The organism is Rhodococcus sp. NPDC059179 (assembly GCF_042754885.1).
Taxonomy (GTDB): domain Bacteria; phylum Actinomycetota; class Actinomycetes; order Mycobacteriales; family Mycobacteriaceae; genus Rhodococcus_G.
In genome coordinates, this window is record NZ_JBHZBV010000010.1 from 1 (window position 1) to 55,969 (window position 55,969).

At 69.5% G+C, this 55,969-nt stretch carries 52 protein-coding genes and 1 pseudogene (1 of these 53 cut by a window edge); 23 read left to right on the forward strand and 30 right to left on the reverse strand.

The window, feature by feature from the left end; translation table 11 throughout:
• Positions 1 to 284: 284 nt before the first annotated feature.
• Positions 285 to 1,031 (forward strand): class I SAM-dependent methyltransferase, encoded by a 747-nt coding sequence (locus ACFXMV_RS17650; protein WP_378501730.1) that lies wholly within the window; start codon positions 285 to 287, stop codon positions 1,029 to 1,031.
• A gap of 27 nt (positions 1,032 to 1,058) precedes the next feature.
• Here the strand turns inward: ACFXMV_RS17650 and ACFXMV_RS17655 are convergent, their stop codons facing one another.
• The 5 genes from ACFXMV_RS17655 to iolC are packed head-to-tail and all read right to left on the reverse strand — an operon-like array spanning position 1,059 to position 6,823.
• Positions 1,059 to 2,108: a Gfo/Idh/MocA family protein gene (locus tag ACFXMV_RS17655; protein WP_378501729.1), complete on the reverse strand. Its 1,050-nt coding sequence runs from the start codon at positions 2,106 to 2,108 to the stop codon at positions 1,059 to 1,061.
• A 21-nt stretch (positions 2,109 to 2,129) separates the two neighbouring features.
• Entirely contained in the window at positions 2,130 to 3,035 is a 906-nt protein-coding gene (locus ACFXMV_RS17660) for a sugar phosphate isomerase/epimerase family protein (RefSeq protein ID WP_378501728.1), read from the reverse strand.
• Complete coding sequence (gene iolD, locus ACFXMV_RS17665) at positions 3,032 to 4,963, reverse strand: 3D-(3,5/4)-trihydroxycyclohexane-1,2-dione acylhydrolase (decyclizing) (protein WP_378503103.1); 1,932 nt, start codon at positions 4,961 to 4,963, stop codon at positions 3,032 to 3,034. Before iolD ends, ACFXMV_RS17660 begins: the two co-directional genes overlap by 4 nt.
• Complete coding sequence (gene iolB, locus ACFXMV_RS17670; protein ID WP_378501626.1) at positions 4,960 to 5,853, reverse strand: 5-deoxy-glucuronate isomerase; 894 nt, start codon at positions 5,851 to 5,853, stop codon at positions 4,960 to 4,962. Before iolB ends, iolD begins: the two co-directional genes overlap by 4 nt.
• Positions 5,846 to 6,823 (reverse strand): 5-dehydro-2-deoxygluconokinase, encoded by a 978-nt coding sequence (iolC, locus tag ACFXMV_RS17675; RefSeq protein ID WP_378501625.1) that lies wholly within the window; start codon positions 6,821 to 6,823, stop codon positions 5,846 to 5,848. The genes iolB and iolC overlap by 8 nt, the downstream gene beginning before the upstream one ends.
• A gap of 180 nt (positions 6,824 to 7,003) precedes the next feature.
• Here iolC and ACFXMV_RS17680 point away from each other — a divergent pair, with 180 nt between their 5' ends.
• Positions 7,004 to 7,741, forward strand: coding sequence for a GntR family transcriptional regulator (locus tag ACFXMV_RS17680; protein ID WP_378503104.1), 738 nt, complete (start codon positions 7,004 to 7,006; stop codon positions 7,739 to 7,741).
• Positions 7,742 to 7,797: 56 nt separating this feature from the next.
• A complete protein-coding gene (locus ACFXMV_RS17685) occupies positions 7,798 to 8,901 on the forward strand; it encodes a CapA family protein (protein ID WP_378500130.1) in 1,104 nt (367 codons plus the stop codon).
• 52 nt (positions 8,902 to 8,953) lie between these two features.
• Here the strand turns inward: ACFXMV_RS17685 and ACFXMV_RS17690 are convergent, their stop codons facing one another.
• Genes ACFXMV_RS17690 through sdhC form a run of 4 tightly spaced genes read right to left on the reverse strand, consistent with a single transcriptional unit; the run spans position 8,954 to position 12,343 of the window.
• The gene (locus ACFXMV_RS17690) at positions 8,954 to 9,730 is read right to left on the reverse strand and encodes a succinate dehydrogenase iron-sulfur subunit (RefSeq protein WP_378500129.1); all 777 of its coding nucleotides are present in this window, start codon (positions 9,728 to 9,730) and stop codon (positions 8,954 to 8,956) included.
• Positions 9,730 to 11,481 carry a succinate dehydrogenase flavoprotein subunit gene (sdhA, locus tag ACFXMV_RS17695; protein WP_378500128.1) on the reverse strand — a complete coding sequence of 584 codons (1,752 nt, stop codon included), beginning with the start codon at positions 11,479 to 11,481 and terminating at the stop codon, positions 9,730 to 9,732. The genes ACFXMV_RS17690 and sdhA overlap by 1 nt, the downstream gene beginning before the upstream one ends.
• A gap of 15 nt (positions 11,482 to 11,496) precedes the next feature.
• Positions 11,497 to 11,937 (reverse strand): succinate dehydrogenase hydrophobic membrane anchor subunit, encoded by a 441-nt coding sequence (locus ACFXMV_RS17700; protein ID WP_378500127.1) that lies wholly within the window; start codon positions 11,935 to 11,937, stop codon positions 11,497 to 11,499.
• A 1-nt stretch (position 11,938) separates the two neighbouring features.
• The gene (sdhC, locus tag ACFXMV_RS17705) at positions 11,939 to 12,343 is read right to left on the reverse strand and encodes a succinate dehydrogenase, cytochrome b556 subunit (protein WP_378500126.1); all 405 of its coding nucleotides are present in this window, start codon (positions 12,341 to 12,343) and stop codon (positions 11,939 to 11,941) included.
• A gap of 268 nt (positions 12,344 to 12,611) precedes the next feature.
• Here sdhC and ACFXMV_RS17710 point away from each other — a divergent pair.
• From ACFXMV_RS17710 to ACFXMV_RS17720, 3 genes and pseudogenes are all read left to right on the forward strand, one after another.
• Positions 12,612 to 13,015: pseudogene (locus tag ACFXMV_RS17710) on the forward strand (cytidine deaminase).
• A complete protein-coding gene (locus ACFXMV_RS17715) occupies positions 13,012 to 14,313 on the forward strand; it encodes a thymidine phosphorylase (protein WP_378503105.1) in 1,302 nt (433 codons plus the stop codon). The pseudogene ACFXMV_RS17710 and the gene ACFXMV_RS17715 overlap by 4 nt, the downstream one beginning before the upstream one ends.
• Positions 14,310 to 15,401 carry an adenosine deaminase gene (locus ACFXMV_RS17720; RefSeq protein ID WP_378500124.1) on the forward strand — a complete coding sequence of 364 codons (1,092 nt, stop codon included), beginning with the start codon at positions 14,310 to 14,312 and terminating at the stop codon, positions 15,399 to 15,401. Before ACFXMV_RS17715 ends, ACFXMV_RS17720 begins: the two co-directional genes overlap by 4 nt.
• Before the next feature lie 63 nt (positions 15,402 to 15,464).
• Here ACFXMV_RS17720 and erm read toward each other — a convergent pair whose 3' ends face one another.
• From erm to ACFXMV_RS17750, 6 genes are all read right to left on the reverse strand, one after another.
• Positions 15,465 to 16,226 (reverse strand): ErmE/ErmH/ErmO/ErmR family 23S rRNA (adenine(2058)-N(6))-methyltransferase, encoded by a 762-nt coding sequence (gene erm, locus ACFXMV_RS17725; protein ID WP_378500131.1) that lies wholly within the window; start codon positions 16,224 to 16,226, stop codon positions 15,465 to 15,467.
• Between the two features lie 253 nt (positions 16,227 to 16,479).
• Positions 16,480 to 17,748: a primosomal protein gene (locus ACFXMV_RS17730; RefSeq protein ID WP_378503106.1), complete on the reverse strand. Its 1,269-nt coding sequence runs from the start codon at positions 17,746 to 17,748 to the stop codon at positions 16,480 to 16,482.
• Between the two features lie 10 nt (positions 17,749 to 17,758).
• Positions 17,759 to 18,061, reverse strand: a complete 303-nt coding sequence (locus tag ACFXMV_RS17735) for a YbaB/EbfC family nucleoid-associated protein (protein WP_378500206.1) — start codon at positions 18,059 to 18,061, stop codon at positions 17,759 to 17,761.
• Positions 18,058 to 18,390 carry a hypothetical protein gene (locus ACFXMV_RS17740; RefSeq protein WP_378500205.1) on the reverse strand — a complete coding sequence of 111 codons (333 nt, stop codon included), beginning with the start codon at positions 18,388 to 18,390 and terminating at the stop codon, positions 18,058 to 18,060. Before ACFXMV_RS17740 ends, ACFXMV_RS17735 begins: the two co-directional genes overlap by 4 nt.
• A complete protein-coding gene (locus ACFXMV_RS17745; RefSeq protein WP_378500204.1) occupies positions 18,387 to 19,604 on the reverse strand; it encodes a C40 family peptidase in 1,218 nt (405 codons plus the stop codon). Before ACFXMV_RS17745 ends, ACFXMV_RS17740 begins: the two co-directional genes overlap by 4 nt.
• 2 nt (positions 19,605 to 19,606) lie before the next feature.
• Positions 19,607 to 19,930, reverse strand: coding sequence for a type VII secretion target (locus tag ACFXMV_RS17750; RefSeq protein ID WP_378500203.1), 324 nt, complete (start codon positions 19,928 to 19,930; stop codon positions 19,607 to 19,609).
• A 98-nt stretch (positions 19,931 to 20,028) separates the two neighbouring features.
• Between ACFXMV_RS17750 and upp the strand changes: the two genes are divergently transcribed.
• Positions 20,029 to 20,658 (forward strand): uracil phosphoribosyltransferase, encoded by a 630-nt coding sequence (gene upp, locus ACFXMV_RS17755; RefSeq protein ID WP_378500202.1) that lies wholly within the window; start codon positions 20,029 to 20,031, stop codon positions 20,656 to 20,658.
• 3 nt (positions 20,659 to 20,661) lie between these two features.
• Here the strand turns inward: upp and ACFXMV_RS17760 are convergent, their stop codons facing one another.
• Together ACFXMV_RS17760 and ACFXMV_RS17765 are read right to left on the reverse strand one after the other, a co-directional pair.
• A complete protein-coding gene (locus ACFXMV_RS17760) occupies positions 20,662 to 22,089 on the reverse strand; it encodes a phospho-sugar mutase (protein ID WP_378500208.1) in 1,428 nt (475 codons plus the stop codon).
• 68 nt (positions 22,090 to 22,157) lie between these two features.
• Positions 22,158 to 22,970, reverse strand: a complete 813-nt coding sequence (locus ACFXMV_RS17765; protein ID WP_378500201.1) for a purine-nucleoside phosphorylase — start codon at positions 22,968 to 22,970, stop codon at positions 22,158 to 22,160.
• A gap of 53 nt (positions 22,971 to 23,023) precedes the next feature.
• Between ACFXMV_RS17765 and ACFXMV_RS17770 the strand changes: the two genes are divergently transcribed.
• From ACFXMV_RS17770 to ACFXMV_RS17780, 3 genes are read left to right on the forward strand one after another with little or no spacing between them, the layout of a single operon-like run.
• Complete coding sequence (locus tag ACFXMV_RS17770) at positions 23,024 to 23,722, forward strand: enoyl-CoA hydratase/isomerase family protein (RefSeq protein WP_378500200.1); 699 nt, start codon at positions 23,024 to 23,026, stop codon at positions 23,720 to 23,722.
• 52 nt (positions 23,723 to 23,774) lie between these two features.
• Positions 23,775 to 24,950 carry a M20 family metallopeptidase gene (locus ACFXMV_RS17775; protein ID WP_378500199.1) on the forward strand — a complete coding sequence of 392 codons (1,176 nt, stop codon included), beginning with the start codon at positions 23,775 to 23,777 and terminating at the stop codon, positions 24,948 to 24,950.
• A complete protein-coding gene (locus ACFXMV_RS17780) occupies positions 24,947 to 26,110 on the forward strand; it encodes a M20 family metallopeptidase (RefSeq protein ID WP_378503107.1) in 1,164 nt (387 codons plus the stop codon). Before ACFXMV_RS17775 ends, ACFXMV_RS17780 begins: the two co-directional genes overlap by 4 nt.
• Here the strand turns inward: ACFXMV_RS17780 and ACFXMV_RS17785 are convergent.
• Positions 26,107 to 26,580: a gamma-glutamylcyclotransferase gene (locus ACFXMV_RS17785; RefSeq protein ID WP_378498423.1), complete on the reverse strand. Its 474-nt coding sequence runs from the start codon at positions 26,578 to 26,580 to the stop codon at positions 26,107 to 26,109. The two genes, ACFXMV_RS17780 and ACFXMV_RS17785, sit on opposite strands and share 4 nt — an antisense overlap.
• Before the next feature lie 161 nt (positions 26,581 to 26,741).
• Between ACFXMV_RS17785 and ACFXMV_RS17790 the strand changes: the two genes are divergently transcribed.
• From ACFXMV_RS17790 to ACFXMV_RS17800, 3 genes are all read left to right on the forward strand, one after another.
• On the forward strand, positions 26,742 to 28,145 hold the full coding sequence (locus ACFXMV_RS17790) for an NAD(P)H-quinone dehydrogenase (protein ID WP_378498422.1): 1,404 nt from the start codon (positions 26,742 to 26,744) through the stop codon (positions 28,143 to 28,145).
• 174 nt (positions 28,146 to 28,319) lie between these two features.
• A complete protein-coding gene (locus ACFXMV_RS17795) occupies positions 28,320 to 29,510 on the forward strand; it encodes a PLP-dependent aminotransferase family protein (protein ID WP_378498421.1) in 1,191 nt (396 codons plus the stop codon).
• A gap of 239 nt (positions 29,511 to 29,749) precedes the next feature.
• On the forward strand, positions 29,750 to 30,322 hold the full coding sequence (locus tag ACFXMV_RS17800) for a type II toxin-antitoxin system prevent-host-death family antitoxin (RefSeq protein ID WP_378498420.1): 573 nt from the start codon (positions 29,750 to 29,752) through the stop codon (positions 30,320 to 30,322).
• Here ACFXMV_RS17800 and glpK read toward each other — a convergent pair.
• Entirely contained in the window at positions 30,304 to 31,800 is a 1,497-nt protein-coding gene (gene glpK / locus ACFXMV_RS17805) for a glycerol kinase GlpK (RefSeq protein WP_378503108.1), read from the reverse strand. The two genes, ACFXMV_RS17800 and glpK, sit on opposite strands and share 19 nt — an antisense overlap.
• Positions 31,801 to 31,855: 55 nt before the next feature.
• Here glpK and glpD point away from each other — a divergent pair, with 55 nt between their 5' ends.
• Positions 31,856 to 33,589, forward strand: a complete 1,734-nt coding sequence (gene glpD / locus ACFXMV_RS17810; protein WP_378498418.1) for a glycerol-3-phosphate dehydrogenase — start codon at positions 31,856 to 31,858, stop codon at positions 33,587 to 33,589.
• Here glpD and ACFXMV_RS17815 read toward each other — a convergent pair.
• Positions 33,586 to 34,080, reverse strand: a complete 495-nt coding sequence (locus tag ACFXMV_RS17815; protein WP_378498417.1) for a hypothetical protein — start codon at positions 34,078 to 34,080, stop codon at positions 33,586 to 33,588. The two genes, glpD and ACFXMV_RS17815, sit on opposite strands and share 4 nt — an antisense overlap.
• A 190-nt stretch (positions 34,081 to 34,270) precedes the next feature.
• Positions 34,271 to 34,939, reverse strand: a complete 669-nt coding sequence (locus ACFXMV_RS17820) for a TetR family transcriptional regulator (protein WP_378498416.1) — start codon at positions 34,937 to 34,939, stop codon at positions 34,271 to 34,273.
• Between the two features lie 62 nt (positions 34,940 to 35,001).
• Between ACFXMV_RS17820 and ACFXMV_RS17825 the strand changes: the two genes are divergently transcribed.
• Together ACFXMV_RS17825 and ACFXMV_RS17830 are read left to right on the forward strand one after the other, a co-directional pair.
• Positions 35,002 to 35,769: an SDR family NAD(P)-dependent oxidoreductase gene (locus ACFXMV_RS17825; protein ID WP_378498415.1), complete on the forward strand. Its 768-nt coding sequence runs from the start codon at positions 35,002 to 35,004 to the stop codon at positions 35,767 to 35,769.
• Positions 35,770 to 35,798: 29 nt separating this feature from the next.
• Positions 35,799 to 36,410: a TetR/AcrR family transcriptional regulator gene (locus tag ACFXMV_RS17830; protein ID WP_378503109.1), complete on the forward strand. Its 612-nt coding sequence runs from the start codon at positions 35,799 to 35,801 to the stop codon at positions 36,408 to 36,410.
• 6 nt (positions 36,411 to 36,416) lie between these two features.
• Here the strand turns inward: ACFXMV_RS17830 and ACFXMV_RS17835 are convergent, their stop codons facing one another.
• From ACFXMV_RS17835 to ACFXMV_RS17850, 4 genes are read right to left on the reverse strand one after another with little or no spacing between them, the layout of a single operon-like run.
• Positions 36,417 to 37,196: a DNA-formamidopyrimidine glycosylase family protein gene (locus ACFXMV_RS17835; RefSeq protein WP_378498413.1), complete on the reverse strand. Its 780-nt coding sequence runs from the start codon at positions 37,194 to 37,196 to the stop codon at positions 36,417 to 36,419.
• The gene (locus ACFXMV_RS17840; protein WP_378503110.1) at positions 37,183 to 41,715 is read right to left on the reverse strand and encodes an ATP-dependent helicase; all 4,533 of its coding nucleotides are present in this window, start codon (positions 41,713 to 41,715) and stop codon (positions 37,183 to 37,185) included. The genes ACFXMV_RS17835 and ACFXMV_RS17840 overlap by 14 nt, the downstream gene beginning before the upstream one ends.
• Before the next feature lie 41 nt (positions 41,716 to 41,756).
• Positions 41,757 to 42,767 (reverse strand): acyl-CoA dehydrogenase family protein, encoded by a 1,011-nt coding sequence (locus ACFXMV_RS17845; protein WP_378498412.1) that lies wholly within the window; start codon positions 42,765 to 42,767, stop codon positions 41,757 to 41,759.
• Positions 42,764 to 43,381: a TetR/AcrR family transcriptional regulator gene (locus ACFXMV_RS17850; protein ID WP_378498411.1), complete on the reverse strand. Its 618-nt coding sequence runs from the start codon at positions 43,379 to 43,381 to the stop codon at positions 42,764 to 42,766. The genes ACFXMV_RS17845 and ACFXMV_RS17850 overlap by 4 nt, the downstream gene beginning before the upstream one ends.
• A 69-nt stretch (positions 43,382 to 43,450) precedes the next feature.
• Here ACFXMV_RS17850 and ACFXMV_RS17855 point away from each other — a divergent pair, with 69 nt between their 5' ends.
• From ACFXMV_RS17855 to ACFXMV_RS17865, 3 genes are read left to right on the forward strand one after another with little or no spacing between them, the layout of a single operon-like run.
• The gene (locus ACFXMV_RS17855) at positions 43,451 to 44,386 is read left to right on the forward strand and encodes a patatin-like phospholipase family protein (protein ID WP_378498410.1); all 936 of its coding nucleotides are present in this window, start codon (positions 43,451 to 43,453) and stop codon (positions 44,384 to 44,386) included.
• Complete coding sequence (locus tag ACFXMV_RS17860) at positions 44,383 to 45,846, forward strand: flavin-containing monooxygenase (protein WP_378498409.1); 1,464 nt, start codon at positions 44,383 to 44,385, stop codon at positions 45,844 to 45,846. The genes ACFXMV_RS17855 and ACFXMV_RS17860 overlap by 4 nt, the downstream gene beginning before the upstream one ends.
• Positions 45,843 to 46,679 carry an SDR family oxidoreductase gene (locus ACFXMV_RS17865; RefSeq protein WP_378503111.1) on the forward strand — a complete coding sequence of 279 codons (837 nt, stop codon included), beginning with the start codon at positions 45,843 to 45,845 and terminating at the stop codon, positions 46,677 to 46,679. The genes ACFXMV_RS17860 and ACFXMV_RS17865 overlap by 4 nt, the downstream gene beginning before the upstream one ends.
• A gap of 43 nt (positions 46,680 to 46,722) precedes the next feature.
• Here ACFXMV_RS17865 and ACFXMV_RS17870 read toward each other — a convergent pair whose 3' ends face one another.
• Positions 46,723 to 48,246 (reverse strand): aldehyde dehydrogenase family protein, encoded by a 1,524-nt coding sequence (locus ACFXMV_RS17870; protein WP_378503112.1) that lies wholly within the window; start codon positions 48,244 to 48,246, stop codon positions 46,723 to 46,725.
• Positions 48,247 to 48,296: 50 nt separating this feature from the next.
• Between ACFXMV_RS17870 and ACFXMV_RS17875 the strand changes: the two genes are divergently transcribed.
• Positions 48,297 to 48,737 carry an Lrp/AsnC family transcriptional regulator gene (locus tag ACFXMV_RS17875; protein ID WP_378500973.1) on the forward strand — a complete coding sequence of 147 codons (441 nt, stop codon included), beginning with the start codon at positions 48,297 to 48,299 and terminating at the stop codon, positions 48,735 to 48,737.
• Between the two features lie 65 nt (positions 48,738 to 48,802).
• Complete coding sequence (lat, locus tag ACFXMV_RS17880; protein WP_378500974.1) at positions 48,803 to 50,134, forward strand: L-lysine 6-transaminase; 1,332 nt, start codon at positions 48,803 to 48,805, stop codon at positions 50,132 to 50,134.
• A 4-nt stretch (positions 50,135 to 50,138) separates the two neighbouring features.
• Here lat and sigJ read toward each other — a convergent pair whose 3' ends face one another.
• Complete coding sequence (gene sigJ, locus ACFXMV_RS17885; RefSeq protein WP_378503113.1) at positions 50,139 to 51,017, reverse strand: RNA polymerase sigma factor SigJ; 879 nt, start codon at positions 51,015 to 51,017, stop codon at positions 50,139 to 50,141.
• A 73-nt stretch (positions 51,018 to 51,090) separates the two neighbouring features.
• Between sigJ and ACFXMV_RS17890 the strand changes: the two genes are divergently transcribed.
• Together ACFXMV_RS17890 and ACFXMV_RS17895 are read left to right on the forward strand one after the other, a co-directional pair.
• Positions 51,091 to 51,549 carry a carboxymuconolactone decarboxylase family protein gene (locus ACFXMV_RS17890; RefSeq protein ID WP_378500976.1) on the forward strand — a complete coding sequence of 153 codons (459 nt, stop codon included), beginning with the start codon at positions 51,091 to 51,093 and terminating at the stop codon, positions 51,547 to 51,549.
• Positions 51,550 to 51,589: 40 nt separating this feature from the next.
• A complete protein-coding gene (locus ACFXMV_RS17895) occupies positions 51,590 to 52,396 on the forward strand; it encodes a tyrosine-protein phosphatase (protein WP_378500977.1) in 807 nt (268 codons plus the stop codon).
• Here ACFXMV_RS17895 and ACFXMV_RS17900 read toward each other — a convergent pair.
• From ACFXMV_RS17900 to ACFXMV_RS17910, 3 genes are all read right to left on the reverse strand, one after another.
• A complete protein-coding gene (locus ACFXMV_RS17900) occupies positions 52,389 to 52,724 on the reverse strand; it encodes a hypothetical protein (RefSeq protein WP_378500978.1) in 336 nt (111 codons plus the stop codon). The genes ACFXMV_RS17895 and ACFXMV_RS17900 overlap by 8 nt on opposite strands.
• 81 nt (positions 52,725 to 52,805) lie before the next feature.
• Positions 52,806 to 54,593: an acetyl/propionyl/methylcrotonyl-CoA carboxylase subunit alpha gene (locus tag ACFXMV_RS17905; RefSeq protein WP_378499318.1), complete on the reverse strand. Its 1,788-nt coding sequence runs from the start codon at positions 54,591 to 54,593 to the stop codon at positions 52,806 to 52,808.
• Positions 54,594 to 54,781: 188 nt separating this feature from the next.
• Positions 54,782 to 55,969 carry the 3' portion of a condensation domain-containing protein gene (locus ACFXMV_RS17910; protein WP_378499317.1) on the reverse strand. The gene runs 225 nt beyond the window's last position, so the window shows 1,188 of its 1,413 coding nt (coding positions 226-1,413); the start codon falls outside the window, past its right edge; its stop codon occupies positions 54,782 to 54,784.

The following is a 55,969-nucleotide window of genomic DNA, read 5'->3' on the forward strand; positions in this document are numbered from 1 at the left end:
CCAACGCAGCGACATCATCGAGCAGCGAGAAGGCCCCCGCCTCGGCGCCGGACCTCACCTCGCCGTCCCTGACCTCACCACGCGATTCGAACATGCATTCGATCCTACTCCTGGGGCGCGACTCAAACAATGGGCAGGACTGGGCCGATTCCATCACTGCCGCAGTGGCATTGCACCCAGGCGCGAATCCTGGCACCATCTTCACGGGATCTCAATATCTGGACTTGCATTCTTGAATAATGAGACTGCTTCTGGTGGGGTGTGGATACGAGGAAGGGGCTGCTGTGGAGTTGCTGGAGTGGGACGCTCGAACGTACGACAGGCTGCCGTTGCCGCATCGACGGTGGGGTGCGGCCGCGATCGCACGGCTCGAGTTGGGCGGCGACGAAGCCGTGCTCGATCTCGGCTGCGGGACGGGCCGCGACGCGGAACTGCTCCTCGGATTGCTCCCGCACGGCCACGTGATCGCCGTGGACGGCTCTGAGCAGATGCTGAGCGAGCTGCGCACGCGCCTGGCCTCGCAGCTTCACCGCATCACCGTCATTCGAGCGGATGTCCGCGAACCGTTGACTCTGCCGCGATCGGTAGACGCGGCGCTGAGCGTGGCGACGCTGCACTGGCTGCCGGATCACGCCGAGGTGTTTCGCAGTGTGGCCGCGGTCCTGCGGCCGGGTGGCCGGTTCGTCGCCGAGGCTGGAGGCGCAGGCAACCTCGCGAGATTCCGTACCGCCTTGCGAGCCGTGAGCGGCGCCGACGGCGGCGAGCTCTGGAACTTCGCCGATACCGCCGAAACGGCCGACCGCCTGCAGGATGCAGGATTCACCGATATCGACGTCCGCCTCGTCGCGGACCCGGCGAGGCTTGAGCGTGGAGAACAGTTGGAGGCGTTCCTCGCCACTGTGCTGCTCGGCGCACAGCTTCGAGACTTGCCCGCCGATGAGCGGCGGCCCTTCGTGCACGCTGTGGCCGAACGGCTGCCCGAACCTGTCATCGACTACGTCCGCCTGCAGATCAGTGCGGTACGCGGCTGACGCGCGCGGCGATCCCTAGACCGCGATTCAGGACCGGCTACGGGGCCCGCCGACGGTCGAACGCGGCACCATGTCCACCTCGATCCGGTCCCAGGTCTCCAGTGACCGGATCCCGGCCGCACACACCGCGGCTGCGGCGTACCCGTCCCAGGCTCCCGGGCCGTCGACGCAGTCACCGGAACCGCCCGCACGGACCGCGTCCACCCAGCGCTGGACCTCGCTGTCGTAGGCCTGACCGAAGCGTTCCCGGAAGCCGGGGGTGATCTGGCCGCCCCATCTCCCGGGATCTGATCGGCGCACGAGCCCGACGTCGAGGCCGATCATGGCGCTGCCCCGCTCGCCGACGACCTCGGTCCGCACCTCGTACCCGACACCCGACGTGACGAACACCTCGACGTTCACCATCCGGCCGGTCTCGGTTTCGAGGATCACCAGCTGCGGATCCTGAAGTCCCTCGGCCGCATGCGAACTCGGGGTCGGGCGGAGCACGGTGATCGCCATGATCTCCTCGCCGAGCAGGAACCGCGTCGCGTCGATCTCGTGCACCACCGAGTTCCTGATCACCGCCGCGCTGTCGCATTGCGGTGGCACCGCCGGGTTCCGGTGCGTGCAGTGCATCAGCAACGGCTGACCGAGTTCGCCTGCGTCGATCAGCGACTTGAGCCGCTCGTGCTCGTGGTCGAAGCGGCGCATGAACCCGACCTGCACGAGCTGTCTGCCGAGTTCCGCCTCCCGCCTGACGATCTCGAGCGCCCCCTCGGCGTCGGTGGCCAGCGGCTTCTCGCAGAGCACCGGCTTGCCCGCCTTCAGGCAGGCGAGCACCTGCTCCGCATGCATGGGACTCGGCGTGGCGAGCAGGACCGCGTCCACATCCTCGACGGCGATCGCCTCGAACGGATCGGCCACCACCTGCGCCCCCGGTGCGGTCGCCGCGACCTCCGCGGCCCGTTCGGGTGAGGCGTCGCTGATCACCGTGACCCGGGCGCCGCTGATCCGCCTGTTGATCCGGTCCACGTGGTCGGCCCCCATGACGCCGACGCCCAGCACGGCCACCCGCAGGTCCTGCGAATCAGACATGGTGTGCTCCTCGCTCGGTGATCAGTCGAAACGAACCGCCGGGACACCGCATCCCGACAGGTACTTCTGGGTGCGCGCGGCAATGGGCAGCGGGACGTCGCCCCCGCACGGATACAGGTCCTGCTCGACGATCGCGAACACGTCCACGTCCAGCTCCTGCACCGCGGCGAGCAGCGGGGGCAGTTCGGGCACACCGCGCGGCGGCTCGACCATCACCCCGAGGGTGACGGCCTCGCCGAACGTCAGGTCCTGCTCGACCGACTTGGCGACGATGGCGGGGTCGACCTGCTTGAGGTGCAGGTAGCCGATGCGGTCCGGGTACTCGCCGATGAGCGCGAGATTGTCGCCGCCGCAGTAGCTGATGTGTCCGGTGTCCAGGCACAGGTTCACGAACTGCGGATCCGTGTCCTCGAGGAACCGGACCACCTCTTCCTGCCTGCCGATGTGACTGTCGGCATGCGGGTGATAGCGCAACGCGACACCGTGCTCCTCGAACATCGCCCGACCGAGCCGGTCGACCCCGGATGTCTTGGCGCGCCATTGCTCCGGAGTGAGACGGCTGTCCTCTCGCACGGTCCCGGTCGCGGGATCGCGCCACATCTCGGGGATCACCACCACCTGGTCGCCGCCCACCGCGGCGGTCAAGGCCGCGACCCGGCTGACCGCGTCCCACACCGCGTCCCATGACCCCGGTTGGTGCAGGCGCTCGAAGACGGTACCGGCGGACACCCGCAGGCCGCGCGTGCAGAGCTCGTCGCGGAGCCGCTGCGGGTCGGTGGGCAGATACCCGAAGGGGCCCAGTTCGATCCACCGATAGCCGGCCGCGGAAACCTCGTCGAGGAAGCGGCCGTACGGCACCTGCCTGGGGTCCGTCCCGAACCACACCCCCCAGGAGTCGGGTGCCGATCCGACGCGGATCACGCTCATCGCGGCTCCTCCGATGGGCGCAGATAGTGGCGTTGTGCCCGCTTACGGGATTCGTACTCGTCCCTGGCCAGCCGGGTGGATTGCACGGTCGAGGCTTCGGAAACCGGCACATCCCACCAGGACCCGCTGTCCGGCGCGCATGACGTCGGGTCCGTTTCGACGTACAGCAGCGTGCTGCGCGCACCCGCCTTTGCTGACTTGACGGCGTCGGCGAACTCGCTCGCGGTGCCGGCCGAGATGACGTCGACGCCGAGGCTGGCGGCGTTCGCGGCGAGGTCGACGGGCAGCGGACCGCCGCCGAGCCGGCCATCCGGCGAGCGGTACCTGTACCGGGTGCCGAAGCGCTGCGAGCCAACCGATTCCGAGAGCGAGCCGATCGAGGCGAATCCGCGGTTGTCGATCAGCACCACGATCACCTTGATGCCCTCCTGAACCGAGGTGACCAGTTCGGTCGCCATCATCAGGTAGGAGCCGTCGCCGACCATCACGAACACGTCGCGGTCGGGGCAGGCCATCGCGACGCCGAGACCGCCCGCGATCTCGTAACCCATGCAGGAGTAGCCGTACTCGACGTGATAGCCGTGACGGTCGCGTACCCGCCACAGCTTGTGCAGGTCGCCCGGCAGCGAGCCCGCCGCACACACCACCACGTCCGTCGGGTCCGAGAGCGTGTTCACCAGCCCGATCACCTCGGTCTGGGTCAGCCGAGCGCCCGTCGGCCGGTACGCCGCATCGACTGTGCGGTCCCACGCCGACACCAATTCGGTTGCCCGCGTCAGGTATTCCGCGGCAACCCGGTGGTCGTGCAGCGCCGTGCCGAGGGCGTCGAGTGCCTCCCTGGCGTCGGCGACCACGCCAACCCCGGATTGCTTGGCGGCGTCCATCGAGGCGACGTTGATGTTCACGAACCGGACGTCCGGGTCGGCGAACGCGGACCGGGACGCGGTGGTGAAGTCCGCGTACCGGGTGCCGATCCCGATCACCACGTCCGCCTCGGCCGCGAGGGCGTTCGCGGCGGTGGTGCCCGTCGTGCCGACCGCACCGACGGATCGGGGGTGGTCGGACACCAGTGAGCCCTTGCCCGCCTGGGTGACCGCGACCGGGATGCCGGTCAGCTCGGCAAACCTGGCCAGTGACTCGGACGCGCCCGAGTAGAGGACGCCGCCGCCCGCGACGATGAGCGGCCTGCGCGCGGAGCGGATCACGTCCACGGCACGCTCGAGCGCGCCGTGCTGGGGCAGTGGGCGTCCCACGTGCCAGACCCGCTGTGCGAACAACGCTTCGGGCCAGTCGTATGCCTGGGTCTGCACGTCCTGCGGGATGGCCACGGTCACCGCACCGGTCTCCACCGGGTCGGTGAGCACCCGCATCGCGCCGAGCAGGGCACCGGGCAGTTGCTCGGGCCGCCAGACCCGATCGAAGTACCTCGATACCGGCCGGAATGCGTCGTTGACCGTGACGTCGCCGCTCGAGGGCAGCTCCAGTTCCTGCAGGACCGGCGCGCTCGTCCTGGTCGCGAAGGTGTCGGCGGGCAGCAGCAGGACCGGTAGCCGGTTGATGGTGGCGAGCGCGGCTCCGGTGATCATGTTCGTCGCACCAGGCCCGACGCTGGTGGTCACCGCCCAGGTCTGCAGCCTGCCGCGCGCCCTGGCGTACGCGGCGGCGGTGTGCACCATCGCCTGCTCGTTGCGCCCGAGCACGTACGGCATCAGGCCCGGATCCTCGAGCTCGGCCTCCAAGAGCGCCTGCCCGAGGCCCGCGACGTTGCCGTGTCCGAGGATTCCGAGGAAGCCCGCGAACAGCCTGGTGCGGTCGCCGTCGCGCTCGGTGAACTGATTGGCCAGGAACCGCACGGTGGCCTGCGCGACGGAAAGCCGCACCGTCGCTTCGGTGTTCGATGCCGCTTCCCGCCGCTGCGTCACGCTCACGCTCCTGTGATCCGGGGGAGGGGCAGCCGGGGGTCGACGTCCTGGCCGCGCCAACTGTCCCGGATCCAGGCGTGCGCGGGATCGTCGACGCTTCGCCAGGCTCGCTGCGCGCCCGTCCCTGCCATCACGTTCAGGTAGTACATGTCGTAGCCGGGCGCGGCCACCGACGGCCCGTGGTATCCGTGCGGCACCAGCACGGCGTCCCCGGTGCGCACCTCGGCCAGCACGTCGATCGGCCGTTCCTGCGTGCCGTACACCCGGTGGAATCCGAACCCGCGGCGGCCCCGATCCACCGATCGAGAGCCGGCCTCGCCGATCTCGAAGTAGTAGATCTCCTCGAGCGCGGACTCGTGCGCGGTGTCCTCGTCGTGTTTGTGGCTGGGGTACGAGGACCAGTTGCCTGCGGGGGTGATCACCTCGCAGGCGAGGATCGAATCGGCGTCGAAGGCGTCGGCCATCGCGAAGTTGTGCACCTGGCGGCTACAGTTTCCGGCGCCGCGCAGCTCGACGGCAACCGCCGACGCGGGAACGTGGCGGAACGGGAATTCGGTTGCCGCCCTTGCGCCACACAGGGCGAAGCGTCCACCGCCACTGCTGGCGACGGTGAACGGATGTCCTCGCCCGACGTAGCCGAAATCGGTAGGGCCGTCGAACACCGATCGCCGCCCGGCCAGGGTGATCTCGCGTCCGTCGCATCCCACCGACGCCGACCCGGACAGCGGCAGCACGATGATCTCGTCGTCGCCGGACTCGAGGTCGATGTGCCCGCCCGACGTCAGCTCGAGGATCCACAGGCTCGACGCGCTCCAGCCCGCCGAACGCGGGGTGATGGCCAGCGCGAACGGGCCGTCGGCCGCGGTGCCCGCGGGAAGGTGGTTCTCGTCAGGCATCGACGGCCCCCACAGAGGACTGTTCGGCGAGCGCCGCGACCTCGGTCGCCGTCGGCATCGCGGTGGAGCATTCCAGGCGCGAGGCGACGATGGCGCCCGCGGCGTTGGCGTGGCGCAACGTCTTCTCGAGTGGCCATCCGGACAGCAACCCGTGGCAGAGGCTGCCGCCGAAGCCGTCGCCCGCGCCGAGCCCGTTCACCACCTCGACCGGGATGGGCGCCGCGATCACCGTTTCGTCCCTGGTCCGGGCAAGTACTCCCGCGGGGCCCTGCTTGACGACCGCCAGTTCGACGCCGTGGTCGAGCAGCGCGTCGGCCGCCCGGTGCGGATCGCTCTCCCCGACCGCGATCTCGCACTCCTCGAGGTTGCCCACCGCCACGCTGACCTGTTGCAGTGCGAGCCGCATCTGGGCGGTGGCCGCCGCGGGGGAGTCCCAGAACATCGGACGGTAGTCGAGGTCGAGCACCGTATGCCGACTGCGTCCGCGCGCCTGCCACGCGGCGAAATGCGCGTCCCGGCTTGGCTGTTCGGACAGGCCGGTCGTCGTCGACCAGTACAGGGCGGCGGACCGGACGGCCGCCGTGTCGATCTCCTCGGCCCGCACCTGCAGATCCGGTGCGGCGGGGCGGCGGTAGAAGTACAGCGGAAACCGGTCAGGCGGGAAGATCTCGCAGAACGTGATCGGGGTCGGGTACTCGTCGTCCGTGCGGACGTAGCGGTTGTCGACGCCGAGGCGGGCGAGCTCCGCGCGCACGAAGGTGCCGAACGGATCGTTGCCGACTCCGGAGATGAGGGCGCTGCGCCGACCGAGCCGGGCCGCCGCGACGGCGACGTTCGCCGCGCTGCCGCCCAGAAACTTGCCGAAGAGTTGGGCGTCCTGCAGGCCGACACCGGTCTGGAGCGGGTAGAGATCGACGCCGCACCGGCCGATGGCGAGAACGTCGATCACCTGAATTGCCGCGTTTGCCAAGAGGGACTCCCGAAGTTGATGGAGACTGATCTCTGATGCAAACTCTGCGCCACTCCGCGGGGGAATGTCAACCATTTGTCCTAACATTCTGACTTTTGGCCACGCGGTGTTAACCTTCGCCTCAGCCTGCCCATTCGGCGGCCGCACCGGCGCGGTCGCCGACGATGATCGGAGCCGAGTGTGGCTGCACCGCTTGCCGTGGAGCTCGACCGGTCGAGTCCGGTGCCGCTGTACTTCCAGCTGGCGCAGGCGATCGAGGGCGCCATCCTGGGCGGCGACCTGGGCCCGGGGGACCGGTTCGAAAACGAACTGGACCTCGCCAAGCGGCTGAACCTGTCCCGGCCCACAGCCAGGCGCGCCATCGCGGAACTGGTCGACAAGGGCCTGTTGGTCCGCAAGCGCGGCGTGGGAACCCAGGTGGTGCAGGGGCCGGTGCACCGACCGGTCGAGCTGACCAGCCTTTTCGATGACCTCGCCAGGGCCGGGCAGAATCCGACCACCACCCTGCTCGAATATCGGGTCGGAGCACCGACAGAGGACCTCGCGCGGGAGCTGAACCTGGATCGCGACGAGGAGGTCGCGACGATCCGCAGGCTGCGGCTGAGCAACGGCGAACCACTCGCCCTCATGACCAACCATCTGCCCGCCGTCCTCGCGCCCGGCTCGGACGAGTTGGAAACGCATGGGCTGTACCAGTCGTTGCGTACCAGGGGCGTGCACATCCGGCTGGCGCGGCAGCGGATCGGGGCCAAGGCCGCGGACCGGGAGGAGGCCGCGCTGCTCGGCGAGAAGGTCCGGGCGCCGCTGTTGACGATGAACCGCACCGCGTTCGACGATGAGGGCAGGGTGGTCGAGTTCGGCAGCCATGTCTACCGCGCGACCATGTACCACTTCGATATGACCGTGGTCGACCGGTAGCCGCCGCGCGGCGGTCAGGGAATGGCTACCGTGGCGGGTATCGAGGTGATGGATGAATGGCCGAGACCATCGCGCTGTTCTTGGCCGGGGACGTGATGACCGCCCGGGGCGTGGATCAGATCCTGCCGTTCCCTGGCTCGCCCGTGCTGCGGGAGCGCTGCGTTCGCGACGCGCGCGAGTACGTCGCCCTGGCCGAGCACGCGAGCGGCCCGATCGCCGCGCCGGTCGGGTTCGACTGGCCATGGGGCGAGTCGCTGGAGATCCTGGACGAGGTCGGGCCGGACATCCGGATGATCAACCTGGAGACCGCCGTCACCACGTGGGATGGCTTCGCGCCCAAGGGGATCAACTATCGGATGCACCCGTCGAACGTCGGCGTGCTCACCACCGCTGGCATCGATGTGTGCGCCGTGGCGAACAACCACGTCCTCGACTTCGGCATCCGCGGTCTCGAGGAAACACTGCGCACGCTTCGCGGCGCGGGTGTCCGGTATGCGGGTGCGGGACGCACCGCCCAGCAGGCGTGGGCCCCCGCGGCGGTGCACACCGGCGCGGGACGCGTGCTGATCTGGTCGATGGGTGCGGGGTCGTCGGGTGTCTCACCCCGTGATGCAGCCGGAGGTGGTCGCCCCGGTATGGCGTACCTCGCGGATCTGTCGAATACCGCTGCCGACAGCGTGATCCGGCGGACGCGACAGGTCCGCCGCGACGGTGACCTGCTGGTGGTGTCCGTCCACTGGGGATCGAACTGGGGGTTCGACGTGCCCGCGGCGCAGGTCCGGTTCGCGCACCGACTCGTGGACGGCGGCGTCGACATCGTCCACGGCCATTCGTCGCACCATCCGCGTCCCGTCGAGATCTATCGCGGCAGGCCGATCCTGTACGGCTGCGGCGACCTGATCAACGACTACGAGGGGATCGGCGGATACGAGCGGTTCCGCGACGACCTGCGCCTGTTGTACCTCGTCACCCTCGATGGGCGGACGCACGAACTGCGTGGGCTGGACATGGTGCCGATGCAGTCCAGGCGGATGCGGCTGCACCGCGCGTCGGTGGCCGACACCGAATGGTTGCGCACGGTCCTCGACGAGATCAGCTGCGAATTCGGAACCCGGGTGGACAAGGGGGCGGACGGCCGGTTGGTGGCCAGGCAGGCATGACGAAGGCGCGGGCCCCGTTGCCGGGACCCGCGCCTTGAGTGTCGAGCTGTGTCTACCGCGCGAAGAGCAGCGCGCGCTTGACTTCCTGGATCGCCTTCGTCACCTGGATGCCACGGGGGCACGCGTCGGTGCAGTTGAAGGTGGTGCGGCAGCGCCACACCCCGTCCTTGTCGTTCAGGATGTCCAGTCGCTCCGAAGCACCCTCGTCGCGGCTGTCGAAGATGAACCGGTGCGCGTTCACGATCGCGGCGGGGCCGAAGTAGCTGCCGTCGCTCCAGTACACCGGGCACGAGGTGGTGCAGCACGCGCAGAGGATGCACTTGGTGGTGTCATCGAAGCGCGCGCGGTCCGCGGCGGACTGGATGCGCTCGCGGGTCGGCGCATTTCCGGTGGTCATCAGGAACGGCTTCACGGCGCGGAACGCGTCGAAGAAGGGCTCCATGTCCACGAGCAGGTCCTTCTCCACCGGCAGGCCCTTGATGGGCTCGACGGTGATGGTGAGGGACTTGCTGGGATCCTTCGGCAGCATGTCGCGCATCAGGACCTTGCAGGCGAGCCGGTTCACGCCGTTGATGCGCATGGCATCGGAACCGCAGACGCCGTGCGCGCAGGAGCGACGGAAGGTCAGCGTGCCGTCCAGGTAGCCCTTCACGTAGAGCAGCAGGTTCAGCAGCCGGTCGGTGGGCAGGGTCGGGACCTGGAAGCTGTCCCAGTGCTGGCCCTCGCCGTCCTCGGGGTTGAAGCGGGCGATCTTGAGGGTGACCATCACCGCGCCCTCGGGAACGGGCGGCAGCGCGGGGGCGTCCTTGTCTACAACGGGTGCGGACATCAGTACTTACGCTCCATGGGCTCGTAGCGGGTCATGACTACCGGCTTGTAGTCGAGACGGATGTCGGAGAGCAGACCGTCGCCTTCCTTGTAGGCCATGGTGTGCTGCATGTACTCGGCGTCGTTGCGGTCCGGGAAGTCCTCGCGCGCGTGGCCGCCGCGGGACTCCTTGCGGTTGAGCGCTCCGACGACGGTCACCTCCGCCATTTCCAGCAGGAAGCCGAGCTCGACGGCCTCGAGCAGGTCGCTGTTGTAGCGCTTGCCCTTGTCCTGCACGGTGATGTGGTTGTACCGCTCCTTGAGGGCGCGGACGTCCTTGAGTGCGTTGGTCAGTGTGGTCTCGGTGCGGAACACGGACGCGTTGTTGTCCATGGTCTGCTGCAGCTCGGTGCGGATGTCCGCGACCCGCTCGGTGCCGTGGTCCGAGAGGATGACCGCGAGCCACTCCTCGACCATCTTCGCCGGGTTCTCCGGCAGCGGCACGAACTCGGAGTTCTCCGCGTGCTCGGCGGCCGCGATGCCGGCGCGACGGCCGAACACGTTGATGTCGAGCAGCGAGTTGGTGCCGAGGCGGTTGGCGCCGTGCACCGAGACGCAGGCGCACTCGCCCGCGGCGTACAGGCCGGGGACGATGTCCTCGTTGTTGCGCAGCACCTCACCGCGGATCTTGGTGGGGATGCCGCCCATGACGTAGTGGCAGGTCGGGTACACGGGCACCAGCTCGGTGACCGGGTCCACGCCCAGGTAGGTGCGGGCGAACTCGGTGATGTCGGGGAGCTTCTCCTCGAGCACCTCCTCGCCGAGGTGGGTCACGTCGATGTAGACGTAGTCCTTGTTCGGGCCTGCGCCGCGGCCCTCGAGCACCTCGAGCACCATGGACCGGGCCACGATGTCGCGGGGCGCGAGGTCCTTGATGGTCGGCGCGTACCGCTCCATGAAGCGCTCGCCGTCGGCGTTGCGGAGGATGCCGCCCTCGCCTCGGACGGCCTCCGAGATCAGGATGCCGAGGCCGGCGAGGCCTGTCGGATGGAACTGGTGGAACTCCATGTCCTCCAGGGGCAGGCCCTTGCGGAAGATGATGCCCATGCCGTCACCGGTGAGGGTGTGGGCGTTCGAGGTGGTCTTGTACATGCGTCCGGAGCCGCCGGTGGCGAACACGATGGACTTGGCATGGAAGACGTGGAGCTCGCCGGTGGAGAGCTCGTAGGCGATGACGCCCGTCGCGACGGGGCCTTCCTCGGTCTCGGTCAGCGCGATGTCGAGCGCGTAGAACTCGTTGAAGAACTCGACGTCGTGCTTGACGCAGTTCTGGTAGAGCGTCTGCAGGATCATGTGGCCGGTGCGGTCCGCGGCGTAACACGCACGGCGCACGGGCGCCTTGCCGTGGTCACGGGTGTGTCCACCGAAGCGGCGCTGGTCGATCTTGCCCTCGGGGGTGCGGTTGAACGGCAGACCCATCTTCTCGAGGTCGAGGACCGCGTCGATGGCTTCCTTGGCCATGATCTCGACCGCGTCCTGGTCGGCGAGGTAGTCGCCGCCCTTGACGGTGTCGAAGGTGTGCCACTCCCAGTTGTCTTCCTCCACGTTCGCCAGCGCGGCGCACATGCCGCCCTGGGCCGCGCCGGTGTGGCTACGGGTGGGGTAGAGCTTGGTCAGGACCGCGGTGCGCACCCGAGGGCCGGCCTCGATGGCTGCGCGCATGCCTGCGCCGCCTGCACCGACGATGACCACGTCATAACGATGTTCCTGCATGAAGTTTCTGCTCCCCTAGCTCGCGACGATATTGGGGTCGAAGGTGAAGATGACGTAGGTGCCCAGGCCCATGATCAGGATCATCGACACCACGAGAACCGTGTTGAGCCAGAAGCGCGTCGAATCCTTGCGCGAGTAGTCCGCGATCACGGTGCGCAGGCCGTTGCCGCCGTGCAGCTGGGCGAGCCAGAGCATGGTGAGGTCCCAGAACTGCCAGAAGGGGCTGGACCAGCGACCCGCGACGAACGCGAAGTTGAGGCGGTGCACGCCGTTGTCCAGCATCAGCATGATGAACAGGTGCCCGAGGACCAGCACGATCAGCGCGAGCCCGGACAGGCGCATGAACAGCCAGGCATAGAGCTCGAAGTTGTTCTTCGCGACGCGCCGCGGCGAGCGCGGGTTCTCCAGGCTGGCGGGACGGTCGTAGGACGTGCCGAGAGTCTTGGCTTCAGTCATGTCAGTGCCCCGCAAACATGTTGTAGAAGATGCGGCCGGCGGCCGGGATCATCACCAGGAACCAGATCGCCAGAATGATCCAGAGCATCGGGCGCTGGTACTGCGGGCCCTTTGACCAGAAGTCGACGAGCATCACGCGGACACCGTTGAGCGCGTGGTAGAGCACCATCGCGACCAGTCCGAGTTCCATGAGCCCGACGAGCGGGTTCTTGTAGGTCTCGAGGATCGCGTCGTAGGAGTCCGGGTTGACTCGCACCAGCGCGGTGTCGAGAACGTGGACGAAGAGAAAGAAGAATGTCGCGACTCCGGTGATCCGGTGTAGTACCCAGGACCACATGCCGGGATCGCCCCGGTATAGCGACCGCGTGCGCTCCTTGACCGGAGCGGCTTCAGTCGTGCTACTCATCGAGTGCTGTGCCTCCAACGTCTTTGGTGGACGTGTCGCACCCCGTTTGGCTGTTTCATCTGGGACGACCCTGGAGTTTTCAGCCTTGGCGCGACGTGTACCTGAACCGACTTCCTGAACTGTAATCCTCGGCCAATGCGGGAACTAATTCGACGTGCGGTTCGTACGAACCGGTGGCGGACTTCTTAGGTTTGCCTGTCCAATGGCGCGGAGCGCCTTCTTGGGGATCTTCTGCATCCATTCAGTCGGCGTGCTTGGATGACACACTGTGGCCGAAATCGATTGGAATACGTTGCGCGACAATGCTGATCGCGCCATGAGGTCCGCCTACGCGCCCTACTCCCGCTTCCCGGTCGGCGCGGCCGCGCTGGTCGACGATGGCGAATCGTCATCGGATGCAATGTGGAAAATGTCTCATACGGACTCGGTCTGTGCGCCGAATGTGGACTCGTCAGTAACTTGCACTCCTCGGGCGGCGGGACGCTGGTCGCGTTCAGCTGCCGGGACGGCAGCGGGGAAACGCTGATGCCCTGTGGGCGTTGCAGGCAGCTGCTGTTCGAGCACGGTGGCGGCAACCTGCTGGTCGACGCACCCGGCGGCCCGGTGCCGCTCTCACGACTGCTGCCCGAGGCGTTCGGACCGCAGGACTTGGAAAGGGTACGCAGGTCATGAGCGATCCGGTTTCCATTATCACAGCCAAGCGGGACGGCTGTGAGCTCAGCACGGCCCAGATCGACTGGGTGATCGACGCTTACACCCGCGGCGAGGTGGCGGACGAGCAGATGTCGGCGCTTGCCATGGCGATCGTCTTCCGCGGGCTCACCCGCGCGGAAACCGCCGCGTGGACGAACGCGATGGTCGCCTCGGGCGGGCGGATGGACTTTTCGCGCCTGCGCAGGCCGACGGTCGACAAACACTCCACCGGCGGGGTCGGCGACAAGGTCACGCTGCCGCTGGCCCCGCTGGTGGCGGCCTGCGGCGCGGCGGTCCCCCAGCTGTCGGGCCGGGGCCTCGGTCACACCGGGGGCACCCTCGACAAGCTCGAGTCGATACCGGGTTGGCGGGCCGACCTGGGGGCGGAGGAGATCTACTCGATCCTGGCGGACCCCGACATCGGCGCGGTGGTGTGCGCGGCCGGCTCCGGACTGGCTCCGGCGGACCGGAAGCTCTACGCGCTTCGCGACGTGACCGGCACCGTCGAGTCCATCCCGCTGATCGCCAGTTCGATCATGAGCAAGAAGATCGCGGAGGGCACAGGGGCCCTGGTGCTCGACGTCAAGGTCGGCTCAGGGGCCTTCATGAAGAACATCGACGACGCGCGCGAATTGGCGTCCACCATGGTCGATCTCGGAGCCGACGCCGGGGTGCGCACGGTCGCACTGCTGACCGCGATGGACAGCCCGCTCGGCAACACGGCGGGCAATGCCCTCGAGGTCGCCGAGTCGCTGGAGGTGCTCGCCGGCGGTGGGCCTGCCGACGTGGTGGAACTGACGCTGACGCTGGCCCGGGAGATGCTCGCGGCGGCGGGAATCGACGGGATCGACCCGGATCGGGCGTTGCGCGACGGGCGGGCGATGGACCGTTGGCGGTCGATGGTCCGCGCGCAGGGCGGGGACCCGCACGCCGCCCTGCCGACCGCGCGCCACAGCGAAGTGGTGCGGGCGACCGAGTCCGGCGTGCTGACCGGGCTCGACGCGATGGCCGTCGGCATCGCCGCCTGGCGGCTCGGGGCGGGCCGCGAGCGTCAGGGCCAGGTAGTGCAGGCGGGTGCTGGGATGCGCTGGCACGCCAAACCGGGCGACGCCGTCGTCGCCGGTCAGCCGCTCTTCACGCTGTACACCGACACCCCGCGCCAGTTCGATCCGGCGCTGGCCGCGCTGGCGGGCGGGTGGACCGTCGGCGACACGCCGCCGTCGACGCCGCTGGTCTTCGAGCGGATCGGCCTGAGCGGGTCTAGCGTCGGGGGATGAGCACGTCACCGCTCGATCTCGCGCACATCAGGACCGCACCCAAGGCCCTCCTGCACGATCACCTCGACGGCGGACTGCGGCCTGCCACCGTGCTCGAACTGGCCCATCAGGTCGGGTACGGCGCATTACCCGCCGACGACGCCGACTCGCTGGCGCAGTGGTTCGCGGAGGCCGCTGGCAGCGGTTCCCTGGTGCGCTATCTCGAGACGTTCGAGCACACGGTCGCGGTCATGCAGACGCCCGAGGGCTTGGCCAGGGTCGCCAAGGAGTGCGCGGAGGACCTGGCCGCGGACTCGGTGGTCTACGCGGAGGTGAGGTTCGCCCCTGAGCAGCATCTGGAGGCGGGGCTGAGCCTCGACGAGGTGGTGCACCACACCCTGGTGGGTTTCGAGGAGGGGGTGGCGGCGGCGCGGGAACGGGGCCACGAGATCCGGATCGGCTGCCTGCTCACCGCGATGCGGCACGCGGCGCGGTCGCGGGAGATCGCGGAACTGGCGGTTCGGTTCCGGGACCGCGGAGTGGTCGGGTTCGACATTGCGGGCGCCGAGGCAGGGCACCCGCCGAGCAGACATCTCGACGCGTTCGAGTACATGCGGACCAGCAACGCGCACTTCACCATCCATGCGGGTGAGGCGTTCGGGCTGCCGTCCATCCACGAGGCCATCGCGTTCTGTGGGGCCGATCGCCTCGGTCACGGGGTGCGGATCACCGACGACATCGCCGTCGCCTCGGACGGCGCGGCGACGCTGGGCCGGCTCGCGAACTACGTGCGGGACAAGCGGATCCCGCTGGAGCTGTGCCCGAGTTCGAACGTGCAGACCGGTGCGGTGGAGAGCCTCGAGAAGCACCCCTTCGACCTGCTCGCCCGGGAGCGGTTCCGTGTCACCGTGAACACCGACAACCGGTTGATGAGCGCGACCAGCATGAGCGAGGAGATGCTGAAACTGGTCACGACCTTCGGCTACGGCTGGAGCGACCTCGAGCGGTTCACCATCAACGCGATGAAGTCGGCGTTCATCCCGTTCCCGGATCGGTTGCGGCTGATCGACGAGGTGGTCAAGCCCGGCTACGCGGTGCTCATCGGCTAGGGGCTCGCGCGAGAAACGGGAACCCCCGGGTATCGAGTGGGCTCGATACCCGGGTGTGCCCGCTCAGCGAAGCAACGTGTCGGCCAACGTGATCCACTGGTCCGGATGGACGAACGCCACCACGGTGTCGTGGGCGATCCCTGCCACTGAGAAGGCGTTGTCCACCCCGTCGTAGCGCGTGGACAACGACGCGTACAACGACCCGCCGATACCCGAGAAACCCAGCTCGACCATGTCCTGGTAGGCGGGGCCTTCGGCCACCAGCGGTTCGGGCCGCCGCTCGATCCGCAGGATCGCCGAGTCGACCGATGGCACCGGCCTGAAGCTCTCCCTGTCGATCCGCCCGAGCAACTCCCAGGTGAACCACGGCCAGCTCTCCACCGTGACCAGGCTCCAGCGGCCGTAGTCGCCGGATCGTTTGCGTGCGTACTCCCATTGCGTGACCAGAGTCGCCGACGTCAGGGACGGTGCCCGCAGGCACCAGTCGACGATCTTGGACGTGATCGAGAAGGGGATGTTGCCGACCACCGCGAACGGTTCGCGCGGCGGCCGGGCGGCCGTGAAGTCGCCGTTGACCACCTTCAGTCCGGTCCTGGCCTTGAGCTGGAGGGCCAGGAGCGGGTCGATCTCGTAGCCGACGACCTCGGCCCCCGTTCCGGCCAGGGCTACGGTGAGCGCGCCCCTGCCGGAACCCGGTTCCAGGACGAGCCCGGCCGGTGTGGCCGCCGTGATCACCTGGTCGATGGCGGGCCTGTCGGTCAGGAAGTTCTGCGAGTGCTCCCGCCTGGCTCGGTCTCTGGGCGTGCGACCGCCCTTGACCCGAATCTTCTTCTGCGTGTGTGAGTAGTTTCCGTGTGCGAATGACTGCGCCACAGCTGTTGCCCTTTCGGGTCCTCGAGATGAAAGAAGAGGTCTCGAAGGGCCCTGGGCGCGCCAGCGCGACCGAGGGTCCGCTAGCGGGCCAGAGCCCCGCAGTGGCGGATCCGAATGAAACAGTGAAAGTACATGCGGCAGAACCTACGGATCTGACTTTCCAGCCGCAACGGAATTAATCAGGACAATCGCCGGTCCCGGCTGATCACTCGACCCGCAGTCGGGCCTCGAACTCGCGCTCGAGCGCCCGCCAGGCCTCCGACTCGGTGTCGAACGGCGGGTTCGGCGCCAGCCGGGTGGGGTCCGGGTTGAGCGTGTACGAGACGTACCAGCCGAGCGGAGTTGAGGCGGCAAGCGCCTGCTCGGTGGAGTCGTCGTCCGCGTAATCGGCTGCGTCGGTGAACAGTTCGATCGCCAGGTCGAGTTGGTCGGCGTCGACCGACTGGGGACCCTGCGCAAGATCGTCGGCGATGCCGGGCAACACGTAGACGTTCTCGTCGGTGACCTCGATCTCGAGCGCGCCGTCGACGGCCGCGGTCTGCACGTCCGTGTAGGTGCTCAGCTGTGCGAGGTCGTGCTCGTGATTGTCGGCCAGGTAGCGGGCCAGCGCGCGTTCGGAGGTGAAGACCAGGATTCGGCCCGACCTGCCGAGGAAGATCGGATCGTCGTCGAGGTAGCACCGCAGCGTGTAGTACACGGCGCCCGAGGTGATGATCTTGATCGGATCGATGCCGACGGACGCCCAGAACGAGTCGTCCTCCGCGGCAAGGGCGGTCGGGTCGACGGTGTCGTCGTCGAGATCCACCGTCATGAACTCGAGGTCGTCGTCCTCGTCGGATTCCTCCGCGGCGTCGTCCGCGTCGACGACGTTCTCTTCCGCGGCAAGGATTTCCGCCTCGGCGACCGCGACAGCGGCCTGGTCGACGTCGGGCGTCGCGACGATCGCATCGATCGCGTCGAGCACGTCATCCCAGCCGTCCGCGACCGCGGTACCGATCTGGATCCACAGCTGCTCGCCGTCGCGTCCTGCGAAGGCATTCACGCCGCCGGGCAGCGCTCCGAGAACGGGATGGGCGCCGAAGAACTTGGTGACGGTGTCGAGCTCGCACACCTCGCCGATCGTGCGCACCATCTCGAGGGTGTCCTCGAGCTCGGCGATGGTGAGGGCGTCCGGATCACTCGCGGCGAGCTCGGGGACGCCGACAAGGTCATAGACGTGCGTCTCGTCCGGCTCCAGCTCCGAGGCCCCCAGCGCGGACAACGTCGTCCAGGACGGGTGCTCGACCAGGTCGTTGTCCGCGTTGGTGCGGGTGAACGCGGCAAGTTCCGCGACCGATTCGAAGGCGTAGAGATCCTCGTCGTGACCGAGGAACGCCTCCCACTCGTCGTCCCCCTCGCGCCACCGGGGTGCCCACAACGTGACGAGGTCGCCGTCGGTGAGACCGAGCTGGATCGGGACGATGTCTCCTGCCATGGCTGGCAGCCTAGTCGGTGAACGAGGCCTGCAGCGACGTCAGTATCCGTTCTCGTCGGTCGGCCACCATCTGCGCGGCCCTGGCTGCGGTCGAGGTGATCATGGCGGCGAGTTCGCGGGCGTCGACGTGGGCGATGGACTCGGAGATCCACAGGCCGCTCATCCCGCCGTTCTGGTCGACCTCGACGCTGACCAGACCCGAGTCGTGGGTCACCCGGGCTCGCGCCCGAGTCAGGTTGTGCAGGGCATCCTCGAGGTGGTTGACCTGGCCGGTGGCGCGCTCGACCACGAGGTCCATCTGATGTTCGCTCACAGCTGTCGCATCCAACTCGTCGGGGCGGCTTCTTCCTCGGCCTCCGCGTGCTGGATGGCGGCCAGCTCGTTCCTGGTCGGCAGGCCCAGCTTGTCGAGCACCTCGAGGGGTACCCCCTGCTCGGTCAGATCGGCGCGCCTGCGGACCCTCGCCTCCAGCGTGGACCGCTTGCAGACCTCGAGGATCGAGGCGGCCAGTTGCGTTCCGCCGTAGCGCAGTTCGCGCTGGTCGATGCGGATCTCCAGCGGCAGGCCCTGGTCGGTGGCGCGCACGGTGATGGTTCCTGCCCGGTTTGCCACCGTCGCGGCCGCGACCTCGTCGGCGCTCATTCGGTCGGCCTGTAGAAGCCCTGGAAGCCCATGCCGATGTTCTCGGTGCGGACCGAGCTGACCTGGACGGGGTCTCCTGCCTCGACCATCTGGCCGTTGCCGATCACCATCGCGACGTGGCCGTCCCAGATGGCGAGGTCGCCCGGCTGGAGATCGGACTGGTTCACCGGGATGCCCACGCTCTGTTCCTGCGCAAGGCGGGGGATCTCCACGCCTGCCTCGCCGTAGGCCCACTGCGTGAGTCCGGAGCAGTCCAGGCCCTGGCCGGGCGTGGTGCCGCCCCACTCGTACGGCACGCCCTGCTGGCTCAGCGCATTGCGGACCGCGTCCGCGGCCTCCTTGTTCGGCGCCATCGCGGTGCTGCCGTCCGGCAGGAAGATCTCGACGCCGCCGCTGCTGCCCAGCGAATCCGAGCTGCTCCCGGTGCCCTGCCGGGTCGGGGCCTTGCCGATTTCCGGGGGAGCGGTGCCCGAGCCCCGTCCCAACGGGTTGCCGCCACCGAGGCCGCGCCCGGCCTGCCCCATCGCACCGCTGAAGCCGGAGTAGCCGTTGCCGGGTGCGGACGAGGCGGAGCCCGCGAAACTGTTGCCGAAACCGCTGAAGGCGTCGCCGCGCTGCTGTAGCGCGGACGCGGGCGTGGTGGTGGCACCGGTGGACGCGGCGGGCCGGATCGAGGCCTGCGCGGCGCCCGGGTCGGCCGGGGTGCCCGTCGCCTCGGGCGCGGTCAGTGCCGTCATCTTCGCGGTGTGGGCGGTCAGCTCGGCGCGGACCCGGGCGACCACGGCCAGTCCCCGCGAGAGGTGATCGATCGCGGCGGCGATGATCATGATCTGGCCGGGCGGGGTGGTCAGGGTGGGGCCTGCCGCGACGGCGACCGAGATGAACGACTGCAGGATGCCCTCGAGCTCGACCATCCCGGTGTTCACGTCGCGGGAGGCGACGGTGAGCACGCCCGCGATCTCGTTGCCGCGGTCGGACAGTTGTACCTGCTGTGCCTGGGCCTGGTCCGCCTTCGCCACGGCGGCGTCGGATGCGACACCGGTCCACACGCCGCCGAGTTCGGCGATGCCCAGCTTGCCGACGGCGTACGCGGAGTCGAGGGCGATCGAGGCGATCTTCATGGCGTCGGCCGGGCCGCCGGACGGCATCACGCCGGTGCCGAAGGTCTCCACCAACTCGATGATGGGGCGGGCGAGGATGTCGATCCCGATCATGCTCAGGCCTCCAATCCGTTGCCGGTGGCGCTGAGCCCGGTGGCCACGCCGAGGTCGGCGGAGTCGTAGGCGGCGGCCGAGGCGTGCGCCGCCGCGCTCATGCTGCCCAGCACCTGCGCGAGGTTCGTGAGCGCGGCCGTATGGCCGCCGTGCGCCGTCGCGAAGGCGGCGACGAAATCGCCGCCGATCAGGCCGAAGGCGGGGCCGAGCAGGATCGGGCCTGCCGCGGCCGCCCCGAGCGCGGCGGTCTCGACCTGCGCCGCCATCGACGAGGCCGTCGCACCGTAGGCGCGGATGCCCTCGGTCACGGCCGAGAATTCAGTCATGTCGTTCCCCCGGAGTCAGAACTGTGCATTACATGGTTGGACGCCTGCGACACGGTTCCGGTTCCATCGAAACGAAGTTCGCGCATATTGTTTCCGGCATGGACACGCATGTGGTTGATCACCCGCTGGCTGCCTCGCTGCTGACCACGATGCGCGATGCGGGCAGCGACAACCCGACCTTTCGGTCGGCGCTGCGCGAACTGACCCAGATGCTCATCTACGAGGCCATCCGCGACGCCGAGATCGAGGTCTTCGAGGTGCAGACCCCGGTCGCGACCGCCCGCGGCGTCCGGCTGGCCGCGCCGCCGCTGCTGGTGCCGGTGCTGCGGGCCGGTCTCGGCATGGTCGAGCAGGCCAGCTCGCTGATCCCACAGTCGCAGGTCGGCTTCGTCGGCATGGCCCGCGACGAGCAGACCCATCAGCCGGTCCCGTACCTCGAGTCGCTGCCCGACGACCTGTCCGGGATCCCGGTGTACGTCCTCGACCCGATGCTCGCCACCGGCGGCTCGATGGTCCGCACCATCGAACTCCTCGTCGCCAGGGGCGCGGTCGACATCACCGCGGTCTGCGTGGTCGCCGCCCCGGAGGGCGTCGCGGCGCTCGCCGACTCGGGATTCCCGGTCCGGTTGGTCACCGCGAGCGTCGACGACGGACTCAACGCGGACGCGTACATCGTCCCCGGGCTGGGGGACGCGGGGGACCGGCAGTTCGGCCCGCGCTGGATCTGACGGTCACAGACCGCGCGCGTAGCCGATCAGCTCGCGCAGCCGCGTCGCCGCCTCGGTCCGCGCCCGCCCCAGGTCGGACCGATCGTCGACGTCCACGACGACCTCGAGGTAGCACTTGAGTTTGGGCTCGGTCCCGGACGGCCGCACCACCATTCGGGTGTGTTCGCCGCGCAGCACCACCGCGTCGGTGCGCAGCGCGCCGCGTCGGGTGAGCAGGTCCTCGGCGGTGACCGGGTCATCGGCGAGGGTGTGCGGCAGCGCGGATCGCAGCCGATCCATCATCTCGGTGATCTCGTCGACCCGCTCGACCCGTCGCGAGACCTGCTCGCCTGCGTGCACCCCGAATTCGACCGCGTAGTCGTCGAGGACGTCATGAAGGGACCTGCCCCGCGCCTTGAGTCCCGCGGCGAGATCCGCGATCAGCACGGCGGCGGAGATCCCGTCCTTGTCGCGCACGGCCTCGGGATCGACGCAGTGACCGAGCGCCTCCTCGTAGGCGTAGACCAGGCCCTCGCCCGCGCGGACCAGCCATTTGAACCCGGTCAGCGTCTCCGCGAACCGCGCGCCCCTGGCCGCCGCGATCTTCGAGAGCAGTTGCGAGGACACGATCGTGGTGGACACGAGTGAGTCCGGGCCCGCGGCCTGAAGCACGTGGTCGCCGAGCAGCACGCCGGTCTCGTCGCCGCGCAGCATCCGCCAGCCGTCCGGTCCCGGGACGCCGACGGCACATCGGTCCGCGTCCGGGTCGAGCGCGATCGCGAGGTCGGCGCCCACGCGTTCGGCGAGCTCGAGCAGGGCGTCGGTGGCGCCGTCCTCCTCGGGATTGGGAAACCGCACGGTGGGAAAGTCCGGGTCCGGCTCGAATTGGCTTGTCACGGTGTGCAGATCGGTGAACCCCGCGGCGGTCAGGGCGGCGACCGCGGTGTCCCCGCCGACGCCGTGCAGCGGGGTCAGTGCGATGCGCAGCTCGCGGTCGCGCCCGTGCGGCAGCGCGGCCACCCGGGCGAGATACTCGGCGAGCAGCGCGTCGTCGGCGGGCGGGGCCGGGGTCCGGGGCACCGCGAGCGCGGGACCGACCGCCTCGATGGCGCGTTCGATCTCGCGGTCGGCGGGCGCGATGAGCTGCGCACCGCCACCGGTGAACACCTTGTAGCCGTTGTCCGTCGCGGGGTTGTGCGAGGCGGTGATCTGCACACCCGCCGCGGCGCGGAGCCTGCGGACCGCGAAGGCCAGCACCGGCGTCGGCAGCGGTCGGGGCAGCGCCACCACGTCGAACCCGGCGGCCGCGAGCACCTCCGCGGTCGCCTCGGCGAACTCCGCCGAACCGTGCCGTGCGTCGCGGCCGACCACCACGGTCGACCCGCCGAGGCAGCGGGCCTGTAACCAGGACACCAGCCCGGCGGTGGTCCGGACGACCGTGTCGACGTTCATCCCGCCCGGCCCGGGCCCCAGCGGTCCACGCAGCCCGGCGGTGCCGAAGGTCAACGGCGTGTCGGTGCTCACAGCCCTGCCGCCACGGCCCGCAGCAGCTCGCCGATCCGCTGCGCTGAGGCCGCGCCGGCAGCGAGCACCTCGGCGTGGTCGAGCGGTTCGCCGGTGATGCCTGCGGCCAGGTTGGTCACCAGGGAGAGGCCAAGCACCCGTGCGCCGATCGCCCGGACCGCGATCGCCTCGTGGACGGTCGACATCCCGACCAGGTCGGCGCCGAGCACCCGCAGCATCCGGATCTCGGCAGGCGTCTCGTAGTGCGGTCCCGGAAGCCCGGCGTACACGCCCTCGGCCAGCGCGGGGTCGATCTGCCTGGCGAGGGCGCGCAGGTCGGGGGAGTAGGCGTCCACCATGTTGACGAACTCGGCGCCGACCAGCGGCGACCTGGCCGTCAGGTTCAGATGGTCGGAGATCAGGACCGGATCACCGACACTCATGCCCTCCCGGATCCCGCCTGCCGCATTCGTCAGGATCACGGTTCCCGCGCCCGCGGCGCAGGCGGTCCGTACCGGGTGCACCACCCGGGACAGGTCGTGACCCTCGTAGGCGTGGGTGCGCCCGAGCAGCAACAGCACGTGCCGCTCACCGACGCGGACCGACCGCACCTGCCCGGCGTGCCCGGATGCGGACGGCGCCGCGAACCCGGGCAGCTCCGCCATCGGCACCGTGGCGACCGGGGCCCCGAACGCGTCGGCCGCGGCCTGCCAGCCGGAACCGAGCACCACCGCCACGTCGTGGGCGGGCACGCCGGTGCGTTCGGCGAGGACACTCGCGGCCAGCGCCGCGGCGCCGAACGGGTCGGCGGCCAGATCGGAATCGTCCATGGCCGCACACAGTACTGACGATGCGGGAAGTTACCGACAGGTAGTATTCGGCCATGCCTTACCTCGAGCGCGACGGCGACGTATTCATCCTGTACCTCGGCAACGAAGGTCAGACGGACAGCGAGAACCGGTTCCATCCGGACTGGATAACCGAGGTCCACGCGAAGCTGGACGAGGTCGAGGCGCACGAGGGCCCCGCTGCCCTGGTCACGCATGCGACCGGCAAGTACTACAGCAACGGACTCGACACCGACTGGCTGTTCGGGAACCTGGACAAGTCGCACTGGTACCTGGATCAGGTGCACACCGTGTTCACCCGGCTGCTGACCTTCCCGATGACCACGGTCGCCGCGGTGCAGGGGCACGCGTTCGGGGCGGGCGCGATGCTCGCCACCTCGCAGGATCTGCGCGTGATGCGCGCGGACCGCGGCTTCTACAGCCTGCCGGAGGCGGCCCTGAACATGCCCTTCACCATCGGCATGAACGCGCTGATGACCACGGCCCTGGCCCGCCAGACCGCGGTCGAGGCGATGACGACGAGCCGCAGGTACGGCGGACCCGACGCGCTGGCGGCGGGGATCGTGAACCAGACGGCGGACGGCGACGGCGTGCTGGCCGCGGCGGTGGCGCGGGCGGCGGCGTCGACGGGTCTGCGCGGGCCGAACCTGGCCGGGATCAAGGCGGGTATCCACCGGCCGATCCTCGAGGCGTTCGCGGTGAAGACGGATCCGTCGAACCTCAGCTTCGGGTAGCCGCCCGGCTCGAGCGGCGGGGGCGGCCTGCCGCGGATGAGATACTGGAGCCGTGAATTCGGAAGTGGTCGGTACGGTCGCGGCGGCTGCGTCCGACCTCGTCGCGCTGTCGCATTCGATCCACGCGGAGCCGGAGCTCGCGTTCGAGGAACATCGCAGCGCCGCCAAGGTCGCGGAACTGCTCTCGCAGCGTGGTTTTGAGATCGAGTCGCCGGTGGCCGAGATGCCGACGGCTTTCAGTGCGAGCTACGGCAGCGGCGACCTGGTCATCGGGATCCTCGCCGAGTACGACGCGCTGCCGGAGATCGGACACGCCTGCGGGCACAACATCATCGCGGCATCGGCGGTGGGCGCGGGGCTCGCACTCGCGCCGCTCGCGGACCGCCTCGGCATCACCGTTCGGGTACTCGGCACGCCTGCCGAGGAGAGCGGCGGGGGCAAGGTGCTGATGCTCGAGCACGGGGTCTTCGACGGTCTCGGCGCGGCGATGATGGTGCACCCCGGTCCCGAGGACATCGCGGGTGCGGCCTCGCTCGCCATGGCCGATCTCGCCGTCACCTTCAGCGGCCGTGAGGCGCATGCGTCGGCGGCGCCGCAGCTCGGTCGGAACGCGGCAGACGCGGCCACGATCGCGCAGGTGGGTCTCGGACTGCTGCGTCAGCACCTGTCCGCCGGTCAGCAGATGCACGGGATCGTCAGCGACGGAGGGGTCGCGCCGAACATCGTTCCCGCCCGGACCGAGATGCACTACTACCTGAGGGCGCAGTCCTCCGATTCCCTCGCGGAGCTGACGGAGCGGGCGCTGGCCTGCTTCGAGGCGGGTGCGTTGGCGGCCGGGTGCACGCATGAGATTCGCACCGTCTCACCGAACTACACCGAACTGCGGCCCGACCCGTGGCTGGTCGGGGCCTATCGTGAACTGATAGTGGAGATGGGGCGCAGTCCGCTTGCCCCAGCGTTGGAAGGATCACGTCCCTTGGGCAGCACAGATATGGGCAACGTGACGCACGTGTTGCCGGGGATCCACCCCGTGATCGGGATCGAGTCCGGGGGAGCGGCCACCCATCAGCCGGCATTCGCCGCGGCGTGTGTGACCGATTCCGCCGACCGCGCGGTCATCGATGGTGCGGTGGCGCTGGCGGGCACCGCGATCCGCGCGGCGACCGATCCGGCGCAGCGCGAGCGCCTGCTCCAGGGCGTCCAGCGGCGGGGGGTCGGAAGCCGATGACCGAATGGATCGACCGCTGGGTCGTCGACCACGCCGCGGAACTCTCGACCTGGCGACGCCACATCCACGCGCACCCGGAGCTGGCCCGGCACGAGTACGCCACCACCGAGTTCGTCGCGACCCGTCTGATCGCGGCGGGCCTGGCGCCCGAGATCCTTCCCGGCGGAACAGGTTTGACCTGTGACATCGGGCCGGACGGTCCGCGGGTCGCGCTTCGGGCCGACATGGACGCGCTGCCGCTCCAGGAAGCCACCGGAGCCCCCTATGCGTCGACGGTCACCGGCGTCTCGCACGCGTGCGGCCACGACGCGCACACCACCATCCTGCTCGGCGCGGGCCTCGCGCTCGCCCAGGCGCCTGCACTCCCGGTCGGGGTGCGGCTGATCTTCCAGCCCGCCGAGGAGGTGATGCCCGGCGGCGCGCTGGAGGCGGTCGCCGCAGGCGCGCTCGAGGGCGTGTCGAGAATTTTTGCGCTGCACTGTGACCCGCGCCTGGAGGCGGGCCGTGTCGGAGTCCGGCTCGGCGCGATCACCTCCGCGGCGGACACCGTCGAGCTGATCCTCGACTCGCCGGGCGGGCACACGTCGCGACCGCACCTGACCACGGACCTGGTGTACGCCCTCGGCACCGTGATCACCGGACTGCCGGGCATGCTGAGCAGGCGGATCGATCCGCGTACGAGCACCGTGATGGTGTGGGGTGCGGTCACCGCGGGCCAGGCGCCGAACGCGATTCCCCAGTCCGGCAGGCTGATCGGGACGGTCCGAACCGGCGACCACGACACCTGGGCGCTGCTCGAGCCGTTGGTCCACGAGATCGTGGACGGTCTGCTCGCGCCGACAGGGGTGCGTTACCAGCTCAACTACCGACGCGGTGTGCCGCCGGTGGTGAACGACGAGGCCTCCACCCGGATGTTCGAGAGTGCCATCGCCGCGATCGGACCCGACGCGCTGTCGGACACGCCGCAATCGGGCGGCGGCGAGGACTTTTCCTGGTATCTCGAGGAGGTTCCGGGAGCGATGGCGCGTCTCGGTGTGTGGTCGGGAGTCGGGCCGCAGCTCGACATCCATCAGCCGACCTTCGACCTCGACGAGCGGGCGCTCGGAGTCGGCGTCCGGGTGATGGCGAACCTGCCGCTGGCCGCGGCTGGCGCGCTCTAGCCGGGGTAGCCGGGGGTCCCGGGGCCCACGTTGCGGCTGTTGCGGGTCCGCAGGTCGCGTACGTACTCCGCGGGTGCGCCCGCGATCTCGGCGGCCTCGGCCATCACGCCGAGGTATCGCGCGGACGGCAGCCCGCCCTCGTACGCGTCGAGGACGTAGAGCCATGCCAGCACCGGTTCGCCGCCGGTGTCGACGCGGAGCCGGATCTTGCGGTGGATGCCGAGCTCGGAGCCCTCCCACCGGTCGAGGCTCACCTCGTCCTCGTCGGGAACGTCGTAGAGCACCACGAACACGCTGGAGTCGGGGTCCTCGACGACAGTGGCCAGCGCACCTTCCCAGCCGATGTCGCCGCCGCTGAAGGTCAACCGCCAACCGTTCAGCCAGCCCGTTCCCGCCATCGGCGAGTGCGGGCAGCGCTTGAGCATCTGCTCGGGATGCATGTTGGATCCGTAGGCGGCATAGATCGGCACGGCGAAAGCCTAAACCGTGCGGGGGTCACTGAAGAACCGCACACAGCAAAACGGAATCCGTTCGCCGCACCGAACCGGTGTCGACGTGCGCCGGACCGGGCCGGTGCAATAGCGTGAAAGCACCGACAAGTGCGTGTTCGCTGCCGAAAACTGGAGGACGAATGACCCGGATCGTGATCATTGGCGGCGGACCGGCCGGGTACGAGGCGGCTCTGGTCGCCGCACAGCACGGCGCGACGGTTTCCCTGATCGATTGCGACGGAGTCGGCGGTGCCTGTGTGCTGTGGGACTGCGTGCCGTCGAAGACGTTCATCGCCTCCACCGGCGTGCGCACGGACATGCGCCGGGCCGTCGACCTGGGCATCAGCCTCGATCCGTCGCAGGCCACCATCTCGCTGCCGCAGATCCACGGCCGGGTGAAGGTCCTCGCGCAGGCCCAGTCGTCGGACATCAGGGACCGGCTCCAGACCGTCGGCGTCGAGCTGCTCGCCGGCCATGGGGAGCTGATCGATCAGGAACTCGGGATGGCTGCGCACCAGGTCAAGGCGACCCTGCACGGCGGGGGAGATCGGGTGCTCGACGCCGATGTCGTGCTGATCGCCACCGGCGCCAGCCCCCGCATCCTGCCCAGCGCGAAGCCGGACGGCGAGCGCATCCTGAACTGGCGCCAGCTCTACGACCTCACCGAGCTGCCCGAGCACCTGGTGGTGGTCGGTTCCGGCGTCACCGGTGCCGAGTTCGTCTCCGCCTACACCGAGATGGGCGTGCAGGTGACGATGGTCTCCAGCCGTGACCGGGTGCTGCCGCACGAGGACGCGGACGCGGCTCTTGTGCTCGAGGAGGCGCTCTCCGAACGCGGCGTCACCCTGGTCAAGCACGCCCGCGCAGATTCCGTCGAGCGCACCGAGGACGGCATCGCGGTCACCCTCTCCGACGGTCGCGTGGTCACCGGCAGCCACGCTCTGATGACGGTCGGTTCGATCCCCAACACCGACGGCCTCGGCCTCGAGCGGGTGGGCATCGAACTCGACCAGGGCGGCTACCTGCGGGTGGACCGGGTCTCGCGGACCTCGGTGTCGGGGATCTACGCGGCGGGCGACTGTACCGGTCTGCTTCCGCTGGCCTCGGTCGCGGCGATGCAGGGCCGGATCGCGATGTATCACGCGCTCGGTGAGGGCGTGAGCCCCATCAAGCTCAAGACCGTCGCCTCCGCGGTGTTCACTCGCCCCGAGATCGCGACGGTCGGCGTCAGCCAGGCCGCGATCGACAACGGCGAGGTGCCTGCCCGCACCGTGATGCTCCCGCTGAACACGAATCCGCGGGCCAAGATGTCGGGCCTGCGCCGAGGCTTCGTCAAGATCTTCTGCCGTCCGGCCACCGGCGTGGTGATCGGCGGCGTGGTGGTGGCCCCGACCGCGTCGGAGCTGATCCTCCCGATCGCGATCGCCGTGCAGAACAACCTGTCGGTGAACGATCTGGCGCAGACCTTCTCGGTGTACCCGTCGCTGACCGGTTCCATCACCGAGGCCGCCCGCCAGCTGATGCGACACGACGATCTCGACTGATCGCGATCATCCCACGATGTGAACTTTTGAGTTCACATCGTGGTCTGTTCTGTGTGATAGTCGAGGCATCGGCCGCAACCTTCGGCCTCGCTTCGGCGCCTCCCGCCCCGCGGATCCGGGACGACCAGGTGTTTCCTGCCTAGTCCTGTACCCACGTGCCCTTCGGGAGTTCACATGTCGATCGATTCTTCCAAGCCCACCTTTGCCAGCCGCATGGACGGGCTGCGCAGTTCCGCCATCCGCGATCTGCTCGCGGTTACAGCGCGACCGGAGATCATCAGCCTCGCCGGAGGGCTGCCCGACCCGGAACTCATTCCGCGCGAGCGGATTCGGGCGGCGGGCGCCGGGGTGCTCGACGGTGCCGATTCGGCGCAGTACACCGAGACGGCGGGTTGGTTCGGCCTGCGTGAGGTGATCGCCGCGCGGGAATCGGCGGCGGGATCCCGCTCGGTGGACCCGCGCGAGGTCGTCGTGACCCACGGATCCCAGCAGGCGCTGAGCCTGCTCGCTCAGGTGCTGCTCGACCCCGGCGCCACCGTCGTCGTCGAGGAGCCGGCGTACACCGGTGCGCTGCAGGTGTTCCGCCTCGCCGAGGCGAGGATCCTGACGGTGCAGCTCGATGCCGACGGCATGCACACCGGGCACCTCGAGAGCCTGCTCGTCGCCGGCGAGCGGCCCGTGCTGGTGCACACGGTGAGCAACTTCCACAATCCCGGCAGCGCAACGATGTCCGCCGCGCGCAGGCGACACCTGGCCGCGCTCGCCGAGACGTATGGGTTCTGGGTCATCGAGGACGACCCGTACGGCGAGATCTGGTTCGGCGGACCGCCGCCCGCGCCGGTCGCGGACCACTCGGATCGCGTCATCCGACTCTCGAGTGCGTCGAAGATCCTGGCGCCCGCGCTGCGCGTCGGGTGGCTGAGCGGTCCCCGCGCGGTCTGCGAGGCGGTCGAACTGGTCAAGCAGGGCGCGGACCTGTGCGGATCGACGCTGACACAGCAGATCGCGGCGACCATGCTGGCCGACGGGCCGTGGCTGGACGGGCATCTGGAACAAATTCGGGGCATCTACGGCGCGCGGGCCACGGCGCTCTCCGCGGCGGTCGCCGACGCGTTCGGCGATGTCGTGTCCGCGACCGACGTCGGCGGCGGCATGTTCTCCTGGCTCGAGTTCCGGGACGGCACCGACACAGCGCAGTTGCTTGCGGCCGCACTCGACCACGGGGTCGCGTTCGTGCCGGGGTCGGCGTTCGCCGTCGCTGGCGACCATCGGGGCACCGCGCGCCTGTGCTTCACCACCAACGACGAGGCGACGCTGTGTGAGGCGGTCGAACGGCTGGCGGCGGCACACCTGACGCTGGGTTGATCGGGGAAACGGGCGGCCGGCTACCGCCGGAGTTACTGATTCGAGTGCGGAATGAAAGGTACAGACTGCGAACTCTGTACAGACTGCGCGATCGGTACAGAGTCGGCGTTTTGTACACAATGCGCGAGCTGTACCTTTTCATTTTCGTGTGGACGTTCCTTTGTCGGCCGCGTGGTGGGCCTGGGCCGGCCATCGTGGTGGACCGAACTTCCTGTCGGTGCGCCCCTCTACCATCCGATATGAAGACGATCGCGGTTCCCTTCGTGGCGGTGCGGGCGCAGCTGCGGGACCTCGTGTCGAGGGTCGCCTATGGGGTCGAGCGAATCACCATCACCCGCAATGGGTCACCCGCGGCCGCTCTGATCTCGCTTCAAGATCTACGGCGGTTGGAGACGCTGTCTGAGGATGCTGCGGCGTCTCCGAGTCCGGTGGATCCCGACGAGAGCATCACGATGCGCGCCGACATCCGAGACGTCTGGTTCACGCTCACCAGCTACGGCAAGCGCGCGGGATGGTGGCCGGGGTTCCTACTCGACGGCTACCTCGACGGCGAGGCGAGGATCGACTGGGACAAGCGCACCGGGCTGGTTCTCGACTGTGTCGAGGGCGAAATGATCCGGATTGTCTGGGGCTGGCGAAGGGAAGAACCAGTCGAAGCGCGCACCGAGGTACGCATGGACTTCGCTGTCGAGGGTGCGACGGTCACGGTCCGGGTACGGCAACAGGGGGCCGGACCTTCCCCGGACTACTGGCGCGAGCGCCTCGCAGCATGGCGGGACCGCGTCGAGGGCGTTCAGTCGACCCAGTCGTAGGTCCGCTCGACGGCCTTGTTCCACTCCCGGTACAGCCGATCACGCTCGGCCGCGGCCATGGTCGGCTTCCAGGTGCGTCCGACGGCCCAGTTGTTGCGGATGTCGTCCTCGCCCGCCCAGAACCCGACCGCGAGCCCGGCGGCGTAGGCGGCGCCGAGCGCGGTGGTCTCGTTCACCACCGGCCGGATCACCGGGACGTCGAGGATGTCGGACTGGAACTGCATCAGGATCTCGTTGAGCACCATGCCGCCGTCCACCTTCAGGGCGGTGAGTTCGACCCCGGAGTCGGCGACGCACGCTTCGAGGACCTCGCGAGTCTGAAAAGCGGTGGCCTCCAGTGCGGCCCGCGCCAGGTGCCCCTTGTTGACGAATCGGGTCAGCCCGACGATCGCCCCGCGCGCGTCGGGGCGCCACCGCGGCGCGAACAGCCCGGAGAACGCGGGCACGAAGTAGGCCCCGCCGTTGTCCTCCACTCCGGCGGCGAGTCCCTCGATCTCCTTGGCTGAGTTGATGATCCCGAGGTTGTCGCGCAGCCATTGGACGAGTGACCCGGTCACCGCCACCGAGCCCTCGAGCGCGTACACGGCAGGCGCGTCGCCGATTCGGTAGCAGACGGTGGTGAGGAGTCCGTTTGTGCTTGGCACGGGGGTGGTTCCGGTGTTGAGCAGCAAGAAGTTCCCGGTGCCGTACGTGTTCTTGGCTTCGCCCGCGCTCAGGCAGGCCTGCCCGAAGGTGGCGGCCTGCTGGTCGCCGAGGATGCCTGCGATCGGAACTCCCGCCAGGATGCCGCGCTCGCGAACCTGCCCGTACACCTCGGAGGAGCTACGGATCCGCGGCAGCATGGAGGTCGGGATCTCGAAGTCGGCGCAGATCTGCTCGTCCCACGTCAGGGTCCGCAGGTCCATCAGCATCGTCCGCGACGCGTTGGTGACGTCGGTGACGTGCAGCCCGCCGTCCACTCCGCCGGTGAGGTTCCACAGGATCCAGCTGTCCATCGTGCCGAAGCAGAGGTCGCCCGCCTCGGCGCGCTCGCGGACACCCTCGACATTGTCGAGGATCCAGCGGATCTTGGGACCTGAGAAGTAGGTGGACAATGGCAGTCCGGTGCGTTCGCGGTAGCGTCCAGGGCCCTGGTCGCCTGCGAGTTCGGCACAGAGTTCGTCGGTGCGGGTGTCCTGCCAGACGATCGCGTTGTACACCGGCTTGCCGGTGCCGCGGTCCCAGACGACGGTGGTCTCGCGTTGGTTGGTGATGCCAACCGCCGCGATGTCGTGCCGGGTCAGGTCCTTCTTGGCCAGCGCGGCCGCGGTGACCTCGCGGGTGGCCCGCCAGATCGCCTCCGGATCGTGCTCGACCCACCCCGCGCGCGGGAAGATCTGCTCATGCTCTTTCTGCGCGACGGCGACCACTTGTCCTGCATGATCGAAGATCATGCAGCGACTCGAGGTGGTGCCCTGGTCGATGGCGGCGACATACACGGCTCGAAGCTACTACCCTGATTCCTGATTCGTCGACAACTCACAGGAGCTCGCGTTGACCAAGCAATCGGGAGCACAGTTTCTGGGTCCACAGCAGCGCACGGATGCATGGGACCAGTTGGGATCCGAGCAGTTCGACGTCGTCGTCGTCGGTGGCGGCGTGGTGGGCTCAGGCATCGCGCTGGACGCGGCCACCCGGGGCCTGAAGGTTGCGCTGGTCGAGGCTCGCGACTACGCCTCGGGCACCTCGTCGCGGTCGTCGAAGATGTTCCACGGCGGTCTGCGCTACCTGGAGCAGCTCGAATTCGGATTGGTGCGTGAGGCTTTGCGAGAGCGTGAGCTCTCGCTCTCCACGCTCGCCCCGCACCTCGTCAAGCCGTTGCAGTTCCTGTTCCCGATCACGCACCGCGTGTGGGAACGCCCGTACATGGCGGCGGGCATCTTTCTCTACGACACGATGGGCGGCGCCAAGTCCGTACCGGCGCAGAAGCATCTCACCCGCTCCGGCGCACTCCGCCTGTCTCCGGGCCTCAAGCGGAATTCACTGGTCGGCGGAATTCGCTATTACGACACCGTCGTTGACGACGCCCGCCACACCATGACCGTGGCCCGCACCGCCGCGCACTACGGCGCGGTTGTCCGCACCTCGACGCAGGTGGTCGGATTCCTGCGTGAGGCGGACCGGGTTTCCGGTGTGCGGGTGCGTGATTCGGAAGACGGCAGCACGGCTGAGGTGCGCGGGCATGTTGTCATCAACGCCGCGGGCGTGTGGACCGACGAGGTCCAGGCGCTGTCCAACCAGCGCGGGCGGTTCCGGGTGCGTGCGAGCAAGGGGGTGCACATCGTGGTGCCCCGGGACCGGATCGTCAGCGAGGCCGCGATCATCCTCCGCACGGAGAAGTCGGTGCTGTTCGTGATCCCCTGGGGCGGGCATTGGATCATCGGAACCACCGACACCGACTGGAATCTCGACCTCGCGCATCCCGCCGCGACGAAGGCGGACATCGACTACATCCTCGGCCACGTGAACAAGGTCCTGGTCACCCCGCTCACCCACGACGACATCGACGGCGTGTACGCGGGGCTGCGCCCGCTGCTGGCGGGGGAGAGTGACGAGACCTCGAAGCTCTCGCGCGAGCATGCGGTGGCGCGGGTGGCGCCGGGTCTGGTGGCGATCGCCGGCGGGAAGTACACCACCTACCGGGTGATGGCGGAGGATGCCGTGGACCTGGCGTCCGAGGACATTCCGGCCCGCGTCGCGCCCTCGATCACCGAGAAGGTGCCGTTGGTCGGGGCGGACGGCTACTTCGCGTTGGTGAACCAGACTATGGCGGTCGGTCAGCAGTACGGCCTGCATCCATACCGGGTCAAGCACCTGCTGGACCGGTACGGCTCGCTGATCCATGAGGTTCTCGACCTCGCGTCTTCGACTCCGGAACTGCTGCAACCGATTACCGACGCACCCGACTATCTACAGGTCGAGGCGGTGTACGCGGCCGCGGCCGAGGGCGCGCTGCACCTCGAGGACATCCTCGCCAGGCGCACCAGGATCTCGATCGAGTACGCGCATCGCGGGGTGAACTGCGCCGAGCAGGTCGCGCAGCTGGTGGCGCCGGTGCTGGGCTGGGATGCGGCCACCGTCGACCGCGAGGTGGAGACCTACCGCGCGCGGGTCGAGGCGGAGGTCCATTCGCAGGCGCAGCCCGACGACTCCGCGGCGGACGCGTTGCGGGCGGCGGCGCCCGAGGCGCGGGCAGAGATCCTGGAGCCGGTGCCGATCTCGCGTTAGTGGGTGAGCACCAGTTTGACCGCGACGACGGCGACGGCCACGAAGGCCAGCACGACGCAGGACACCAGGGTGCGCCTGCTGAGTTTCTCGCCCCGCAGCCGGGTAATCACGACACCGAGGCCGGCGATGCGGCTGACCACCCAGAGTTCGGCGAGCAACAGCGCGGTCTGCTGCTCGAGCACGCCGAGCGCGTCGAGCCCGACCACCGCGGCGGGGACGACCCCTGAGGTCAGGACCGGCACCGAGTCGCGGAGCTCCTCGAACTGTTCGGAGCGGGTGAGCGGGCGCCCGATCCTGGCGCTGCGGCCCACGGATTCGGCGAAGGCGTGCGCGACGAACGTCGACAGCGAGGTGCCGATGACGACCAGTCCGGCGTGGGTCGTGCTCGCGTCGTGTAGCGGGATGAGCGCGGTGAGCACCAGGATGTTCCCGTATACGTAGGCACTGATCCGGCTCGCGGAGTCCTCGACGGTCAGAGGGGTTCGATCCATGGGTAGAGCTTAGGCACAGGTGGGTCAATCGATGCGGACCACGCTGCGCGGTACCGAACGCGCTGCCAGTCCGGAGAAGGCCATGGCCAGCAGGGCGATGAAGGCAAGCGGGAAAGTGATCATGCTTCAAGGATCGCGAGCGAACCCTTGAGGCACATCAGCGCCAGGTGTGAACTCGCTGAGAGTCGCGTCATCCCTGGGGAGGATGCAGTCCAGCGGTGAGCGTGCGGATGCAGCGCGCGGCGATCTCGGCGGGAGTGCCGTCGCGACCGGCGGTGGCGTCGGAATCAGCCCAGGTCTGGATGGCCATGCGCATGGCGGTGTTCCCTGCCACCGCCATCAATCGCACGTCCAGCGGGTCGGCGTCGGGTCCCATCAGCTCGCTCAGCACCGTGACCAGTGATTCCTCCGTGTCGTTGACGATTCGATACCAGACGGATTCGAGGGCGGGATCCCCTGGAATGGCCCGAAAAAGCTCGCGGGTCAAGCGCAGCGAGTCGAGGCCCGCCTGGTCCGAGCGGGTGAGGATGCGGCGGGCGGACCGTTCGAGTGCCTCGGCCGCCGGGACGTCCCGCGAGCTCTGGGCGAGATCGTGAATCCAGTCCGTCACGCCGCCTGCGAGCAGCGGGGTGACGGCCTCCTCCTTGGTGCGGAAGTACCGGTAGAAGGTGCGCAGGCCGATCCCGGCGGCGGTGGCGATGTCTTCGGCCGTGACCGCGGACGCCCCGCGCGCGGCGAACAGCTCAGCGGCACAACGCGCGATCTCGAGCTGGGTCTGGAGCCGTCGTCGCTCGGTGAGAGGGAGGGGGGCTTGTGCGCCAGGTTCGGCCATGCGCACCATCATGGCACGTTGTGCCATCTCGGCGTAGCGTGCAACTCAGAACTCAGAGACCCGAATATCCACCTGAAGGAGATCAGTTCATGAACCGCTTCGATGGCCGCAAGACGCTCATCACCGGGGCCGGATCCGGCATCGGTCAGGCGACGGTCGCCCGGATTCTCGCGGAGGGCGGCGTGGTCGCCGCCGCCGACGTGTCGGAGGAGGGCCTCGCGGTAACCCGCGCCCGCGCAGAGGAGGCGGGCGTCGCGGATCGGCTGACCACCGTCGTCGTCGACATCTCGAATGAGTCCTCGGTGCACGAGGCCATCGGCGGCGCGATCAAGAACCTCGGCGGGCTGCAGGTGCTGATCAACGCGGCGGGCATCCTGCGCGCCTCGCACACGCACGAGACCAGCCTCGATTTCTGGAACACCGTCATCGGCGTCAACCTCACCGGCACCTTCCTCGTCACCCGCGAGGCACTGCCCGCGTTGGTCGAGAACGGCAAGGGCGTCGTCGTCAACTTCAGCTCCACCTCGGCGTCCTTCGCGCACCCGTACATGGCGGCCTACGCGGCGACCAAGGGCGGCATCCGATCGTTCACCCACGCGATCGCCCTCGAGTACGCCAAGCAGGGCCTGCGCGCCGTCGCGGTCGAGCCCGGCAGCATCGCCTCCGGCATGACCAGCAACCCGGGATTCCCGGATCACGACCTGGATCCGACCCTGATCGGCAAGCTGTACCCGTGGATCGGCGAGGGCTTCGCGCCGCCGGAGGACGTCGCGGGCGTGATCGCGATGCTCGCCTCCGACGACGGCAAGTTCGTCACCGGCACCGAGATCCGGATCGACGGCGGCACCCACATGTGAGTCGCGCTCGGCGAATACACTCGGGTGCGATGAGCACCGAACGCCGCAGCTGGGCAGGTACCGATCTGGAGCAGCGACAGAGGGCCCGCCGCGAGAAGTTGCTCGCGGCGGGCGTCGACCTGCTCGGCGCGGCGGACGGGCCCGCGGTGAGCGTGCGCGCGGTCTGCCGCGCGGCCGGTGTCACCGAGCGCTACTTCTACGAGAGTTTCGGCGACCGCGAGGAATTCGTTCGCGCGGTCTATGCCGACGTGGGTGAGCGGGCACACCTGACGCTGGTCGGTGCGGTCGATTCAGCGGCGACACCCCGCGACCGCGCGACGGCAGGGGTCCTCGCCTTCGTGGAACTGATGGTCGACCATCCGGAGATGGGCAGGGTGCTGATGCTCGCGCCGATCACCGAGCCGGCGCTCGGTGGCCGGGGCCTGGCGCTCGCGCCCACCTTCGTTGTGCTGGTGCAGGATCAGCTAGATGCGGTGCGGGACCCGGCGCAGCGGCAGTTGGTCGCAGTCGGGCTCGTCGGGGCATTGACGAGTCTGTTCATCGGCTACCTCGACGGCACCATCGCTCCCGACCGCGAGCGGTTCGTGGCGCATTGCGTCGACCTGCTGATCGGCGCGAACCGCCCCGTCCGACGGGCCTAGAGTAATTCAGCTCTGACAGCGGGGACAGAAGTAGATCTGCCGCGCGCTCGCGGAGTCTTCGCCAAGCGTTGCGCCTCGAATGATGGTCCCGCAACGCAGGCACGGCTTGCCCGCGCGCCCGTACACCCACAGCCGGCGGCCGGGACGACGATCTCCGGTCGTCGTGCGCGCCACCCGAGACCTGTTGGCCACCATGGTGCGGTGCGCGAGGTCGACCAGGCCGGCCAGGTCCGCGACGGTGCCGACGGGACGCTCGGGGTTCAGGCCTCGCAGGAAGCAAAGCTCGTTTCGGTACTCGTTGCCGATCCCGGCGAGGACACGCTGATCGAGCAACGCGAGTCCGATGGGTCGGGTGGGATCCGCGGCCAGGTTCGCCGCGGCCAGGCCGGGATCCCAGTCTGTTCCGAGCAGATCCGGACCGAGGTGGCCGACCACGAGATCCTCGTCGGCGCGCGGCAGCACCTCCACGATGCCGAGCTGGAAGCCGACCGCCAGCCGCTTCGCGGTGCCCAGCAGGATGCGCGCCTGCCACGCGGGCCGCCGCCAGCGGCCACCCGCGGGATAGACGTGCCAGTCGCCCTCCATCTTCAGGTGGGTGTGCACGGTCTGCTCACCCACCCGGATCAGCAGGTGCTTGCCCCGGCTGAGCACCTCGTCCACCGGTCCGGGCGTGAGGTCGACGGTCGCGAAGCGCGGGACCCGGATGTCGCAGACGGTGAGCGGCTCGCCGACCAGCGCCTCCCGGAGCAGCCCCGCGACCCGCCAGACGGTGTCACCCTCGGGCATGGAGGGCCCGCTTGCGGAGGCCGCGCGGCGTCGCGGAGAAGCCCGCCTCGACCAGGACCTGCGAGAGGGCGCTGGTGTGCACCGATTCGCCGTCGACCTTCTCGATGACGATCTTGTCGGCGCCGCCGCGATCCACCACGGCGGCAAGCGATCCGGCGGCGCCATGGAGGGCGCCGGGATCGTCGGTGAAGGTGAGCATGGTCTTGCCGCCGCGCTCGACGTACAGCGCGAGCCCGCCGTCGACCAGAACCACCAGTGCGCCCGCCTTGCGGCCAGGACGGTGCCCGCCCGCGGTGGCGGGCCAGGCCAGTGCGGCGCCGAACGGGTTCGCGGGGTCGGTCGCGGCGAGCGTCAGCGCGGCCGGTGCGTTGGCCGGGCCGAGCCGATCGCCATACGCCCGCAGTCGATCGACCACCTCGGAGGTCGAGAACTGAGCGGCGCCAAGGGTGTTCACGAAGTACCCGCGTCGGCAGCGACCGCTCTCCTCGAAGCCGCGCAGCACCTTGTACATCAGGGCGAAGCCGCCGGGAACCGACTCGCTGACCACCGAACCCCGCGTGAGCACGCCGTACCGGTCCAGCAGTACGTCGGCTCGCGCGTGCGCCCGGATGGTCGGGTCGGGTTCGCGCTCGGGCAGCAGCGACCACCTGCCGCCGACGGTCGGGGGTCCGGACCGGCTCGGCATCGCGGGCCGGGCCAGGGCCCGGTAGGGCCTCGCCCGCGGCGCGCGGCGCGGTGTCCGGTGGCTCGGCGCGGAGCGCGAGGGCCCCGACAGCAGGGCTCGCAGCGGGGCGAAGGTGTCATTGCTCAGGTGACCGGCCCACACCAGGTCCCACAGCGACGCGGCGAGGACGGCGTCGTCGGTCCCGCCGACCAGATCCGAGAGGTTCCGGAAGAAGTAGGCGCCGCCAGGAGCCAGCGCGTCGAGGATCTGGCGTTGTTGCTCGGACAGGTCCGAGTCCGTGTCCGTGGGTGGGGCGAGGGTGAGCGGCGCGGCGTCGGCCGGGTGCAGGCACACCCAGCCGTCGCTGCCGGAGATCTGCCCGGCGCCCGACCACAGCACCTCGCCGGTGGCGGTCAGCTCGTCGAGCATCGCCGGCTGGTAGTCACGCACCCGCGCACGAAGGATCATCGGCTCCCAGGCGGAGGCCGGAATCGGCACGCCTGCAAGTTGTTCGATCACCGCGGCCACCCCGTCGATGCCGCGTAGCCCGCCGCCGATGTGCTGCCAGTCCGGCAGGAAGCGGCCGAGCGCGGACGGCTCGACCGGCTCCACCTCCTTGCGGGCCGCGGCGAGGGAACGACGGCGCAACCGCCGCAGCACCTCCGCGTCGCACCATTCGGTGCCGGTGGCGGCGGGCCGGAACTCGCCCTCCATGACGCGCTTGTCGGCGGCGAGGCGGCGCAGCACGTCGCGGACCACGGAGGTGCCGAGGCCGAACCGGGCGGCGGCGTCGGTGAGGGTGAAGGGCCCGTGGGTCCGGGCGTAGCGGGCGACGAGATCGCCCAGCGGGTCGTCGACCGGCTCGATGAATGCCGCGGGGGTGCCGATCGGCAGCGGCACGCCGAGCGCGTCGCGCATTCGGCTCGCGTCCTCGATCGCCACCCACCACTGCGCGCCGGCGAAGGTCACCCGCATCGCCCGCCGCTGGGACTCGAGTTCGCGGACGAACCCTGCGGGGTCGGTGAGCGATCGCGCGGCGATCTCTGCCTCGGTCAGCGGTCCGAGCAGGCGCAGCAGGTCCGCGACGCCCTCGACGTCCCTGGCCCTGCGGTCCGGGACCAACCGTTGGAGCTCGCGTTCGGTGAGGTCGATGACGTCCGCGTCGAGCAGTTCGCGCAGCTCCACCCGGCCGAGCAGCTCGGCGAGCAGGGTGGAGTCGAGGGACAGGGCCGCGGCCCTGCGTTCGGCGAGCGGGCTGTCGCCCTCGTACATGAAGGCGCCGACGTAGTCGAAGAGGAGCGCACCCGCGAACGGCGACGGCGACGGCGTCTCGACCTCGACGAGCCTGATCTGCTTGCGGCCGATGCCGTCGAACAGGCCGGTGAGCGCGGGCAGGTCGTAGACGTCCTGCAGGCATTCGCGGACGGTCTCGAGCAGGATCGGGAAGGTCGGGAACTTGCGCGCCACGTCGAGAAGTTGGGCGGAGCGCTGCCGCTGCTGCCAGAGTGGCGCCCGCTTGCCGGGATTGCGCCGAGGCAGCAGCAGGGCGCGGGCGGCGCACTCGCGGAATCGCGACGCGAACAGCGCGGAATTGCTGACCTGCTCCGTGACGATGTCCGCGATCTCGTCGCGGTCGAAGACGAACAGCTCCGAGCCGGGCGGGGCGTCCTCGGTGTCCGGCAGTCGGACGATGATGCCGTCGTCGGATGCGGTTGGCGCGGAGTCGATTCCGTACCGTTCCTGCAGCCGGGCACCGATCGCGAGGGCCCAGGGCGCGTGGACAGGCAGACCGTAGGGCGAGTGCAATACGAGGCGCCAGTCACCGAGCTCGTCGCGGAACCGCTCCAGCACCAGGGTTCGGTCGGTGGGGACCTGGCCGGTGGCCGCGCGCTGTTCCTCGACCAGGGCGAGCAGATTCTGGGTGGCGTTGGCGTCGAGCCCCTGGTCGGCAAGCCGGGCGCGCAGGTCCGTGTCCGCGCCTAGGGACATCTCCCGCAGGAACTCACCGAGCGCCGCGCCGAGTTCGGCGGGCCTGCCGAGTCCGTCGCCGTGCCAGAACGGGAGCCGGCCAGGTAGCCCGTAGGCGGGGCTGACGAGGACCCGGTCGTGGGTGATCTCCTCGATCCGCCAGCTGGTGGCGCCGAGCGCGAAGACGTCGCCGACGCGGGACTCGTAGACCATCTCCTCGTCGAGTTCGCCGACGCGGGACTGTTTCTCTCCGACCATGTACACCGCGAACAGGCCGCGATCGGGGATGGCCCCGCCGGAGGTGACGGCCAGCCGTTGCGATCCGGGCCTGCCGGTGAGGACGTCGGCGTCGCGGTCCCAGACCAGCCGCGGGCGCAGCTCGGCGAACTCGTCGGACGGGTAGCGGCCGGCGAGCAGGTCCAGGGTGGCGTCGAACGCGGACCGCGGGAGCGTCGCGAAGTTGCCGGTGCGGCGGACCGCGTCGAACCAGGACTGCACGTCGAGTTGGTCGAGGGCGCAGGCCGCGACGGTGTGCTGGGCAAGGATGTCCAACGGGTTGGCGGGGACGGCGAGCGCCTCGATCCGGCCCGCGGTCATCCGTTCCACGGTGACCGCGCAGTGGATGAGATCGGTGCGGTGCTTGGGGAACAGCACGCCGCGGGAGATCTCGCCGACCTGGTGTCCCGCGCGGCCGACCCGTTGCAGCCCGCTCGCCACCGAGGGCGGCGCTTCCACCTGCACCACGAGATCGACGGCGCCCATGTCGATTCCGAGCTCGAGGCTGCTGGTGGCCACCACGCAGCGCAGCCGACCGGACTTGAGATCATCCTCGATGAGGGCGCGCTGGTCCTTGCTCACCGAGCCGTGGTGAGCGCGGGCGAGCAGCGGCTCGGCGCCGCGGTTGACCTCGGTGGGGGAGCCGATCTGCGAGGCAGGCTTGCTCACGATCTCGACGGGGGCGCCGAGGCGCTCGGCGTAGACCTCGTTGAGCCGGGCGGTGAGCCGCTCCGCGAGCCGGCGGGAGTTGGCGAACACGATCGAGGACCGGTGTTCGAGGACCAGGTCGACGATCTGCTCCTCGACGTGCGGCCAGATCGAACCCTGTTGCGGGGCGGGGGAAGCGGACTCCTCGTCCGGCGCGGTGACTCCCAGCTCGGTCATGTCCTCGACCGGAACCCGCACCGTCAGGTCGAAGGTCTTCGGCGAGGGCGGGCAGACGATGTGGATGGGCGCCGACCCGGTGAGGAACCGGCCCACCTCCTCGTGCGGGCGGACGGTCGCGGACAACCCGATCCGCTGAGCGGGCCGGGCGAGCAACATGTCGAGTCGTTCGAGCGAGAGCGCGAGGTGCGCACCGCGTTTGGTCGACGCGACCGCGTGCACCTCGTCGACGATCACGGTCTGCACGGTCGCGAGCGATTCGCGGGCAGCCGAGGTGAGCATGAGGAACAACGACTCGGGCGTGGTGATCAGGATGTCGGGCGGCTTCCGGACCAGCAGACGCCGGTCGGCGGGGCTGGTGTCGCCGGAGCGGACTCCGACGGTGATCTCCGGCGGGGTGACGCCGAGGCGCTTGGCGGTCTGGGTGATGCCGACCAGCGGGGCGCGCAGGTTCCGCTCGACGTCCACCGCCAGTGCCTTGAGCGGCGAGATGTACAGCACGGTCGTCCCGGCCGGGCGCTCATCGTGTGGGCGGCCGGCCAGCTGGTCGAGCGCCCACAGAAACGCGGACAGGGTCTTGCCGGAACCGGTCGGGGCGACGACAAGCGCGTGGGAGCCGTCGGCGATCGCGTCCCAGGCCCCCAGCTGGGCGGCGGTGGGGGCGGGGAAGGCCCCGGCAAACCACTCCCTGGTGGGGGCCGAGAACCTGCCGAGCACCGTGTCCATGGTGTCCATAGTGCCCCGAGCCCCCGACACGGCCGGTGGCGTCAGGCCCCCAGTCGATCCAGCAGCGCCGCCTTCATCTGTGGCCGCGACGCCGCGACCAGCGTCAGCGTCGCCTCGCGCATCAGCCGTTCCGCGGTGGCGCCGCTCACGGCCGCGGAGCTGCCGGTCGCCGTCACCAGCGCGGCGGCGGTTCGGACAGCCAGCTCCGACGCCTGCGCCCGCGCCGCGAAGAGGTCGAACCCGCCGCCGAGTGCGGCGTCGAGGTTCGCCCTGACCGCTCCAGCCTCCGCCGCGAACCCGGCGGTGTCCACGCCCCGCTCGCCGAGTTCGGTGAGGCAACGGCGGGCGACACCCATCGCCATGCACGCATTGAGCCATTGCCCGAAACCCTGACCGGCCGCGAACTCCTCCTGGGTGACGACCTTGCTCACCCGCTCGTCCGGCACCTCGAATCCGTCGAACCGCATTCGGACGGTGTTGCTTCCGCGCGCGGCGATCAGCTGCAGAGCCTCCACCACAACGGCCTCGCCAGGCACCGCGTCGACGATCGCGTGCACGATCGAATCGTCGAACTCGTCGCGGGCGCTGAGCTGCAGGATGTCGACGATGCCCCAGCCGGTCACGAACGGCGCGACGCCGTCGAGCACATACCCGCCGTCGACGCGGCGGGCGTACAGCAGCGGTGGCTGCGGAATCGCACCGGCGAACGCGACGCCCGCGCGGACCGATCCGCCCATCACGCCATCCCAATACTCGTCGCGCAGATCATGATTTGGGCTCGATGCCAGTCCCGCGACGACGCCGTGATGCTGCATCCACGTGAAACATGTGGCCAGGCAGCCGCCGCACAGAGTCTCTGTCACGGCCACCAGCTCGTCGAGGGTGAGCCCCGGCCCGCCGAACTCGGGCGGCGCGGCGATGCCGTAGAAGCCCTCCGCGGCCAGCGCCTCGAAGTGGCTGAGCGGGATCTCGCCGTCGGCGTCGACGCTGTCGGCGGCCGGAAACAGGACATCCTCGGCGATCTCGCGCGCGAGCTCGGGCCAGTTCGTCACGCCTGTGAGGGTAGTTCCGCGGAGCCGGCAGCGGTGAGAAGCGCGCGGAGGTTTCGGGTGACGATGCCCGTCGAGATGGTCGGGTCGATGGCGCGCTGGATGCCGAGGCCGACGCCCATGCTCAGCACGCTGGTCGCGGCGTCGTCGACCGGCATCGGCAGCGCGACCTCGCCGGAGGCCACGAGCGAGCCGAGTAGCGCGGCCACGATGCCGTGGGCCATGGCGAGGCTGGACACGAGCGCGGCCCGCAACTCCGGATCGTGGCGTGCCGCCGCGATGAACTCGAACTCGAGCGTCGTCCAGCCGACGTCGCCCAGCGTCCGCTCGGCCCACTCCTCGAACGCCGTCAGCCGCTCCTCCAGCGGCGCCTGCCGCGACATCACCTCGGCCACCTCGGCGCCCTTGGTGAGGTGGATCAGCTGGAGCACCTCCAGGCACAGCTCGTTCTTGTTGCGGAAGTTCGAGTACACCGCGCCCTTCGAGTAACCCGCCTCCTCGGCGACCTTCTCGAGTGAGGTCACGGCGAACCCGTCGGCGAGGAACAGGTCGCGCGCGGTCGCGATCAGGTCGGCCCTGGTCTTGGCCTGACTCTCCGACCTGGTCATTCGCGCCATCACAACTCCGTTCAGAGAAAACTCAGATTCTGCATACCCATCGTATTCGAATACTGCTAGTTTCTGAATATGACTTCGAGTGACAGACAACTCCGCCGGGGCCTGGTGATCGGCTGCGGCGGAACCCTCGGCGCGGCCTGGACCGTCGCGGCGCTGGTGGCGGTGCGCGACGGGCTCGGTTGGGACCCCCGCGACGCCGACGTTCTCGTCGGCACCTCGGCGGGCGCGGAACTGGTCACCATGCTCGGCAGCGGGGTGGGGGTGGACGAGCTGCTGGCCATGCAACTGGGGGAGCAGCCGACCCATCCGGCGTTGCGCGATCACCTCGCGGACGCCCCCGGCCGGATGCCGCCACTGCCGCGGATCGGGCTGGGCTCGGCGAAGCTCGTCCGCGCGGGACTGCGTCGCGAGGTCGCGCCGGTGACGGCGCTGAGCGGGCTGCTGCCGCCCGGCGGAGGGGACGCGTCGTGGCTGCACCGGCTCGCGGTGGGACTGAACCCCGACAACGGCTGGGTCGCCCACCCCGCGACCTGGCTCGTCGCGATGGACTACGACACCGGAACCCCCGTCGCCTTCGGCTCGCCAGGTGCCCCGGAAGCGACACTGTCGCAGGCGCTTCGCGCGTCCTGGGCGATCCCGGGCTGGATGCCGCCGGTGCGGATCGGCGGCCGCCGCTACGTCGACGGCGGCGCGGCCTCGACCGCCTCCGCGGACCTGGTCACCCCGCTCGAACTCGACGAACTGGTGGTGCTGGCGCCGATGGCCTCCACCGGCCCCGTTCGTGCCCGCGGCGCCGCCCGTGCGGAACGACTGATCCTACGGAGCTGGATGAGCGCGGGTCTGGACGCGGAGATCGCCGCGGTCGAGGCAGCGGGCACCCGGGTCATCCGCCTCGATGCCACCGCCGAGGACCTGGCCGTGATGGGCCCGAACTTCATGGACGACCGCAGGCGCCTGGCCACGTTGGAATCCTCCCTGCGCACGACTCGAAAGGCATTCGCATGACACAGGAACAGCACTTCGAGGTCCTCATCGTCGGGGCGGGGATCTCCGGCATCGGTGCCGCGATCACGCTGCGGAAGATGGGGATCACGGACTTCGCGATCCTCGAGAAGGGTGATTCGCTCGGCGGTACCTGGCGCGACAACGACTACCCCGGGTGTGCCTGCGACGTCCCGTCCGGCCTGTACTCGTTTTCGTTCGCGCCGAATCCGGAGTGGACCAGGTTGTTCGCGGGTCAGGACGAGATCCGCCGCTACATCGACCGGACCGCCGCCGAACACGGAGTCGGCGAGCACGTGCGATTCGGCACCGAGCTGGTCCGCGCGGACTGGGACGAGTCGGCCCACCGCTGGATACTGCAGACCTCGAAGGGCACGTTCACCGCGAACTCCGTGGTCGCGGCCGTCGGTCCGTGGAACGAGCCGCTCGTGCCGCAGATTCCCGGCCTGGACACGTTCGGCGGCAAGGTATTTCATTCCTCGCGCTGGGATCACGACTACGACCTGGCCGGCAAGCGGGTCGCCGTGGTCGGCACCGGCGCCTCGGCGGTGCAGTTCGTGCCCGCGATCGCGCCGCGAGTCGAGAAGTTGCACCTCTACCAGCGCACCGCCCAGTGGGTGCTGCCGAAGCCGGACCATCACGTGCCGAAGGCGGAGCGCTGGGTGATGCGCCGCATTCCGGGCGCGCACCGCGCCCTGCGCGCGATCGAGTACTCGATCATGGAGGCGCTCGGGCTCGGTTTCCGACACCCGTGGATCCTGCGGATCGTGCAGCAGGTCGGCAAGGCCCAGCTGCGTGCCCAGGTCCTCGACCCCGAGCTGCGGAAGGCCCTCACCCCCGACTACACCCTCGGCTGCAAGCGGTTGCTGCTGTCGAACACGTACTACCCGGCACTGACCCGGCCCAACGTCGAGGTGCACGCCAACGCGGTGACGGAGATCAGGGGCAACACCGTGGTCGGGGCCGACGGTGCCGAGCGGGAGGTCGACGCCATCATCTTCGGCACCGGCTTCCACATCCTCGACATGCCGATCGGCGGCAGGATATTCGACGGTGAGGGTCGCAGCCTCGACGAGCACTGGAAGGGCAGCCCGCAGGCCTACCTCGGCACCACGATCGCCGGCTTCCCCAATGCCTATGTGCTGCTGGGTCCGGCGCTCGGCACCGGCCACACCTCGGCGTTCATGATTCTCGAGGCGCAGCTGGGATACCTGGCGAGGGCGATCGCCGCGGCCAAGGACGGCAACTGGACGCGGATGGAGACCCGCCCGGAGGTGCAGGCGGCCTTCAACGCCGAGGTGCAGCAGGCGCTGGCCACCACCGTCTACAACGCCGGTGGATGCCAGAGCTACTTCCTGGACGTGAACGGGCGCAACAGCTTCAACTGGCCATGGTCGACGGCGCGGATGAAGACCAGGCTCGGCGAGTTCGACGAGCGTGCCTACGAAATGGAGACCCTGTGAACTATCCGACGATCGACCTGGCAGGCGCCGTCGTCCTCATCACCGGCGCGGGCAGGGGCATCGGACGCGCCACCGCGCACGCCATGGCGGCTCGCGGCGCCAGGGTCGCGGTCGCCGACCTCGATCGCGCCGCGGCCGACGAGGTCGTGGCCGAGATCGGCTCGGCGGCACGGGCCTACACGCTGGACGTGCGGACACGGACGTCGTGGGATGCCGGTGTCGCGGCCGTGATTACGGACCTCGGGCCGATCGATGTGCTGGTCGGCAACGCCGGGGTGATGCCGGTCGCCCCGTTCCTCGAGGAGCCGGACGCCATCGGAGAGACCACCCTCGACGTCAACGTGTGGGGATTGATCCATGGCATGCGCGCCGTGGCACCCGCGATGATCGAACGGGGCCGCGGGCACATCGTCAACGTGGCCTCACTCGCGGGCAAGATCGCGATCCCCGGCCTGGCCGTGTACAACGCCAGCAAGTTCGCCGCCGTCGGACTCTCCTCGACGGCCCGCCTCGAGTTCGCCGAGGCAGGCGTCAGCGTCTCCACCGTGCTGCCCAGCGCCGTGCGGACGACGTTGACCTCCGGTCTCCCGCTCGGCAAGGGACTGCCGACCGTCGACCCCGAGGCCATCGCGGCGGCGGTGGTACGCACGGTGTCGACGCGGCGGGCGCAGACCCCGGTGCCCGGTTACCTGGCCGCACTCGACCTCGGCCTGGCCATCGCACCGGAACCGCTGCTCACCCTGATCCGCAGGCTCGTCGGCGGCAACCGGGCCGTCGACTCCGTCGACACGGCGGCGCGCGCCGCCTACGACGAGCGGCTCCGCCGCCTGTGAGTCCTTCTGGCCCCCACCGGGACCAGAAGGACTCACGGGCGCGTCAGCGCCCGAACCGCACCCCCTGGGCGAGCGGGAGCTGATCGGAGTAGTTGACCGTGTTGGTGGCGCGCCGCATGTAGGCCTTCCACGAATCGGATCCCGACTCGCGGCCGCCCCCGGTCTCCTTCTCGCCGCCGAACGCGCCGCCGATCTCCGCTCCGGAGGTGCCGATGTTCACGTTGGCGATCCCGCAGTCGGAGCCGTCCGCGGCGAGGAACCGCTCCGCCTCGCGCTGGTCCATGGTGAAGATCGAGGACGAAAGGCCTTGCGGCACCTCGTTGTGCAGCATGATCGCCTCGTCCAGCGTTTCGTAGCCGAGGACGTACAGGATGGGCGCGAAGGTCTCCTCGCGCACCACCGACGTCTGTGCCGGCATCCGGACCAGGGCGGGCGAGACGTAGTGGCCGCCACCCGACTCCACTCGTTCGCCGCCGCACACTACGGTGCCGCCGTCCGCCCTGGCCTTGTCCAGCGCGGCCGCCATTGCGTCCCAGGCTCGTTCGCGGATCAACGGACCGACGAGGGTGCCCTCCCCGAGCGGGTTGCCGACCGGGAGCTGCCGGTAGGCGGATGCGACCCGCTCGACCACCGCGTCGACGATCGAGGAGTGCACGATCAGCCTGCGCAGGCTGGTGCACCGCTGGCCCGCCGTGCCCGCCGCGGAGAACACGATGCCGCGCACGGCCAGGTCGAGGTCCGCCGACGGCGCGACGACGGCAGCGTTGTTGCCGCCGAGCTCGAGCAGGCATCGGCCGAAGCGCCGCGCGACCCGCGGCCCGACCTCCCGGCCCATCCGCACCGATCCGGTCGCGCTGACCAGGGCCACCCGCGGGTCGTCGACCAGCTGCTCGCCGACCGGTCCGGCGCCGAGCACCAGGCGGTGCACCCCGGTCGGCGCGCCCACCTCCTCGGCGGCCCTGCGTAGCAACGCATCACACGCGATCGCGGTCAGCGGAGTCAGCTCGGATGGCTTCCACACCACGGTGTCCCCGCAGACCAGCGCGACCGCGGTGTTCCAGGACCACACCGCCACCGGGAAGTTGAACGCGGAGATCACCCCGACCACGCCGAGCGGATGCCAGGTCTCCATCAGCCGGTGCCCTGGGCGCTCGGAGGCCATCGTCCTGCCGTAGAGCTGGCGGGACAGGCCCACGGCGAACTCGCAGATGTCGATCATCTCCTGGACCTCGCCGAGCGCCTCGGAGGTGATCTTTCCCGCCTCCAGCGTGACGAGGGTGGCGAGGTCCGACTTGTGTTCGGTCAGTAGCTCGCCCAGCCGTCGGACCAGGGCGCCGCGTTGCGGGGCGGGCACGGTGCGCCACCGCGCGAAGGCATCGTGTGCCTCGGCGATCGCGTCGGCGACCTGTTCCGGGCTGCTGGGCGTCAGGGTGCACAGGACCCCGCCGGTGATCGGCGTTCGGGCGACCAGTGCTCCGTCGGTGGTCGGGTGCTCGTCGCGGGCGCCGCAGGCGCGCAGCGCCGCCTCGGCCATCGCCCGTAGGGCCTCGGTGTCGGGAAGGTTCATTGTGTTCCTCCTGTACGTGCCTGCTCCAGTGTCCGCTGAGTTAGCCTGCCTTGGTGCCGGACACACTGGACGAGATCGACACCCTGTTGGTGCGCGAGCTGATCGCCGACGGCAGGGCCACCCTGGCGACGCTGGCCGAGAAGGCAGGGCTGTCGGTGTCCGCCGTCCAGGCTCGGGTGCGCAGGCTCGAGGCTCGTCAGGTGATCAGGGGCTACGCCGCCAAGGTGGACCCGGAGGCCCTGGGGAACGAGCTCTCGGCGTTTGTCGCGATCACCCCGCTCGATCCATCCAGCCCGGATGACGCGCCAGCGCGGCTCGAGCACATTCCCGGGATCGAGGCCTGCCATTCGGTCGCGGGGGAGGAGAGCTACGTCCTGTTGGTGCGGGTGGCGTCGCCGCGGGCGCTGGAGGCGTTGCTGCAGGAGATCCGGTCGACCGCGAATGTGCGTACCCGCAGCACCATCATCTTGCAGACTTTTTACGGCGGCTAGCACTGTCGCAGGTAATTTTATGTAGTTTGGTGGCTCGGGCAGGACTATTCACATAATCTTGACGTATGAGCACCGCGATCCGGCGTTCTCGGCCCGTCCCCGGCCTCGCCCCAGACGAGGTGCGGGACGTGCTGCGGGCGAGCCTGCTGGTCGACGGCTTCGACCTGGTGCTCGATCTGGAACGCTCACACGGACGTCGGCTCGTCGACCAACGCGACGGCACCGAGTACCTGGACATGTTCGGCTTCTTCGCGTCCTCGGCGCTCGGGATGAACCACCCGGACCTGGCGGCGGACGAGACCTTCCTGGCCGAGCTCACCGCCGCCGCGGTGAACAAACCCAGCAACTCCGACATCTACACGGTGCCGATGGCCGAGTTCGTGCAAGCCTTCGTCCGCGTCCTCGGCGACCCGGCACTGCCGCACCTGTTCTTCGTGGACGGCGGGGCGCTCGCCGTCGAGAACGCGCTCAAGGTCGCCTTCGACTGGAAGAGCAGGCGCAACGAGGCACGCGGACTCGACCCGGCGCTCGGCACCAAGGTGCTGCACCTGACCCACGCCTTCCACGGCCGCAGCGGCTACACGATGTCGCTGACCAACACGGATCCGAACAAGGTCGCGCGGTTCCCGAAGTTCGATTGGCCCCGCATCGACGCCCCGTACCTCGAGCCCGGCCGCGACGCCGCCGAGGCCGACGAGAGGGCGCTGACGCAGGCACGGCGGGCGTTCGACGAAAGTCCGGACGACATAGCCTGTTTCATCGCGGAGCCGATCCAGGGCGAGGGCGGGGACCACCATTTCAGGGCCGAGTTCCTCCGGGAGATGGCGACGCTGTGCCACGAGCGCGACGCCCTGTTCGTGCTCGACGAGGTGCAGACCGGGGTCGGACTGACCGGCACCGCCTGGGCGTACCAGCAGCTCGGGCTCGCGCCCGACGTGGTCGCGTTCGGGAAGAAGTCTCAGGTGTGCGGGATCATGGCGGGCGGTCGGGTGGACGAGGTGCCCGACAACGTCTTTCGGGTGGCCTCGCGGATCAACTCCACCTGGGGAGGCAACCTCGCGGACATGGTGCGCGCCCGCCGCATCCTCGAGGTGATCGAGCGGGACCGGCTGATCGACCGTGCCCGGCTGCTCGGCTCGCACCTGCTCTCGCGGCTCCTCGAGCTGGCCGAGCGGCATCCGGCGGTGACCGATCCTCGCGGCCGGGGGCTGATGTGTGCGTTCACCGTCGACTCGGCCGCCAGGCGCGACGCGGTGGTCGCCGAGCTGCGCGAGCGCGAGCACGTGCTGATCCTCGGGACGGGGGAGCGCGGCATCCGGTTCCGGCCGGCCCTCACGGTGACCGTGGCCGAGCTCGATGCCGCGGTGGACGCGGTGGACCGGGTGCTGGGCCGGTAGCGGGTCAGTCTCGGGAGGCCTCCCGGACGAGGCGCTCCAGGCGCGGGGGATCGGCGAGGATGTGGATCTCGACGATCCGGCCGTTCGTGATCGTGACGGACATGATCGACTGCAGCTGACCATCGGGGGCGTTGACGAGTCCGACCGCGCCGTTGATGAGTGCGGGCATGGACGCCTGGGCGAACCGGGAGAAGCGCAGGGCCTGTGCGGACACGGCCTCCGCCCCGCGGACCACCTGCAAGATCCCCGCGCCGGTATCGGCCCTGAGCACCACGTCCGGGTCGAGCACCGCGACCAGGGCATCGAAATCGCCGCCCCTGGAGGCCGCGAGGAACGCGTCCACGACCTCCCGCTGCCGGGTGAGATCGACGTCGGGAACCGGAGTCGAGTCCTGCACGCGGCGGCGGGCGCGGCTGGCGAGCTGCCTGGTCGTCGCGGTGGACCGCCCCACCACGGAGGCCACCTCCTCGAAGGGCACCGCGAACATGTCGTGCAAGACGAAGGCGAGGCGCTCGGCCGGGGTCAGGGTATCGAGCACTACCAGGAGCGCGAGCCCGACCGAATCGCCCAGCAGCGCCTCGTGTTCGGGGTCGGTGCCCTCCGCCCTGCTCACGATCGGGTCCGGCAGGTGCTGCTCACCCATGGACTCCTCGCGCCGAGCCTTGCGCGAACGCAGCATGTCCAGGCACACCCGTCCCATGACGGTCGTCAGCCATCCACCGAGGTTTGCGAGGCTGTCGGCATCGGAGCGGCTCAGCCGGAGCCAGGTCTCCTGGACCGCGTCGTCGGCATCGCTCAGCGAGCCCAGCATCCGGTAGCCCACCGCCCTCAGATGCGTCCGATGCTCCTCGAAACGCAGCGCCAACCAGTCGTTTTCGTCCACCTGTCACATTCTCCCGTCGAGTTCCGTCAAAGCGGTGACGGACGAATTCCCGGACAACACTGGAGGAGTAATTATGCAGGCACGAATGGGTAACCCGGCAATGGTCGTTCCCGACGCGATGGATGCCCTGCTCGCGCTGGGCAAGGCGAGTGCAAAGGGCACCGTGCCGTCGGTGACGCACACGATGGTCCACCTGCGGGCCAGCCAGATCAACGGTTGCAGCGTCTGCGTCGACATGCACGCCCGAGAACTGAAGGCGGCGGGCGAGTCCGACGAGCGGGTGTTCGCGGTCGCGGCGTGGCGGGAGACGCCCTACTTCACCGATGCCGAGCGCGCGGCGCTGGCCTTGGCCGAGGCGGTCACCCGGCTCAGTGATCGGTCGGACGCGGTGCCGGACGCGGTATGGGACGAAGCGGCGGACCACTACGACGAGCAGGAACTGGCGTCGCTGATCCTCTCGATCGCCACCGTGAACCTCTGGAATCGTCTCAACGCCGCCACCAGGCAGGTCGCGGGGGCGTGGGAGAAGTAGTGGCTGATTGCCGAGACCGACCGTGGTCTACCGTGCTGATATGAGCACTCCTTCCACGGTCGGCGCCAGCATTCCCATCGCCTCTGTGCCCAACCTGCGCGACATCGGTGGCTATGCGACGGCGGACGGCGCCCGGGTTCGGACGGGCGTCATCTACCGCTCCACCGACCTGGGCCGGGTCGTCGACGGCGACGCCGCCGCGCTGGAGGCGCTAGGGATCACCACGGTCTTCGACCTGCGCACCGTGGCCGAGCGGGAGTTGCTGCCCGACCGGATCCCGACCGGTGCGAAGGAGGTCGCGCTGGACGTGCTCGCGGACACCGACCCGAGCGCGGCCCCGGCGATGATGCAGCAGATCCTCACCGACCCGGAACTGGCGGAGCGACTGCTCGGGACCGGCGACACCAACGAGTACCTGCTCAAGAGCTACGGCGACTTCGTCACCCTGCCCAGCGCGGTCAGGTCCTATCGCGCGCTGTTCACCGACCTGGCTCGGGCGGAGAGCACTCCGGCGCTGATCCACTGCACCACGGGTAAGGACCGGACCGGCTGGGCGACCGCGTCGCTGCTGCTGTTCCTCGGGGTCAGCGAGGAGGACGCGTTCGCCGACTACCTGCTCACCAACGAGCAGCTGCTGCCCGCCTTCGAGCCGGTCTTCGAGAGGTTCCGGGCCGCGGGCGGCAATCCCGACATCCTGCTGCCGATCCTCGGCGTCCGCAGGGCCTATCTCGAGGCCGCGCTCGAGCAGGTCCGCTCCGGGTTCGGCGGCGTCGAGGGGTACTTCGAGGACGGTCTCGGGCTCGCGGCCGCGGACCGCGATGCGCTGCGCGCGAAGCTGCTCACGTAACGGTCAACTCCAGCGCACCCTCGGCGAACCGGCGGATGACGGCCGTCGCGGTGCCCAGCGCATCTTCGTGCCCGGTCCGGGCCCAGCCGACCAGGACGGCCCGGGCACCGTCGAGCGTCAGGCCCACCTCGGCGAGCAGCTCGCCCGTGTTCGGTTGGCACACCGCCCACGAATAGTGCTCGTCCGCCGCCCATTGCGCGGTGCGGGTGGCGACGTAATCCGGGTCGGCGATCCCGCCGTCGGCGAGCGCGGGCCGGTCGTCGACCCGCTCGTCGGCGCGCAGTGCACGCAGGTACCAGGCGCCCGCGTTGACCTCGATCGGTTCCATCAGTTCTGATCCTCGTCCCGTGGAGAGCCGAACGCCCCCGATCGCCTGAGCGATCGGGGGCGTTCGAGCGGAAGTGCTGTGTTACTTGAGCTCAGCGAGCACGGTGCCCTGGGTGATGGCGGCGCCCGGCTCGACGGCCAGACCGGTCACGATGCCGGCCTTGTGCGCGTTGACGGGGTTCTCCATCTTCATGGCCTCGAGCACGGCGATCAGATCGCCCTCGGCGACCTCCTGGCCCTCCTCGACGGCGACCTTGACGACGGTGCCCTGCATGGGGGCGGTCACGGCGTCACCGGACGCTGCGCCGCCCGCGCCGCCGCCACGCTTGCGCGGCTTCGGCTTCTTGCGGGTGGCACCGTTGGCCGATCCGCCGCCACCGAGCGAGAACTGCCCGGGCAGCGACACCTCGACGCGGCGTCCGCCGACCTCGACCACGACGGACTGGCGCGGCAGCGCCTCGTCCTCGTCGAGCGCCTCACCGGCGGTGAACGGCTCGACGGAGTTCTTCCACTCGTTCTCGATCCACTTGGTGTAGACGTCGAAGCTCTCGCCGTTGCCGATGAACGCGGGGTCCTCGACGATGGCGCGGTGGAACGGGATGACCGTCGCGAGGCCCTCGACCTGGAACTCGGCCAGCGCGCGGCGGGCGCGGGCGAGCGCCTGGTCGCGGGTGGCGCCGGTGACGATCAGCTTGGCCAGCATCGAGTCGAACTGGCCGCCGATGACGGAGCCGGACTCGACGCCGGAGTCCATGCGGACGCCGGGGCCGGTCGGCGGAACGAACTTGGTGACCGGTCCGGGGGCGGGCAGGAAGCCGCGGCCCGCGTCCTCACCGTTGATGCGGAACTCGAAGGAGTGGCCGCGCGGCGTCGGATCCTCGGTGAACTCCAGCTCCTCGCCGTTGGCGATCTTGAACTGCTGGAGCACGAGGTCGATCCCCGCGGTCTCCTCGGTGACCGGGTGCTCGACCTGCAGGCGGGTGTTGACCTCGAGGAACGAGACGGTGTCGCCCTGCACGAGGAACTCCACGGTGCCGGCGCCGTAGTAGCCGGCCTCCTTGCAGATGGCCTTGGAGCTGGAGTGGATGCGGGCGCGCTGGTCGTCGGTGAGGAACGGCGCGGGGGCCTCCTCGACCAGCTTCTGGAAGCGGCGCTGCAGCGAGCAGTCGCGGGTGCCCGCGACGATGACATTGCCGTGCTGGTCGGCGATGACCTGGGCCTCGACGTGGCGGGCCTTGTCGAGGTACTGCTCGACGAAGCACTCGCCGCGGCCGAAGGCGGCGATCGCCTCGCGGGTGGCGGAGTCGAAGAGCTCGGGGATCTCCTCGATGGTGTGGGCGACCTTCATGCCGCGGCCACCGCCACCGAAGGCGGCCTTGATCGCGACCGGGACGCCGTACTGCTTGGCGAACTCGACGACCTCATCGGCGTTCTTGACCGGGTCCTTGGTGCCCGCGGCCATCGGCGCCTTCGCGCGCTCGGCGATGTGCCGGGCGGTGACCTTGTCGCCCAGGTCGCGGATGGACTGCGGCGACGGGCCGATCCAGATCAGGTTCGCGTCGATGACGGCCTGAGCGAAGTCGGCGTTCTCGGAGAGGAAGCCGTATCCGGGGTGGATCGCGTCGGCGCCGGAACGCTTCGCGGCGTCGAGGATCTTGTCGAACACGAGGTACGACTCGGCGGACGTCTGACCGCCGAGGGCGAACGCCTCGTCGGCAAGGCGCACGAAGGGCGCGTCGGCATCCGGCTCGGCGTACACGGCGACGCTGGCCAGGCCTGCGTCCGCTGCCGCCCTGATCACCCGCACGGCGATCTCGCCGCGGTTGGCGACGAGCACCTTGGTGATGTGCGCGCTGGCATGACTGGGCACTGAGCCTCCTGTTTGTCGCAAGGGGTACCCGCTGTTCGATCCCCAAACCGGGGGTCTACCCGGCGGGGTGGTTACGGGCATCACATCGGAGTGTAAGCACCGCCCCGCGGACCGATGTAATCGGATAGCGGTTTCGACCCCGTGGCCCTCGGGCCACAGCAAACGCTACTGACCAGTAATTCTTTGGGTCACCGGGTGATGCTCTCCGCGAGCGTGCAGGTACCGGTGCCGACGACCTCCTCCATCAGGATCCGGAGCCGGCCGAGATAGCGGTGCACGTTGGCGGCCGCTTCGGCGGTGTCGGGGTACCTGGCGGCGATGTTCACCCCCCGTGGCGTGCGGTTGACCCAGATGTGCACGTCGTGCTCGTACTGCTTGCTCCGCAACGCCCGCGCGTTCCATTCCTGCCATTCCGTCGCCGCGGGCACAAAACGCAGGTCCATGTAGGAAACGACGAATCGCGGTCGGGCTGCGGTGGTGAGCACCTCGCTGACCCGCTCGTATGGGAACCGGGCGGCGGGCTTGGCCGCGGCGATCTGCTCCTGGGCCCGCGCTGCCAGTTCGCCGAACGACTGGGCGCCGCGCACGTCGAAGCAGATCGGGCCGAGCCCCACGTACCAGCCGACCGAGGCCGCCAACTGCGGATCGTTCCTGGTGTGCATCGGGGTGACCGCCTCGAACCGCGGTTCGCCTGCCAGTTCGGCGCCGACGATGCCGAGGCACGCGAGGGTGCCGGCGAAGAAGCTGTGCCCGAGTTTTCGGCAGGCCAACGTGAACGCGTCCGCGCCGTCCGCGTCGAGCGCCCAGGTGGACACCCCGCTCTGCGGCACGGGCCAGGGCTCCGCGGGGCCGAGATCGAGCGGGAACTCGGGCAGCGAGCCGCCGCCGCTGTCGAGCGCGGACCGCCACAACTCGACCACGGGGTGTCCTGGGTCCAATTCGGCGGCGACGTCGCGTTCGCGTGCCCCGAAATCCACGTAGCTGCCCACCGGGAACAGGTCGGCGTCGACGCCGTCGCGGGCCTGCCGGTACAGCGCCTCGATCTCCTGCGCGACGATCACGATCGACAGTCCGTCGATGATCGCGTGGTCGGCGGCGAGGAACACCGTGAAACGACTGTCCGGGCCAGGCGGCACCAAGGTGGCGAAGGCATAGGAGGGCCAGGACAGCGGGGAAGTGCAGCCGTCGAACAGGCCGGCCAGCGTCGCGAAGTTCTCGGCGCCGCTGGTGCGGAAGCCGTGGCTGTGGGCCGTGACCCGGACCCGACCCTCGGCGATGGTGTGACGGCTCACCGCGCCGGTGGTCGGACTGATGCCCACGTGACTTCGCAGCGCCTCGTGCCGGTCGATCCACTCGTTCAGTGCGCGCTCGATGGC

Coding starts and splice junctions, on each gene's coding strand:
- ACFXMV_RS17855 (WP_378498410.1), top strand. CDS start 43,451: ATGACTTCGAGTGACAGACAACTCCGCCGGGGCCTGGTGATCGGCTGC.
- ACFXMV_RS17850 (WP_378498411.1), bottom strand. CDS start 43,381: ATGGCGCGAATGACCAGGTCGGAGAGTCAGGCCAAGACCAGGGCCGAC.
- ACFXMV_RS17750 (WP_378500203.1), bottom strand. CDS start 19,930: ATGACTGAATTCTCGGCCGTGACCGAGGGCATCCGCGCCTACGGTGCG.
- ACFXMV_RS17890 (WP_378500976.1), top strand. CDS start 51,091: ATGCAGGCACGAATGGGTAACCCGGCAATGGTCGTTCCCGACGCGATG.
- ACFXMV_RS17820 (WP_378498416.1), bottom strand. CDS start 34,939: ATGGCACAACGTGCCATGATGGTGCGCATGGCCGAACCTGGCGCACAA.
- ACFXMV_RS17765 (WP_378500201.1), bottom strand. CDS start 22,970: ATGGACGATTCCGATCTGGCCGCCGACCCGTTCGGCGCCGCGGCGCTG.
- ACFXMV_RS17655 (WP_378501729.1), bottom strand. CDS start 2,108: ATGTCTGATTCGCAGGACCTGCGGGTGGCCGTGCTGGGCGTCGGCGTC.
- ACFXMV_RS17690 (WP_378500129.1), bottom strand. CDS start 9,730: ATGTCCGCACCCGTTGTAGACAAGGACGCCCCCGCGCTGCCGCCCGTT.
- lat (WP_378500974.1), top strand. CDS start 48,803: ATGAGCACCGCGATCCGGCGTTCTCGGCCCGTCCCCGGCCTCGCCCCA.
- ACFXMV_RS17825 (WP_378498415.1), top strand. CDS start 35,002: ATGAACCGCTTCGATGGCCGCAAGACGCTCATCACCGGGGCCGGATCC.
- ACFXMV_RS17720 (WP_378500124.1), top strand. CDS start 14,310: ATGAGCACGTCACCGCTCGATCTCGCGCACATCAGGACCGCACCCAAG.
- ACFXMV_RS17870 (WP_378503112.1), bottom strand. CDS start 48,246: ATGAACCTTCCCGACACCGAGGCCCTACGGGCGATGGCCGAGGCGGCG.
- ACFXMV_RS17830 (WP_378503109.1), top strand. CDS start 35,799: ATGAGCACCGAACGCCGCAGCTGGGCAGGTACCGATCTGGAGCAGCGA.
- ACFXMV_RS17900 (WP_378500978.1), bottom strand. CDS start 52,724: ATGGAACCGATCGAGGTCAACGCGGGCGCCTGGTACCTGCGTGCACTG.
- ACFXMV_RS17760 (WP_378500208.1), bottom strand. CDS start 22,089: ATGAACGTCGACACGGTCGTCCGGACCACCGCCGGGCTGGTGTCCTGG.
- upp (WP_378500202.1), top strand. CDS start 20,029: ATGGACACGCATGTGGTTGATCACCCGCTGGCTGCCTCGCTGCTGACC.
- ACFXMV_RS17795 (WP_378498421.1), top strand. CDS start 28,320: ATGTCGATCGATTCTTCCAAGCCCACCTTTGCCAGCCGCATGGACGGG.
- ACFXMV_RS17660 (WP_378501728.1), bottom strand. CDS start 3,035: ATGAGCGTGATCCGCGTCGGATCGGCACCCGACTCCTGGGGGGTGTGG.
- ACFXMV_RS17800 (WP_378498420.1), top strand. CDS start 29,750: ATGAAGACGATCGCGGTTCCCTTCGTGGCGGTGCGGGCGCAGCTGCGG.
- ACFXMV_RS17715 (WP_378503105.1), top strand. CDS start 13,012: ATGAGCGATCCGGTTTCCATTATCACAGCCAAGCGGGACGGCTGTGAG.
- sdhC (WP_378500126.1), bottom strand. CDS start 12,343: ATGAGTAGCACGACTGAAGCCGCTCCGGTCAAGGAGCGCACGCGGTCG.
- ACFXMV_RS17730 (WP_378503106.1), bottom strand. CDS start 17,748: ATGGCAGGAGACATCGTCCCGATCCAGCTCGGTCTCACCGACGGCGAC.
- sdhA (WP_378500128.1), bottom strand. CDS start 11,481: ATGCAGGAACATCGTTATGACGTGGTCATCGTCGGTGCAGGCGGCGCA.
- ACFXMV_RS17895 (WP_378500977.1), top strand. CDS start 51,590: ATGAGCACTCCTTCCACGGTCGGCGCCAGCATTCCCATCGCCTCTGTG.
- iolB (WP_378501626.1), bottom strand. CDS start 5,853: ATGCCTGACGAGAACCACCTTCCCGCGGGCACCGCGGCCGACGGCCCG.
- ACFXMV_RS17685 (WP_378500130.1), top strand. CDS start 7,798: ATGGCCGAGACCATCGCGCTGTTCTTGGCCGGGGACGTGATGACCGCC.
- ACFXMV_RS17815 (WP_378498417.1), bottom strand. CDS start 34,080: ATGGATCGAACCCCTCTGACCGTCGAGGACTCCGCGAGCCGGATCAGT.
- ACFXMV_RS17770 (WP_378500200.1), top strand. CDS start 23,024: ATGCCTTACCTCGAGCGCGACGGCGACGTATTCATCCTGTACCTCGGC.
- ACFXMV_RS17740 (WP_378500205.1), bottom strand. CDS start 18,390: ATGAGCGCCGACGAGGTCGCGGCCGCGACGGTGGCAAACCGGGCAGGA.
- ACFXMV_RS17835 (WP_378498413.1), bottom strand. CDS start 37,196: ATGCCCGAGGGTGACACCGTCTGGCGGGTCGCGGGGCTGCTCCGGGAG.
- ACFXMV_RS17860 (WP_378498409.1), top strand. CDS start 44,383: ATGACACAGGAACAGCACTTCGAGGTCCTCATCGTCGGGGCGGGGATC.
- ACFXMV_RS17700 (WP_378500127.1), bottom strand. CDS start 11,937: ATGACTGAAGCCAAGACTCTCGGCACGTCCTACGACCGTCCCGCCAGC.
- ACFXMV_RS17840 (WP_378503110.1), bottom strand. CDS start 41,715: ATGGACACGGTGCTCGGCAGGTTCTCGGCCCCCACCAGGGAGTGGTTT.
- ACFXMV_RS17745 (WP_378500204.1), bottom strand. CDS start 19,604: ATGATCGGGATCGACATCCTCGCCCGCCCCATCATCGAGTTGGTGGAG.
- ACFXMV_RS17790 (WP_378498422.1), top strand. CDS start 26,742: ATGACCCGGATCGTGATCATTGGCGGCGGACCGGCCGGGTACGAGGCG.
- ACFXMV_RS17780 (WP_378503107.1), top strand. CDS start 24,947: ATGACCGAATGGATCGACCGCTGGGTCGTCGACCACGCCGCGGAACTC.